Origin of the sequence: Mogibacterium diversum (genome assembly GCF_938028775.1) — a bacterium.
Classification (GTDB): Bacteria; Bacillota; Clostridia; order Peptostreptococcales; family Anaerovoracaceae; genus Mogibacterium; species Mogibacterium diversum_A.
This window is the reverse complement of the sequence record NZ_CALIZG010000023.1, coordinates 1-57671: the sequence shown is the minus strand read 5'-3', so window position 1 is coordinate 57671 and position 57671 is coordinate 1. Positions and strand designations below refer to the sequence as shown.

General features: G+C 43.0%; 55 protein-coding genes, 1 pseudogene and 1 other annotated feature (1 of these 57 running past the window's edge). Of the genes and pseudogenes, 48 read left to right on the top strand and 8 right to left on the bottom strand.

Annotated elements, in window-relative coordinates:
- From feoB to Q7O90_RS06245, 5 genes are all read left to right on the top strand, one after another.
- Positions 1 to 47: the final stretch of a ferrous iron transport protein B gene (gene feoB / locus Q7O90_RS06265; RefSeq protein WP_304128674.1), read on the top strand. Its footprint begins 2110 nt before the window's first position; 47 of the gene's 2157 nt are visible here — the last part of the coding sequence; its start codon lies beyond the left edge, outside the window; the stop codon is at positions 45 to 47.
- A 213-nt stretch (positions 48 to 260) separates the two neighbouring features.
- Positions 261 to 431: a FeoB-associated Cys-rich membrane protein gene (locus tag Q7O90_RS06260; RefSeq protein ID WP_273280025.1), complete on the top strand. Its 171-nt coding sequence runs from the start codon at positions 261 to 263 to the stop codon at positions 429 to 431.
- 51 nt (positions 432 to 482) lie between these two features.
- Positions 483 to 731, top strand: coding sequence for a heavy-metal-associated domain-containing protein (locus Q7O90_RS06255; protein ID WP_304128672.1), 249 nt, complete (start codon positions 483 to 485; stop codon positions 729 to 731).
- Positions 732 to 963: 232 nt separating this feature from the next.
- Positions 964 to 1956, top strand: coding sequence for an SPFH domain-containing protein (locus Q7O90_RS06250; protein ID WP_304128670.1), 993 nt, complete (start codon positions 964 to 966; stop codon positions 1954 to 1956).
- A 109-nt stretch (positions 1957 to 2065) separates the two neighbouring features.
- On the top strand, positions 2066 to 2263 hold the full coding sequence (locus tag Q7O90_RS06245) for a PTS ascorbate transporter subunit IIC (protein WP_106056032.1): 198 nt from the start codon (positions 2066 to 2068) through the stop codon (positions 2261 to 2263).
- Between the two features lie 103 nt (positions 2264 to 2366).
- Here the strand turns inward: Q7O90_RS06245 and Q7O90_RS06240 are convergent, their stop codons facing one another.
- Complete coding sequence (locus Q7O90_RS06240) at positions 2367 to 3194, bottom strand: hypothetical protein (RefSeq protein ID WP_304128668.1); 828 nt, start codon at positions 3192 to 3194, stop codon at positions 2367 to 2369.
- Between the two features lie 196 nt (positions 3195 to 3390).
- Here Q7O90_RS06240 and Q7O90_RS06235 point away from each other — a divergent pair, with 196 nt between their 5' ends.
- The 14 genes from Q7O90_RS06235 (at position 3391) to Q7O90_RS06170 (ending at position 18113) form a co-directional block, all read left to right on the top strand.
- Complete coding sequence (locus Q7O90_RS06235) at positions 3391 to 5061, top strand: [Fe-Fe] hydrogenase large subunit C-terminal domain-containing protein (protein ID WP_304128666.1); 1671 nt, start codon at positions 3391 to 3393, stop codon at positions 5059 to 5061.
- A gap of 1 nt (position 5062) precedes the next feature.
- Complete coding sequence (locus tag Q7O90_RS06230; protein ID WP_273280031.1) at positions 5063 to 6235, top strand: SpoIIE family protein phosphatase; 1173 nt, start codon at positions 5063 to 5065, stop codon at positions 6233 to 6235.
- A gap of 17 nt (positions 6236 to 6252) precedes the next feature.
- Complete coding sequence (locus Q7O90_RS06225) at positions 6253 to 7578, top strand: replication-associated recombination protein A (protein WP_304128663.1); 1326 nt, start codon at positions 6253 to 6255, stop codon at positions 7576 to 7578.
- Between the two features lie 245 nt (positions 7579 to 7823).
- The gene (locus tag Q7O90_RS06220) at positions 7824 to 8942 is read left to right on the top strand and encodes a GTP-binding protein (RefSeq protein WP_304128661.1); all 1119 of its coding nucleotides are present in this window, start codon (positions 7824 to 7826) and stop codon (positions 8940 to 8942) included.
- Entirely contained in the window at positions 8939 to 9877 is a 939-nt protein-coding gene (locus Q7O90_RS06215) for a TIGR03943 family putative permease subunit (protein ID WP_273138207.1), read from the top strand. Before Q7O90_RS06220 ends, Q7O90_RS06215 begins: the two co-directional genes overlap by 4 nt.
- A gap of 211 nt (positions 9878 to 10088) precedes the next feature.
- Positions 10089 to 10769, top strand: coding sequence for a response regulator transcription factor (locus Q7O90_RS06210; RefSeq protein WP_304128657.1), 681 nt, complete (start codon positions 10089 to 10091; stop codon positions 10767 to 10769).
- Positions 10753 to 12321, top strand: coding sequence for a sensor histidine kinase (locus Q7O90_RS06205; protein WP_304128655.1), 1569 nt, complete (start codon positions 10753 to 10755; stop codon positions 12319 to 12321). Before Q7O90_RS06210 ends, Q7O90_RS06205 begins: the two co-directional genes overlap by 17 nt.
- Complete coding sequence (locus Q7O90_RS06200; protein ID WP_304128653.1) at positions 12314 to 13162, top strand: ATP-binding cassette domain-containing protein; 849 nt, start codon at positions 12314 to 12316, stop codon at positions 13160 to 13162. Before Q7O90_RS06205 ends, Q7O90_RS06200 begins: the two co-directional genes overlap by 8 nt.
- Before the next feature lies 1 nt (position 13163).
- Positions 13164 to 13916, top strand: coding sequence for an ABC transporter permease (locus Q7O90_RS06195; protein ID WP_304128652.1), 753 nt, complete (start codon positions 13164 to 13166; stop codon positions 13914 to 13916).
- Positions 13917 to 14075: 159 nt separating this feature from the next.
- Positions 14076 to 14444, top strand: coding sequence for a GntR family transcriptional regulator (locus Q7O90_RS06190; protein ID WP_304128650.1), 369 nt, complete (start codon positions 14076 to 14078; stop codon positions 14442 to 14444).
- Positions 14444 to 15139, top strand: coding sequence for an ABC transporter ATP-binding protein (locus tag Q7O90_RS06185; RefSeq protein ID WP_298573063.1), 696 nt, complete (start codon positions 14444 to 14446; stop codon positions 15137 to 15139). The genes Q7O90_RS06190 and Q7O90_RS06185 overlap by 1 nt, the downstream gene beginning before the upstream one ends.
- Complete coding sequence (locus Q7O90_RS06180) at positions 15133 to 15918, top strand: hypothetical protein (RefSeq protein WP_304128648.1); 786 nt, start codon at positions 15133 to 15135, stop codon at positions 15916 to 15918. The genes Q7O90_RS06185 and Q7O90_RS06180 overlap by 7 nt, the downstream gene beginning before the upstream one ends.
- A gap of 266 nt (positions 15919 to 16184) precedes the next feature.
- Positions 16185 to 17519 carry an MATE family efflux transporter gene (locus Q7O90_RS06175; RefSeq protein ID WP_304128647.1) on the top strand — a complete coding sequence of 445 codons (1335 nt, stop codon included), beginning with the start codon at positions 16185 to 16187 and terminating at the stop codon, positions 17517 to 17519.
- 189 nt (positions 17520 to 17708) lie between these two features.
- Complete coding sequence (locus tag Q7O90_RS06170) at positions 17709 to 18113, top strand: RrF2 family transcriptional regulator (RefSeq protein ID WP_106056063.1); 405 nt, start codon at positions 17709 to 17711, stop codon at positions 18111 to 18113.
- 45 nt (positions 18114 to 18158) lie between these two features.
- Here the strand turns inward: Q7O90_RS06170 and Q7O90_RS06165 are convergent, their stop codons facing one another.
- Both Q7O90_RS06165 and pduL read right to left on the bottom strand, forming a co-directional pair.
- On the bottom strand, positions 18159 to 18818 hold the full coding sequence (locus Q7O90_RS06165; RefSeq protein ID WP_304128645.1) for a trimeric intracellular cation channel family protein: 660 nt from the start codon (positions 18816 to 18818) through the stop codon (positions 18159 to 18161).
- A 42-nt stretch (positions 18819 to 18860) separates the two neighbouring features.
- Positions 18861 to 19439, bottom strand: a complete 579-nt coding sequence (pduL, locus tag Q7O90_RS06160) for a phosphate propanoyltransferase (RefSeq protein ID WP_304128643.1) — start codon at positions 19437 to 19439, stop codon at positions 18861 to 18863.
- A gap of 198 nt (positions 19440 to 19637) precedes the next feature.
- On the opposite strand from pduL, the gene rarD reads away from it, so the two are divergent.
- Positions 19638 to 20555, top strand: a complete 918-nt coding sequence (gene rarD / locus Q7O90_RS06155; protein ID WP_304128641.1) for an EamA family transporter RarD — start codon at positions 19638 to 19640, stop codon at positions 20553 to 20555.
- Between the two features lie 129 nt (positions 20556 to 20684).
- Here the strand turns inward: rarD and Q7O90_RS06150 are convergent, their stop codons facing one another.
- From Q7O90_RS06150 to thrS, 3 genes are all read right to left on the bottom strand, one after another.
- Positions 20685 to 21773, bottom strand: coding sequence for a PTS transporter subunit IIC (locus tag Q7O90_RS06150; RefSeq protein ID WP_304128640.1), 1089 nt, complete (start codon positions 21771 to 21773; stop codon positions 20685 to 20687).
- Positions 21774 to 21918: 145 nt separating this feature from the next.
- Positions 21919 to 22428 (bottom strand): transcription repressor NadR, encoded by a 510-nt coding sequence (locus tag Q7O90_RS06145; RefSeq protein WP_304128639.1) that lies wholly within the window; start codon positions 22426 to 22428, stop codon positions 21919 to 21921.
- A 35-nt stretch (positions 22429 to 22463) separates the two neighbouring features.
- On the bottom strand, positions 22464 to 24515 hold the full coding sequence (gene thrS / locus Q7O90_RS06140; protein WP_304128638.1) for a threonine--tRNA ligase: 2052 nt from the start codon (positions 24513 to 24515) through the stop codon (positions 22464 to 22466).
- A 62-nt stretch (positions 24516 to 24577) separates the two neighbouring features.
- Positions 24578 to 24786 (bottom strand) — a binding site (T-box leader).
- A 133-nt stretch (positions 24787 to 24919) separates the two neighbouring features.
- Here thrS and Q7O90_RS06135 point away from each other — a divergent pair.
- From Q7O90_RS06135 to Q7O90_RS06075, 13 genes are all read left to right on the top strand, one after another.
- Positions 24920 to 25771: a CbrC family protein gene (locus Q7O90_RS06135; protein ID WP_304128637.1), complete on the top strand. Its 852-nt coding sequence runs from the start codon at positions 24920 to 24922 to the stop codon at positions 25769 to 25771.
- Between the two features lie 64 nt (positions 25772 to 25835).
- A complete protein-coding gene (locus Q7O90_RS06130; protein ID WP_304128636.1) occupies positions 25836 to 26258 on the top strand; it encodes a hypothetical protein in 423 nt (140 codons plus the stop codon).
- A 23-nt stretch (positions 26259 to 26281) separates the two neighbouring features.
- Positions 26282 to 26935: a hypothetical protein gene (locus Q7O90_RS06125; RefSeq protein ID WP_304128635.1), complete on the top strand. Its 654-nt coding sequence runs from the start codon at positions 26282 to 26284 to the stop codon at positions 26933 to 26935.
- A gap of 103 nt (positions 26936 to 27038) precedes the next feature.
- Positions 27039 to 27362 carry a hypothetical protein gene (locus Q7O90_RS06120; RefSeq protein ID WP_304128634.1) on the top strand — a complete coding sequence of 108 codons (324 nt, stop codon included), beginning with the start codon at positions 27039 to 27041 and terminating at the stop codon, positions 27360 to 27362.
- Between the two features lie 87 nt (positions 27363 to 27449).
- The gene (gene asnS, locus Q7O90_RS06115; RefSeq protein WP_304128633.1) at positions 27450 to 28844 is read left to right on the top strand and encodes an asparagine--tRNA ligase; all 1395 of its coding nucleotides are present in this window, start codon (positions 27450 to 27452) and stop codon (positions 28842 to 28844) included.
- Positions 28845 to 29043: 199 nt separating this feature from the next.
- On the top strand, positions 29044 to 30987 hold the full coding sequence (locus Q7O90_RS06110) for an elongation factor G (RefSeq protein WP_304128632.1): 1944 nt from the start codon (positions 29044 to 29046) through the stop codon (positions 30985 to 30987).
- 137 nt (positions 30988 to 31124) lie between these two features.
- A complete protein-coding gene (locus Q7O90_RS06105) occupies positions 31125 to 32357 on the top strand; it encodes an AI-2E family transporter (protein ID WP_304128631.1) in 1233 nt (410 codons plus the stop codon).
- Between the two features lie 23 nt (positions 32358 to 32380).
- Positions 32381 to 33445, top strand: coding sequence for a macro domain-containing protein (locus tag Q7O90_RS06100; RefSeq protein ID WP_304128630.1), 1065 nt, complete (start codon positions 32381 to 32383; stop codon positions 33443 to 33445).
- 78 nt (positions 33446 to 33523) lie between these two features.
- Positions 33524 to 34168 (top strand): vWA domain-containing protein, encoded by a 645-nt coding sequence (locus Q7O90_RS06095; RefSeq protein WP_304128629.1) that lies wholly within the window; start codon positions 33524 to 33526, stop codon positions 34166 to 34168.
- 95 nt (positions 34169 to 34263) lie between these two features.
- Entirely contained in the window at positions 34264 to 34710 is a 447-nt protein-coding gene (locus tag Q7O90_RS06090; RefSeq protein WP_304128628.1) for a hypothetical protein, read from the top strand.
- Between the two features lie 14 nt (positions 34711 to 34724).
- Entirely contained in the window at positions 34725 to 35174 is a 450-nt protein-coding gene (locus tag Q7O90_RS06085; protein WP_304128627.1) for a low molecular weight protein-tyrosine-phosphatase, read from the top strand.
- 208 nt (positions 35175 to 35382) lie between these two features.
- Positions 35383 to 36759, top strand: a complete 1377-nt coding sequence (gene radA, locus Q7O90_RS06080) for a DNA repair protein RadA (RefSeq protein ID WP_304128626.1) — start codon at positions 35383 to 35385, stop codon at positions 36757 to 36759.
- A gap of 293 nt (positions 36760 to 37052) precedes the next feature.
- A complete protein-coding gene (locus Q7O90_RS06075; RefSeq protein ID WP_304128625.1) occupies positions 37053 to 38483 on the top strand; it encodes a glutamate synthase-related protein in 1431 nt (476 codons plus the stop codon).
- Positions 38484 to 38661: 178 nt separating this feature from the next.
- Here the strand turns inward: Q7O90_RS06075 and Q7O90_RS06070 are convergent, their stop codons facing one another.
- The gene (locus Q7O90_RS06070; protein ID WP_106056095.1) at positions 38662 to 40089 is read right to left on the bottom strand and encodes a sensor histidine kinase; all 1428 of its coding nucleotides are present in this window, start codon (positions 40087 to 40089) and stop codon (positions 38662 to 38664) included.
- A complete protein-coding gene (locus tag Q7O90_RS06065) occupies positions 40070 to 40756 on the bottom strand; it encodes a response regulator transcription factor (RefSeq protein WP_106056097.1) in 687 nt (228 codons plus the stop codon). Before Q7O90_RS06065 ends, Q7O90_RS06070 begins: the two co-directional genes overlap by 20 nt.
- A 268-nt stretch (positions 40757 to 41024) precedes the next feature.
- Between Q7O90_RS06065 and Q7O90_RS06060 the strand changes: the two genes are divergently transcribed.
- From Q7O90_RS06060 to Q7O90_RS05995, 15 genes and pseudogenes are all read left to right on the top strand, one after another.
- Positions 41025 to 44522, top strand: coding sequence for a leucine-rich repeat domain-containing protein (locus tag Q7O90_RS06060; RefSeq protein WP_304128624.1), 3498 nt, complete (start codon positions 41025 to 41027; stop codon positions 44520 to 44522).
- Positions 44523 to 44745: 223 nt separating this feature from the next.
- The gene (locus tag Q7O90_RS06055; protein WP_304128623.1) at positions 44746 to 45219 is read left to right on the top strand and encodes a CarD family transcriptional regulator; all 474 of its coding nucleotides are present in this window, start codon (positions 44746 to 44748) and stop codon (positions 45217 to 45219) included.
- Between the two features lie 92 nt (positions 45220 to 45311).
- Positions 45312 to 46400 (top strand): PIN/TRAM domain-containing protein, encoded by a 1089-nt coding sequence (locus tag Q7O90_RS06050; RefSeq protein ID WP_304128622.1) that lies wholly within the window; start codon positions 45312 to 45314, stop codon positions 46398 to 46400.
- 74 nt (positions 46401 to 46474) lie between these two features.
- Positions 46475 to 47275 (top strand): annotated as a pseudogene (locus tag Q7O90_RS08200) (IspD/TarI family cytidylyltransferase); the annotation flags it as partial.
- A gap of 21 nt (positions 47276 to 47296) precedes the next feature.
- Positions 47297 to 47767 (top strand): 2-C-methyl-D-erythritol 2,4-cyclodiphosphate synthase, encoded by a 471-nt coding sequence (ispF, locus tag Q7O90_RS08195; protein WP_334304233.1) that lies wholly within the window; start codon positions 47297 to 47299, stop codon positions 47765 to 47767.
- A 2-nt stretch (positions 47768 to 47769) separates the two neighbouring features.
- Positions 47770 to 49506: a proline--tRNA ligase gene (locus tag Q7O90_RS06040; protein WP_304128619.1), complete on the top strand. Its 1737-nt coding sequence runs from the start codon at positions 47770 to 47772 to the stop codon at positions 49504 to 49506.
- Positions 49507 to 49565: 59 nt separating this feature from the next.
- Positions 49566 to 50228: a chromate transporter gene (locus tag Q7O90_RS06035; protein WP_304128617.1), complete on the top strand. Its 663-nt coding sequence runs from the start codon at positions 49566 to 49568 to the stop codon at positions 50226 to 50228.
- Positions 50228 to 50818, top strand: a complete 591-nt coding sequence (locus Q7O90_RS06030; protein ID WP_304128615.1) for a chromate transporter — start codon at positions 50228 to 50230, stop codon at positions 50816 to 50818. The genes Q7O90_RS06035 and Q7O90_RS06030 overlap by 1 nt, the downstream gene beginning before the upstream one ends.
- A 67-nt stretch (positions 50819 to 50885) precedes the next feature.
- Entirely contained in the window at positions 50886 to 52289 is a 1404-nt protein-coding gene (gene cysS / locus Q7O90_RS06025; protein WP_304128613.1) for a cysteine--tRNA ligase, read from the top strand.
- Positions 52282 to 52671: a Mini-ribonuclease 3 gene (locus tag Q7O90_RS06020; protein WP_304128612.1), complete on the top strand. Its 390-nt coding sequence runs from the start codon at positions 52282 to 52284 to the stop codon at positions 52669 to 52671. The genes cysS and Q7O90_RS06020 overlap by 8 nt, the downstream gene beginning before the upstream one ends.
- A 1-nt stretch (position 52672) precedes the next feature.
- Complete coding sequence (gene thyA / locus Q7O90_RS06015; RefSeq protein ID WP_304128611.1) at positions 52673 to 53503, top strand: thymidylate synthase; 831 nt, start codon at positions 52673 to 52675, stop codon at positions 53501 to 53503.
- A gap of 117 nt (positions 53504 to 53620) precedes the next feature.
- Positions 53621 to 54109, top strand: coding sequence for a dihydrofolate reductase (locus Q7O90_RS06010; protein ID WP_304128609.1), 489 nt, complete (start codon positions 53621 to 53623; stop codon positions 54107 to 54109).
- 70 nt (positions 54110 to 54179) lie between these two features.
- Complete coding sequence (locus tag Q7O90_RS06005) at positions 54180 to 54536, top strand: hypothetical protein (protein ID WP_304128607.1); 357 nt, start codon at positions 54180 to 54182, stop codon at positions 54534 to 54536.
- A gap of 1 nt (position 54537) precedes the next feature.
- A complete protein-coding gene (locus tag Q7O90_RS06000) occupies positions 54538 to 54855 on the top strand; it encodes a TIGR04197 family type VII secretion effector (RefSeq protein ID WP_304128605.1) in 318 nt (105 codons plus the stop codon).
- A 13-nt stretch (positions 54856 to 54868) separates the two neighbouring features.
- A partial coding sequence (locus tag Q7O90_RS05995) for a DUF6531 domain-containing protein (RefSeq protein ID WP_304128602.1) occupies positions 54869 to 57671 on the top strand: 2803 nt, incomplete at its 3' end.

The window sequence follows — 57671 nt, the reverse complement described above, 5'->3', positions numbered from 1 at the left end:
ATCCAAACAAGAAGAGAATGCTAGACGGTTCAGAAGGCGCAAAGTAACCGAATAAAACGAAAGTATAGCTTGAGCGAGTATTATTACTTGCTCAGGCTATGATTATAGGAAGGGTATGAGATGAATTTAGTAGATGTAATTGTACTCTCTCTGGTTGCAGTAATATTCATAGGGGCTGTGAAGGTGCTGATTAGCTTCTTCAAATAAACGTATAAACGTCACAGAGACGAGTTAGAATAAACTTACGGGGAGGTAGAGATATGAACGTAATTGATATAATTGTCGTTGCCGTTGTTGCTGTAATAGCTTTCTTTATCATCAGAGATGTTGTAAAGAAGCGCAAGGCTGGTATCACAAGCTGTGGCTGCGGAAGCGGTTGTAGCGGCTGTTCAGGCTGTAGTGCTCATCCTCATACTGAGGAAGACAAGTAGGGCGCTAGGAAATTTTACCAGCACTTAAGATTAGAATAGGGGGTGCGTGACATGATTAAGACTACCGTTAAGATTGATGGCATGCAGTGCAACATGTGCGAGACGCATGTAAAGGATTTGATTAGAAAAAAGTTTGATGTCAAGAAGATAAAAGCATCTCATGTAAATGGTGATTGTGTTATAGTATCACCTGACGAGATCCCTAGAGAAGAGCTTACTCATGAGCTTGGACAGATGGGATATAAGGTTACTGAAATGGAATCAGAGCCATATGTTAAGAAAGGGCTATTTGGATTTTAGTAGTCTTGGCGACTGGGCATTAGGTTCATGATACCTATGTTAACATTATTGATTATAATTTGTTCTAAAATAGTTGAGGGATGTGTAGGTGCCTATACATCTCTTTTTTTGAAAAACATTATTGACTTTAAATCTATTTAAATAACTAAATTGTCTTGACATGTGATATTAAAATGATATCATCAAATTATACCAGGCGATTAAAATATTTGAATAGAAGGGGGTCACTACAATGACAGAGAAACTCTTAACCAACAAAAAACATGGCATTCCTATGCTGCTTCTACTCGTCGCTCTATACGCATTTGCGGTATTCGGGATAATTAACAGTACGACTAGTGGCAATGTAACTCTTATCGGAATATGTGGTCTATACCTGGTTCTAGGATGGATTCCATTTGCCGGTCTTAAAACCTTGAAGCCTCAGGAGGCATTAGTACTCACGCTTTTCGGAAAGTACTACGGAACTCTAAAAGGTGAAGGGTTTTACTATGTAAATCCATTTTGCACAGCGGTTAACCCTGCGGCTAATACAAGACTTGGTCAGTCGGGTGATATTAAGGGGAAAGGAGCTGCTGTTTCAGGGAGTGTCGACAGTGAGTCGGTTTCAGGCAAGAGAATTTCCCTCAAAATCATGACGTTAAATAACTCGGTGCAGAAGATTAATGATGCAATCGGAAATCCTATCGAGATTGGAATCGCCGTTATGTGGAGAGTGACGGATACGACAAAGGCTGTTTTTAATGTAGATAACTACAAAGAATATCTCTCTCTACAGAGTGACTCAGCACTAAGAAATGTGGTAAGATTATACCCATATGATGTCGCACCTAATATCGATACCACTGGTGATGGTATGGCTGACGAAGGTTCGCTACGTGGTTCAAGTGATGTGGTTGCAGAACGTATCAAGGAGGACATCCAGAAGAGAGTTACTGATGCTGGCATCGAAGTAATCGAAGCTCGTATCACATACCTAGCATATGCTCCAGAAATTGCAGCTGTGATGCTGCAGAGGCAGCAGGCTAGCGCAGTAGTAGATGCGAGAGCGATGATAGTAGATGGAGCTGTGGGTATGGTGAAACTCGCTCTTGAGAAGCTAAGTGATGATGGAATCGTGGATCTCGACGAAGAGCGAAAGGCGGCAATGGTGTCTAACCTCATGGTTGTGCTTTGCGGAAGCCATGATGCTCAGCCAATTGTTAACTCCGGATCATTGTATTAATTAAGTACAGGGGTAAATTGTATTTAAATGCATAAATTGCAGAATATCATGCGGTAATGTATTAATATCATAGAAGGACTAGTAAGAAGAAAAGGCGTACTCAAAACTCATGGCAAATAAAAAACAAATTCCACTCAGAATATCTGACAAGCTATTTCAGGATATCCAGTCCTGGGCTGAAGATGATTTTCGCTCTGTAAACGGACAGATTGAATACCTGCTCTCAGAGTGTGTTCGCCAGAGGCGCAAGAATGGCAAGTATGTCGGTGAGGAGATAGATAAGCCTCTCGATATCGATATTGAGTAAATATAATGGGCGGATGGCTTGTTGCCACCCGCCCATTTACATGATATTAAGATTCTATAGAGTAACTTAAGTGGTTCTGCATATGTAAAATATGGCAAAACGATTAGTACTTCGTATATTCCCAGCCAGCAAACTGTCCCGTGCCTACAAGAGTATCTGCATCTTCATCATAGTTGAAAATCCAGTCGTATGGCTTGTAATTTTCATCAACCGTGTTCTTTTGTATATGAATGGTGACGGTGGTGTTATCTAGCTCCCACTTGCCGGTTAGGTATCCATGAGAACCATTCATGTCTATCGGCATGATGAAGTTACCGTCTGAGCCGAGCTTAAATGGGTATTCGTTTGATCCTGCAATAGTCCAGCGCGCAGCAATTTTAACCTTACGCGCTTCTTCCTCTTCATGCTGCTTTACAGTCTTGAACCTCAGGATCTGTTCTTCGATATCAAGGTATCTATCCTTGAGGGCCTCTTTGGAAGAATCCTCTTTTGCGCCAATCTTGAACTTGTGGATTAACTCTTTTGCAGATTCCTTATCCTCGTCGCTATAAATATCTTTTCTGTACTTCTCGAGTTTCTTGATTAGAGATTTTATCATCTCAGGCTTAGTCTTGACCTTTGAAACTGCCTTGTTAAACTTGCTTACAGTCTTGCTCAAATCCTGTTTCAGTATCTGCTGCTTTAGCTTATCTTTATACTCAGCTTTTATGTCGTTAACAGTGCTAATATCTTCCTTGAAGTATTCGGAAGTACTCATCTTGCTGATTGTATCAAGCGCCTTGGCACGCATCTTATCTACGGAAGGGGTGTAGTTCATCAATCCGAGCAATATCGCAACTGAGGCAAATGATATAATGATGTAATTGATTATGGATTTACGATTAAAAAGTCGTACGTATAATCGCTTCCATACCGAGCTTGTCGAACCCATTTGTAATCTCCCTGCAAGGTGAATTTGGATATTGTATATGCATATATCCAGATGAAATAATCTTATCTGAAATACTGCCTTTTGTAAACGAACAAATTGGGATATTATAAGCATAGGTATGATATAAACGATACGTATGATTAGTCGGAATTGTGACTAATGATAATAATGCTTTGGAGAAAAGAGAGGGAATGAAATGGCTCATCCTATTTATTTGAAGAAATCCGATTGCAAGAATTGCTATAAGTGTGTTCGCCACTGCCCGGTGCAGGCGATTAGATTTTCAGGAAATCTTGCACACGTAATCGCAGATGAATGCATGCTGTGCGGCCAGTGTTACGTTGTCTGTCCGCAAGATGCTCAGAAGATTCTTAGCGATGTCGAGAGAGTGGAGATGCTTCTAGATGGAGATGCGCCAGTATACTTAAGCGTGGATCCTTCATTCGTCGCTTACTATGTGGGAACTGGTATTGAGAAGTTTAATGAGGCAGCTAAAGCGCTCGGCTTCGTCACGGCTGAAGAGGCTGCTAAGTTTGGTGTGGTTGTAAAGCGTGAGTATGAGGCAGTAATAGAAAATGAACGTGAAAGCGTGGTAATTTCCTCGTGCTGTCCATCGGTAAATCTCATGATTCAGAAGCACTACCCAGACCTAATCAAACATCTATCCGATGCGATGTCATATGTGCAGATTCACAGTGCAGATATTAAGTCTCGTGATGAGGATGCTAAGGTGGTATTTGTCGGACCTTGCATCGCACGTAAGGATGAGGCCAACAGGCAGGGGTCGACATTTGATGCGGTGCTCACCTTCGAGGAGTTCGATGAGCTGCTAAGGGACAAGCAGGTTGAAATGAGCGAGGGTATGGACGAGTGCGCAGAGTCCAAAGAGAGGCTGTTTGCTGCGAGCGGTGGAATCTCCAAGTGCATGAACAGCGATGAGCACGGCTATGCATATCTATCGGTAGACGGGGCAAATAAATGCATAGACGTACTCGAAGACATCAAGAACGGTGAAGTTGAAAAATGTTTCATCGAGCTGTGGGCATGTGCCGGCGGCTGCGTTGGTGGTCCATCATTTGAGAAGTATCACAACACACCTGTTAGAAATTATAAAGCTGTCAGTGCTTATGCAGGCGATGAGCACTTTGATGTGGAGCAGCCTGAACTGACTGCGATAACAAGAAATTTCGAGATAATGCAAGGCATGAAGGTTATGCCTAATGAGCATAAGATTCGCGAAATCATGATGCAGATGGGTAAGAGTAAGCCAGGAGATGAGCTCAACTGTGGTATGTGCGGATATGAAACTTGCAGGGAGAAGGCAATTGCCGTGTACCAGAACAAAGCGGAGATTAAGGTGTGCCAGCCACTCCTGGCAAAGAAGTCAGAGAATTTCTCGGACATCATCTTCGACAACACACCTAATGGGCTGCTTGTGCTTAACGAGCGCCTGGAGATTCAGGAGATAAACCCTGCTGCTTGTAAGATTATGAATATCAGAAGAGCGCAGGATGTGCTTGGTGCACAGATTGTTACACTGCTCGAGCCAAAGCCATTTATGGATGTGCTCCAAAGTAAAAAGAGTTCGTTCCAATGCGCATATCTAGCCGAATATGACAGGTATGTGGAACAGAGCATTTTGTATGATAACAACTACCATATGCTGTTCTGCCTGATCGAAGATGTGACTGATGAAGCGAACGAAAGATCCAAGAAGGCTAAGATAAGACAGCAGACCACTGCAATCGCTGATCAGATGGTAGAGAAGCAGATGCGAATAGTTCAGGAAATCGCTTCACTGCTCGGTGAGACTACAGCCGAGACTAAGATTGCACTCACTAAGCTGAAGGATACGATGGAGGATTAGTATGAACGATCTCAGTATAGATATCGGTTACAAGAGTATTAATCACTTCGGCGAACCGCTATGCGGTGATACTGTTGCAGTTGCACAGCAGGCAAACGGCGACAAGATTGTAGTTCTCGCCGATGGTCTTCGAAGCGGAGTAAAGGCGAGTATCCTGTCGACGCTGACTTCAAAGATCATTTCCACGATGATGGCAGAAGGTATGCCGCTAGAGGAGTGTGTACACACCATAGCCGCTACACTTCCGATAAGTTCCGAGTATGACGTTGCTTATTCAACTTTTACGATTATGCATATCAAGGATAACGAAGAGCTTGAGCTTATTCAGTATGAGAATCCAAGGGTGATTCTCATCAGAGATTTTGCTGCGACTGATTACGAGATGGTCGAGCATGTAATCGATGGCAAGAAGATTTACCGCTCTGAGATAAAACTTCAAGAAGATGATATGTTCATCGCTATGAGCGATGGTTGTCCAGGTGCAAATTCAGAGCTTTCGTATAACAAGGAATGGACGGAGGCAGACATAGCTTCATTTATGGAAACCATTGCGCCTGTTGGATATCCGGCCAAGACGCTAGCGACTATCCTCGTCGAGGAGTGCAATAAGCTATATAAAGGAAAGCCGATTGACGATGCGACAGCTTGTATCCTAAGAGTTATAAAGCGTGTACAGGTGAACCTCTTGTTCGGACCTCCCGCAAACCGCGAAGACTGCGACCGCATGATGTCGCTTTTTTTCTCAAAGGCGGGAAAGCATATCATCTGCGGAGGTACGACAGCTTCAATCGCAGCTGACTACCTGGGTAAGCCAATCAAGACTAACAGGGTGAATCCAAACCTAGGTGGACCTCCGATGTCAGAAATCGAGGGAGTGGAGCTTGTAACTGAAGGAATCGTTACAATCGATCACGTAGTAAAGAATGCTCGCGATTACCTTGCAAATGACGAAGGCTTCGCAGAGTGGAGTGTCTCGCATGATGCGGCTTCCCTCGTTAGCCGTACACTGTTTGAAGAGGCAACAGACATCAATTTCTTTGTCGGAAGAGCTGTAAACCCTGCCCATCAGGAGGCGGATATGCCACTCAATTTTAGCGTTAAGATGAATATGATAGAGGAGCTTTCTGCTTCCCTAGAGAAGATGGGGAAGCGCGTAAAGGTGAGCTATTTCTAAAGTAGAAAAGGGATTAAATGGAACAGATATCGATATTTGAAAATGATAATAGCAAGGACGAACCTTTAGCTGCTCGCATGAGACCTAGAGATCTCAGCGAATTCGTAGGTCAGCAGCACCTAGTTGGCGAGGGTAAAATCCTCAGCAAGCTTATCGAGTCTGACAGGGTTCCGTCGATGATTTTCTGGGGACCTCCAGGAGTTGGAAAGACAACACTTGCACAGATTATCGCCAGCAAAACAAAGGCGAATTTTATAACTTTCTCTGCAGTAACTAGCGGCATTAAGGAAATACGCACAGTTATGCAGCAAGCTGATAGGTATACGAGATTCGGTGAGAAGACGATAGTATTTATCGACGAGATTCACAGGTTCAATAAGGCGCAGCAGGATGCGTTTCTGCCTTTTGTTGAGAAGGGTAGCATCACTTTGATTGGAGCAACCACTGAAAATCCATCATTTGAGGTAAATGGTGCGCTTTTATCTCGCTCTAAGGTTTTCGTGCTTAAGAATCTTGAGACTAGCGATATCGAGCAGCTTCTAAAGCGTGCGATAAGCGACCCTCGAGGCTTTGGCGACGAGAGAGTTAATATCACAGATGAAATGATTCACATGATTGCCGAATTTGCAAATGGTGATGCTAGAAGCTCTCTGACAACTCTAGAGATGGTAATCCTAAATGGTGATATCAAGGCTGATGGAACTATAGATATAACGATGGAATCGCTCGAGCAGTGTATCTCCAAGAAATCGCTACTCTACGATAAGAATGGCGAAGAGCATTACAACATCATATCTGCGCTTCATAAATCGATGAGAAATTCCGATGCCGATGCAGCCGTATACTGGCTAGCTAGGATGCTTGAGGCAGGGGAAGATCCGCTCTATGTGGCAAGGCGTGTTACTAGATTTGCTTCGGAGGACGTAGGACTAGCGGACCCTCGAGCAATGGAGATAGCGATAGCGGCTTATCAGGCGTGCCATTTTATAGGTATGCCTGAGTGCTCGGTTCATCTAACGGAAGCCGTGATTTACATGGCGCTTGCACCTAAGTCTAACGCGATGGAAGTAGCTTACTTTGCGGCAAGGGATGACGCACAGGAGCACATGGCAGAGCCAGTCCCGCTTAATATTAGAAATGCACCGACTTCGCTCATGAAAGACCTCGGGTACGGCAAGGGGTATAAGTACGCTCATGATTATGAAGATAAAATTACGTCCATGCAGTGTCTGCCCGATTCGTTAGTTGAGCGCGAATACTACAAGCCCACGGATCAGGGGGCTGAGGCAAGGTTTAAGGAGCGTCTTAATAGCATAAAGGAATGGAAGAAGTCACATAAATAAGAGTTCGATGTAGCTGCAGCTTTCACTAATGCAAAAGTGCAATAGCTAAAATGATATAGGCGAGCAAGAACCATGGGCATAGTCATTTTGGACTGTGCTCGTGGTATTTTTTATTTTCAAATATACACATGAGTTTCAAAAATAAACGGCTATGTATGATATAATTTCCAAGGATAGTTAGTTAACACATACTAGCAATTAAGTAAAATAATTAAATTATTTATATATAGAAAGGATTGAGACTAATGACTAAAGTTGATATTTTCTCAGGTTTCCTAGGTGCTGGCAAGACTACGCTTATTAGAAAGCTTATTGAGGAAGCATATGGTACGGATAAAATAGTTCTCATCGAGAACGAATTTGGAGAGATTGGAGTAGATAAGGGATTCCTGCAGAATACTGGAATTGAGATTAACCAGATGAATGCTGGCTGCATCTGCTGTACTCTCGTTGGTGATTTCGGAAAGGCTCTTAATGAAGTAATTGAGAAGTACAATCCAGAGAGGATTCTCATCGAACCGTCAGGCGTTGGCAAGCTTTCGGATGTAATTATTGCAGTACAGGATCTTAAGAACGATAAGATTGAGCTAAATGGATTTACTACTGTCGTAGACGCCAAGAAGGCTGAGATGTACATGAGTAACTTCGGGGAATTTTACGAAAATCAGGTGGAACACGCAAGCTCAATTATTCTAAGCCATACAGCTGGAATGTCTCAGGAGGACATCGACAAGTGCATCGCATTACTCCGTGAGCATAACAAAGAAGCATCTATAGTTACGACAGACTGGAAGGAAATTGACGGCTCTAAGATTCTAGAAATTATGGAGCAGAAGAAGACTCTGTCCGCTGAACTTGACCGCCTGAGAGAAGAGGCGTATAGAGAGCAGGCTGAACATGAGGCAGAGCATCATCATGACCATGAACACCATCACCACGATGACGAAGAGCATGAATGCTGCGGTCACGGACACCATCACGACCATGACCATGACCACGAACACCATCACCACGATGACGAGGAGCATGGGTGCTGCGGTCACGGACATCATCACCACCATCACCACGGACACGGCCACCACGCTGACGAAGTCTTCGATGAAATGGGCGTGGAGACCGCACATCGCTTCAGCCGCGGCCAGCTCGAGCGAGCTCTAGCAGGCCTCATGGATTCCGAGCAGTGCGGACAGGTGCTCAGAGCGAAGGGATTCGTAGCGGGTACAGAAGGCGAATGGTACGAATTCGACTACATACCAGGTGAGCCAGAGGTTAGAGCTGCTGGCGAAGCAGAGACAACCGGCGTTATCTGTGTAATCGGAGTAGATCTCAAGAAGGATAAGATTAAGGAGTTGTTCGGAATATGAGAGAGAAACCAGTCTATCTATTTACAGGATTTTTAGGCTCGGGTAAGTCGACTTTCATCCAGGATACACTCGAAACACCAGAGTTCGGAGAAGGTGCAAGCACACTCCTCTTGGTTTGTGAGTCAGGTGAAGTACATTATGATGAAAGTAAATTTACCGACAAAGTGTACATCGAGACAATCGAGAAGGAGACAGACCTTACAGAAGCAAGGCTTAACGGCATCGCATCGAAGTATGTATTTGACAGAGTTCTAGTCGAGTATAACGGTATGTGGATGACGCAGACTCTGTTTGAGAATATGCCTCGCAACTGGATAATCGCGCAAGAGATGACTTTCTTCGATGCGACTATGTTCGAACTGTACAATAAGAATATGAGACAGCTCTGCTTCAACAAGATGCAGAATGCAGAGCTTGTGGTATTCAATAGATTCCAGAAGGGTGCGGATAAGATGCCGTTCCACAAGGAAGTGCGTGTAGCTAACAGGCGCTCGCAGATTGTCTATGAGTTCGGGCCGCATGACATAGAAGTAGACGATATTGTGGATGAGCTGCCTTTCGATAAGAAGGCCAGCACCATTGAAATAGCCGACGATATGTACGCTGACTGGTATCGCGATATCAACGAAAATCAAGACGAGTATAACAACAAGACATTGATTCTAAAGGGCAGAGTCGTAAAGGGTGGCGATATGAAGCACGGTGAGTTCGGGCTTGGTAGGCACCTCATGACATGCTGTGTAGAGGATATGCAGTTCGCAGCGCTTATGGGCATATATGATAGAATTGATGACTTTAAGAATGGAGCCTGGGTTCAGGTTAAAGCCAAGGTTAGGGTCGAGTACGTTGATGCATACGGAGAGAAAGGCCCGGTCCTTTACTGTAAGTCGGTAGAAGCGTGCGAGCCGTGTAACCCTGAGGTTGCAACATTTTAAACCGCTATTAAATATAGAAATACATGATTATAAACCTCTTTTGTCAGGGATTCTGACAGAAGAGGTATTAATTTGTCTATATTTTGCTATAGGAATAATCTACAATGAATGATATAAAGATTTTATGTAAACGCTAATATGCAAAGCAAATTCATACCAGATTCACACCGTGATAGTAAGGTAGAGTCAGAAGATAGAAAGGGTGCATACGATGGCAACGATACTTTTCCTAGAAGATGAAAACATGATTCGCGAAGTTCTCTCTGAATACATGGTGGTCGCAGGTCACGAGGTTATTCCATGTGAGCGTGGCGACGAGGCGATAAAGCTGATTGAAGGGGGTGAGCATTTTGATCTTGCGGTGCTCGACATCAGAGTTCCTGGAGTGACTGGACTTGAGGTACTTCAGACCATAAAAAAGGAACGCGGTGAAGATATTGGCACGATTATGCTCACAGCTTACGACGATATCAATACGCAGCTCGAGGCTTTTAACTACCTTGCGGATGATTACATTACAAAGCCAGCTTCTCCGATAATTCTCATCAAGAGAATTGAAGCTGTTCTTAGAAGAACTGGCAAGAGAGCTACTGCTGAGATGGATAGTGGGTTCGTGGTCGATGAAGATGAGCTTCGGGCATACTATAACAGGAAGAACCTCAAACTGACCGTAAGCGAATTTGTACTCATGAAGACTCTGAGGGATAATCCGGGAAGGGTATTTAGCAGAAATCAACTTATCAACATGATATTCGATGAGGAGTATGTGGCGAATGATAGGATAATCGATGCACACATCAAGAATCTTAGGAAGAAACTACCTCATGACTATATCGAGACAGTCATAGGTGTTGGATACAGATGGAGAAAAGAAGATGAAATTAGGAAGTAAGACATTTTTATACAGCGTCATCATCTCGCTGATAGTAGGAATCGTGATCTTTTCATATATGGTATTCCTGATGCCTTCCATGTATATGGATTACAAAGGAAAACAGAATCTTGAAACTGCTAGGTCAGCGATGAAGTACTTCAAGAAGCACGAATCATTGAAAAACTTCAAGACTGGTGATGCCAATGCGATAGGTATCATCGTACCCGGAAATGGCTACACTATCAGGGTTACGGGATCCAGTTTCAATGGATCAATTGAGGCGGTTAGCCCTGCGTCTAAAGAGATTATAGACCAGTTCAGATCTCTTGATATGAGCAGTAAGGGTAGTAAAAAGGAGGCATTTAAGAATCTAAAGCCTGCACTTAAAGCCTTTGCAGAAGAGAATTCGGCTGAGATGAATAGCAGTTTTAAGATAAATCTTAAAGGAGACAGCAGCTTATCTCAGTTCAAGGTTAAGGATAAAAAATTTCACTACTATAGCGGCGGGGTGTTAATCAGTGAGTTTTCCGTCGAGAGTCGTTATTCGGGAACTAGCTACACCTATTTTGTCGGATTTGCAAAGCATGGAGATGACATGCTTATCCTGAGTAGCACCACGATGACACCTTCAGCAAGTGAAATTCTACCAGTTCTCTACGGGTCAGCTCCTATGCTCATATTGCTTATGATAATCTTGGCATTTGGAGTATCAGCAATATATTCGCGCAAGATAGTATCTCCAATTAAGAAGCTGTCTATGGATGCGGAGAGACGCATGAGTTCGTCATCAGTAAAGCTAGAGCCTCTTGAAGCTGTGGGAAATGATGAGATATCTGATTTGACTGCTGCACTAAACCTACTTTATGAAAAGCAAGCACAGGCAGTTCAAAATCTCGAAGAAGAAAATAAGCGTAAAGAGGTGTATATGCGTGCGACATCGCACCAGCTAAAAACTCCGATTGCAGCATCGATGCTCCTAGTGGACGGAATGATTGGTAAGGTCGGGAAGTTCGGAGATAGAGACCTGTATTTGCCAGAGGTAAAAGCACAGCTCCGTGAGATGATGAGCATAATTGATGAAACATCGAATCTTAACAATGCGGCAGATAGCTTCGAAGTTGAGAAGGTCGATATTGTGTCATTATGCCGGGAAACTTTAGAGAAGAACCGCATCGGAGCTGAATCTAAGGGCATAACTCTAAATGGTCCAGAGATTGAAACAGCCGTATATTGGTATAGCAATGCGATGATGCTCAAGAAGATTTTGGAGAATTTAATCGCAAATGGTATAGATCACACAGGTGAAAGTGGAAGTGTTACATTCGATGTTACGGAGTATAGAATTACGGTGTTCAGTCGTCCAGGACACATCGATGAGAAAATCCTTGATGATATATTTGAACCGTTTGTAACTGGAGCTCAGGGGGATGAAGCTGGACAGAAGAAAGGGCATGGATTAGGGCTCTATATAGCGAAATATTTTGCTGGGAAGCTAGGACTTGAACTACGTGGCGACAACATGCAGGACGGCGTTCAGTTTGTTCTAGAGAAAAGAGGTAGAGATGATTAGACTCGACAATGTAAAGGTGAGTTTTAAAGATAAAGTGGCTGTGGACCTCGGGCGAGTGATTGAAATTGCGGATGGCGAGAGAGTCGGAATCATAGGAAGCAACGGTGCTGGAAAGACTACGCTTCTAAAGAGTATTATCGGTCTGGTCCCTCATAAGGGAAACATAGCACTCGGAGTTCCGTCAAATGAGATCTCCGTTCACATGCAGTACAACTCTTATGTCGATACCGTTTCAATTAGGAACATCATCGAGATGGTGATGGGCTGCAGGATAACAAACAATCAAAAACTCCAAGAAATGATTGAATTCTTCGAGTTTGAAGGATGCCTAGATAAGAGGTGGAAACAGCTATCAGGCGGTCAGAAGCAGAGGCTCACTCTCATACTCGTGATGTGTAAGGAAAGCAAAATAGTGATGTTCGATGAAGTTACATCAGGACTTGACTTCGAGACGCGCCAGAGGCTCATGGACAAGCTCGTAACTTGGTACGAGGAAAAGCACACGACACTGCTTATAACATCACATTACTATACTGAGCTCGATAATCTGGCGACCAAGATACTGTATCTTAAGGACGGTAGGGCCGTGGACTACGGGTCAAAGGAAGAGCTTTTTAGAAAGTACTGCGGAAATGCCGTGGTGATCTTTGAGGACACGGAAAAAGGACGTGAAATAGCGAAGGCGCATAAACAGATAAAGGCCGCCGAAGGGTTTATTGCACTCTCATGTGACAATGATGATGAAGAGGTTGAAATCGCTGAAAAGCTTATCAGAAACCACATAAACTACAGGCGAAGTAATAACGATATCGAAATGATGACTATTAATGCGGAGAGGTAAAATGAATAGATATACGATAAGATACGAATTTCAGAATACACTTCACAATGTCTATGCGGTATTCTTTGGCTCAATTTTTCCAGTGCTTCTACTGCATATGATTGTCAGGGGAACACTTGGCGATATCCCTAAGAACATGAAGGATGAAGTGGTAACTACAATATTTATTGGCATGGCGATGCTTATTCCGCTGGCGAGCATATTTCTGAATCATGCAGCGATTTATTCAAATGAGCTTGATAAGAAAATCCCTGAACGTTTGCTCCTCTTCGGATTTTCGGAGAAGGACATATTGCTCAACAAAGTGGTAGCGAACTTGATTATATTGACGCTCTGCATATTTATTTACCTTGGTGGAACTGTCCCTTTCCTAAAAATACTTAAGCCGAGGTTTGCAGCTGCGGTGGTTTGGATTTTGGGAATATATCTTCTCGCTATAATCTTGATGGCGCTCGCTCATGGCATAGCGACACTGATAGGAAAGTTTGGTCCAACGTATGGCGTTGTGATGGCAATCTATTTCGCAATGATGATTTTGAGCGGATACATGGGAATTAGGATAACTGATCTTCCTAAATCAGTTAGATGGATATCTGAACTACTTCCAACTGCACAGCTTGGCAACGACTACATAGATTTCTGGTTAGGCAGGGAATATAACTTTGGACCGCTGATTCAGTCCATGATCTTCATGTCTGCTCTTAGTGCAGTGGTTGTGCTCATAGCGTTTAAGGTGAGAGGTAGAAAAAATTAAGTAGCACCTTAAGAAAATCTTCATAAAAAATACCTTGAATTTGATTTATGATGTGTTATTGTATTAGTAACTTAATACAATAACACATCGATTTATTTATCTATGGTTCGAAATAGGTATGAAACAAATCGCATTAATAGATTTAGAGAGGAGACTAGCATGGAATGGAAATTTGTCGATGGTATCCCGATATACTCGCAAATTGTAAATGAGTTAACCGTGAGAATTGCCAGACACGACTATTCACCGGGACAGAAATTACCGTCCGTAAGAGATATTGCTGCTGAAGCTTGTGTCAATCCGAACACGGTACAGAGAGCGCTTGCGGAGCTCGAGCGAAATGGGCTAGTGCGCACAGAGAGGACCAACGGAAGATTTGTGACGGAGGATGCGAGAGTGCTGAAGGAAATTTACAAGAGTTTATCTAGTGCATATGTTGACGAGCTAGTCGAGAAACTGCGTAATATTGGGATGAGTGACATGGAGATTATAGAAGCAGTTACGAGCTGCGTGGGAAAGGAGAAATAATGAGCATAATAGAGATAAAGGATTTGAGCAAAGCATACGGCTCAAAGCTAGCGCTATCTGGTGTTGACCTAGATATAGACAAGGGACAGATTGTTGGACTCATGGGACCAAATGGCTCAGGCAAGACAACGCTAATTAAGATAATCATGGGATTACTGAGACCCGATGCCGGTGAGGTCCTGATAGATGGAGACAGGCCTAGTGAAAAGACAAAGGCAAAGGTCGCTTACCTGCCTGATAAGATGACGTACCCTACGTATATGACTGCTGGCAGCCTCGTGCGCCTATATCAGGATTTCTTCGATGACTTCGATAAACTCAAAGCTCTATCGATGCTCAATGATCTCGGTATTGAGAAAGGGCTTAAGCTAAAAGCGATGTCCAAAGGGACCAAGGAAAAGGTGCAGCTCATCCTAACGATGGCACGTAATGCTGAAGTATATCTACTCGATGAACCTATCGCAGGCGTTGATCCAGCGACTAGAGACTATATTCTTAGAACGATTATTACCAATTACAATCCTGAGGCTGTAGTGATTATTTCCACTCACCTAATCGCCGATATCGAATCGGTGCTCGACGATGTAATCTTCATCAAAGACGGTGAAATCGTGGTTCACGAGACTGCTGAAAGCTTGCGTGAGAAGAAGGGGCAGAGCATTGATAAACTGTTCAGGGAGGTGTTCAAATGCTAGGTAAATTATTAAAATATGAGTTTAAATCGCTGATGAACAATCTCGGAGTTCTGTACTTGGTTTGGTTATCTCTCACTTTGATAACTGCTGTTTTACCAAAGGCATCGAAGTACACATCTGAGTTTGTAGAAAATCTTCTCTATGTAGTTTGGGCGATCTCGTTTATAGCTGCAATTATAATGACGTTAGTAGTGGTTATTGACCGCAGATTCTACAAGAATTTCTATGGGGCTGAAGGGTATTTTACGCTCGCGCTACCTGTAAAGATAAGTACACATATCTGGAGCAAGGTAATTGCCAGTACAGTTTGGATGGTAATAACGGCATTTGTTGGAATCTTCATCATGATGATAGTAAGCATTGCGACGAATGGACCAGATTCTTATCATCAGATAAAGATGTTTATGAACGAGAGGCCGGCAGAGGCAAGGGCAATAATAATATTTCTGTTTGAGGTGCTATTGCTAGGAGTTGTATACATCAGCCGATTCCTTCTTAAGACACTTGCATGCATTAACTTAAGCGTGCAGTTCAGCAGCTTCAAATCACTTTTGCAGGGAGTTTTCTTCGTAGTACTCACAATAGCAGAGGTGTATGCTGCGATTGTAGTAACTGGACATCTATCTGGCGACTTTGCATTAAACCTGGCTGTGAATAGCAATCAGATTAGAATCGCACAGTATGGAGTCGGAGGAATTATACTTTTGCAGGTTGTAGAGTGTGCAATATACTTCCTCGCATCTAACTATCTGATGAAGAACAGACTTAACCTGGAGTAGGCACATAATGTGCTGATAATTCATCAATTTTTATAAACAAATTATAATGTAAGAGCCGGATTCAAAATAATTTGATTCGGCTTTTATTTTGTACAGAAGTCTTTGAAATGAACGGATTGCAGTTACATAAAAATGCTAGTATACTAACTCTACACGTTGTAACGCACTTGGTTAAGAAGGGGTTTGTGCGATTAATCGTGACAATCTGACAACGCAGATCATGTGATAGTGAGAGAAGCTTCACAGCATTGGAAGGATGACGAGAATTGAATAGAAATGATTCGCTGATAAATAAATATTTGCGATACATTTTTCCCGCGATGGCTGGACAGCTCATATTCACGCTGTACACAATAGTTGATGGGATTTTCGTAGCTCGAGGTGTATCCGAGACGGCTCTAGCTGCCGTCTCAATTGCTACGCCGTTCGTCACCTTGCTGTTTGCAATTTCAATAACTTTCGCGGTGGGTACATCAACAATAGTTGCCCGTCTTCTCGGTCAAAACCGTACTGTTGAGGCGAGACGCGTATTCACAGAGAGCTTAGTTTCACTTGTTTTGTTGTCGATAGTAATCAGCGTGCTGGTATTTATTTTCCTAAATCCGCTGTGCAGGTTGCTTGGAGCGACGGAATCTACGCTTCCATATGTAAGGAGTTATCTTCTCACGATAGCACCGTTCATATTTTCGTTCGTGATTTCATATAATCTCGAACTGCTCCTTGCTACTGACGGATTTCCAGAACTCGCCACTATCTACGTGCTGCTCGGGGTGATTCTTAACATCTTACTCGATTGGTACACGATATTTAAGCTGAATTGGGGCATAGTTGGAGCTGGACTAGCAACCTCTTTTTCTCAGACGGTCGTAATTATCATCTACCTGATTCACTTTGCAGGGAGGAAAGCGACACTTCGTTTTACGAGATTTAAGTTCAGACGCGGACTTATGTTTCGTCAATTCATGAGCGGTATACCTTCAGGTATTACAGAGATGTCGCCGGGAATAGTGACATTTATCTTTAACAGGTTTATCGTTACTTTTATGCACGATAGAGAGCTGATTATCTATTCGATACTATCATATGTAATTCTGCTGGCGACGGTTCTTGCAAATGGGATTGCTCAAGGCGCACAGCCCCTCGTTAGTTACTATCACGGTAGACACGAGAGGGATACATTCCACACTATCTTTGGTTATGAGATTAGATCGGGGCTCATATTAGCCGTATTAGAGATAGCGGTTGTGCTGGTGTTTGGAAATTATATAGCGATGCTATTTGTTAATGATGGAGATGCACTTATCCTGGAAGTATCGTATGCGCTTAGACTGATAGCTTTGGCATTTCCAATGCTCAGTATGAATATCATCATCGCTGGATATCTAACTGCTCTCGAGAGGTCTAGGGTTGCAGCTTTCATATCGCTGATGAGATGTACACTGACGCTTCTGCTTTCGCTTGCGTTAATCGCAACTATGCTTGACGTATCTAATGTATGGCTCTCACTTGCCGTATCAGAGATGCTTTCTATGATAGCAGCAGTTCTTCTGTACAGGAAGACTCGTAGAGTCGCGATAGCTGAAACTTTTGACGACATGTAGATTGTGCATTGTATTAATTTAGTACAATATGTATATCTTTTGTATTATCGTTGCTAAACTCAGTGGAATTTTATTACAATACTCATACTTATCACTATTGCTGATTAAATATCCATGATGCATTGTTAGATTGAATATCGCTGTTTGTATGGACGTTGTGTTACTACAGAAATAGAAAAGTGAGGAGAAATGCTTTTTAATCGAGAGACAGACTATGCAGTAAGGGTCCTTAAGAATCTGTCGACAGATAGACCCACGAGCATAAGTTCATTCGTGGAAGGTGAATTCATATCAGAGGCAATCGCTTATAAGGTATCAAGGAAGCTCGATAAGGCTGGTATCATATACGGAGTAAGGGGGAGCAGTGGTGGCTATGTGCTGAGCAGACCGCTGACGGAGATTACCCTGTATGATGTGCACCAGGCTATAGAGCCACATTCACTTGTATGTGAGTGCCTAAAGCAAGATGTTTCGTGTCTTTTGAACACAGACCGAGACACATGTGCGCTTCGAAAGGAATTATTACGTATTCAAGAAAATATAAATACTGATTTGAAAAAACACTCTCTAGGTGAGCTTTTTGACGCAAAATAAAAAATAATCGCATCACGCGTTGATGCGATTTTTTTTATTTTATACCTAGTTATCTTGAGGCATTTTAGCCTTAGGTAAACTCCAGTGGTAATGAGCCGCAAGAAGTCTGAGTAAGACTATGAGTCCAGCCCCAGTTCCCATGGCAAGTACTGTGCCGACTCTATCCCATAGTGCTATACATGTGAGCGCTCCGATGAGAGAGGCGCTAGCATAAAAGTGCTTTACAAATATATATGGTCTATCGCCAGCCATTATATCTCTGAGAACTCCACCGCCAACTCCAGTGAGGACTCCAACAAAGGCAAATAGTATAACCCCATGAATAGAAGTTGCATTATACGCTGATTTGATACCAAGAACTGTAAACACTCCAAGCCCAACCGAATCCATGATGAGCATAAGCCAGTCGTATAGAGTGGAATCCGAGAAAATCCATCTTCTAACTGGCGGTGTAAATACGATTACTGAAACCACGACAGAAATAATTAAATAAGTCGGGTTTCTAAATGTGAGAGGGGGAGTTTGACCGACGATTAAATCTCTGATAATTCCTCCGCCAACACCAGTAGTAAGGCCAAGGATAGTGATTCCCATGAGATCCATGCCTTTTTCCAGTCCGAGAGTGGCTCCCGAGATGGCAAAGGCGATGGTGCCGATTATTTCAAGTGCGAAGACTATATTTTCAAGACTGTATAATGATGACAATTTCCTTCTCCTGCGTATCAATGATGTAAAAGCACCCCTTATTTATTTAGAAAAGCATATTCCTTTACATGATTTTCCCGTACATGCCGCATTTCCCTCGTCAGTATCTAAGTGAACAACGGTTCTGGTGTTGCCGACACGTACGACCACCTCTTCAAAGGTTAGTGCTCTGCCGCATCCTGTATCGATTTTTAGAGAGACTTCGTCTCCCGTGGTTACCTGCAAATGATCTGCATCTTCTTTAGATAGGTGAATATGCCTTTTTGCGACTATGCAGCCATGATCAATTTCAGTTGTGGCACCATTTTTAGCTGTGATTTTAATTCCTGGTGTATTCGCTAAATCACCGGAAAGTCTAAGAGGTGTTTCGATACCTAAATTTCTAGCATCAGTTGCTGCTAGCTCAACCTGCGTTTCTGGACGAGCAGGTCCGAGAATAGCGACATTTCGAAGAGTGCCTTTAGGTCCAACAAGTGCGAGCCTTTCTTCCGCAACATAGCCTACAATAATTTGCTTTTTTGGTGTAAGCTCATATCCAGTGCCAAAAAGTTTTTCTATATCACTTTGGCAGAGGTGAACATGTCTAGCACTAACTTCCACATCTACTTCAATCTTTTTCATATCAAATCTCCAATTAACTGTTTGAATTTGTATATATATAGTCATTTATGATGTATAAGGATAACATTTATTGTGACAATCTGCAAAGGATGATATAATGTTTGCTACATTTTTATTTGTAATTACAGAATTTATGCTTTTGGTGTACTGCTTTTTACTGCACACCTTATTGTGAATTTATCTGCAGGGGATTAATTTATGAAGAAAAATTATGAAAAGGGTTTCTTTGCTGCACTTGGTTGTGCTGGGCTGTGGGGTATTCTTCCAATTTACTGGAAATCGCTAATTCCAATACCGTCATCTACTATCATTATATATAGGATTCTGATGATTGCAGTAGTATGTATAATTGCTGCGCGTTTTAAGTACTCATGGAGCAGGATTTTTTCACCGCTAAAGGATTGGCGGACCTCACTCAAATTTTTCGTAGCAGGGCTTATCGTAACGAGCAACTGGAGCATTTATATCTGGGCGGTTAACTCTGGTCATATAATCCAGACGAGTATTGGATATTATATAGAACCACTCGTAGTATGTATATTTGGGGCTATCTTCTTTAAAGAGAAGCTTACAGTTTACAAATCTACTGCCGTAATACTTGCGGCTGCAAGTGTAATCGTAATCTTGGTTCACTTTGGACAGGTTCCAGGAATAGCACTCATACTAGCGACGACATTTGCAATCTATTCAGCGATAAAAAAGACTGTAGACCAGCCACCTGTTATATCGCTTCTATATGAAACTATTTTTATGGCTCCGATTATGTTATGCGTAATAGTATGGCTTGAACTGCATGGGGCAGGAGCGCTTGGAGTTGGAGAATCATATCAATACTTCCTGTTACTCCTATGTGGGCTTGCAACAGCCATACCTCTTGGGCTATTCGCTTATGCAGCTCAGAGAACATCTATGTTCGTGCTCGGTTTGACGGAATACCTCAGTCCTACATTGGCGCTTATGCTAGGGATTTTCTTGTATAAAGAACCCGTTGATAAAGTGCTGATTATGGCGTTTGGATTGATTTGGATAGGTCTTATATTCTTTTCATATGGTGAATTTAAAAGTGGTAAGGATAGTAAGAGTAGCGAGGATGTTCAGAGTATTAAGGTAAACTAGAATATAGTAAAATCTAATTAAAAAATGTGCCAAGCACTGTGTGAAATTAGGGGGATCACACTCTGTGCTAGGCACATTTTTATTGAGATTATTTAATTGGTTACAGATTTTTTGAAAATAATTATTAGCCTATAGCTTCTGATCTCCTGCTTTAACCCAGCCAGCTCTCTTGACAGCCTTGTGTAACAGTATGGTTAATATTGCTGGTAGAACTACAGATATTAGGATGAGACCGAGCCAATCCATTGAAGTAATCCCTGCTTTTGTTCCTTTTGCTATATCAGCAATCCAGCCTGAATACACACCTAGAGGTCCGACTAGACCACATGTTCCCATGCCACTTGCTATAGCCGGGCCGTTCATCTCGAGATGGAACACGCAGGTTGCAATAGGACCTGTGATAGCAGATGCAATAGTAGGGGCTATCCATATCCTTGGGTTTCTAACTATATTACCCATCTGAAGCATCGATGTTCCAACTCCCTGTGATACGAGGCCACCGACGCCATTATCTTCATATGAAGCAACTGCGAATCCAACCATCTGTGCACAACAGCCAGCAAGTGCTGCACCGCCGGCGAGTCCTGTCAGACCTAGGGCTGCGCAAATAGCCGCAGAAGATATTGGTAAAGTAAGTGCTATACCTACAACTACAGCGACAATAATTCCCATGAGTAGAGGCTGAAGTTCGGTAGCCCACATTATAATATCGCCCATCTTCATAGCTGCGTTTCCAAGCGTAGGTGCGATTAACCAAGACAAAGCGATTCCTATGCCGATAGTTACACTCGGTGTGACCAGGATATCTACTTTAGTTTCCTTGGACACAGCTTTTCCGCATTCAGCTGCTATTATCGCTACAAATAGTACTGCGAGTGGTCCTCCAGCTCCTCCAAGCGCATTTGAAGCGAAACCGACAGTGATGAGGGAGAATAGAACTAACGGTGGAGCAGCAAGAGCATATCCGATTGCACATGCCATTGCAGGTCCTCCCATAGCCATCGCAAGACCACCTACAGTGTATTTAATACCACCTATAGTAGCGACAGTCTGCGATAGGGCAGAGATGTGAAGCTGTACTCCGATAGTATTGATGATTGTTCCTATAAGTAGCGAACAAAATAGTCCCTGAGCCATAGCACCAAGTGCATCAATTCCATATCTCTTTCCAGAGATGATTATATCCTTGCGTTTTAGAAATGAAGTAAAACTAGCCATTAAAAAAGCCTCCTAACTATATACAGGTGTCATGACACCTGTATATACATTAAAAGAGGCTCTGTGAAAAGTCAATATGAAAATAAAGAAAACATCAAATGCTACTTAAAAATAAACTGTTAACCCGTTAAAAAATTTTTATCATTTACTCGAAGAGTATCCCTATTGAACGAAGTTTATCCTTTATTCGCTCAAGTGCATCTTCATCCCTACACGTGATAGCATGCAAGTGAATCCCGTCTGTGAGAAGTGATAGTGGAGGGGCATTGCTCTCAATAATCTTATCTGCGAACTCCTTTGCATCAAGTCTGTTTGTTATATGTAGGTTGCCAACCAGCTCACCGTATATTGGATGTTCAACACTTACATCGAGTAATATGCCACCACAGTCAACAATCGCATTAAGTTCTTCTAGAATTTTAGATGAATCGTGTTTACAAGCGATTCTATAGACTGGGGTAGTCCCAATTTGAGGGAGCACGTATCCACGAGGGGTCGAACTAATATCATGACCTTCAGCCCTGAGAATAGCGATGTCTCCAACGATAATTTGTCTGCTTACTCCGAACTCTTTTGCAAGAGAGGAAGCGCTTACAGGTTCGCCTGAAGACTGTAATCTCCGTATTATGTTGTCTTTGCGCTTCTCTCTCTGCATGATAAATCCTCCGTTACATTTTCTTACAAATCTGACTATTTATCTTTCTTTTCTTCTTCGCTGACTTTCTTTTCTCTAATCGCTTTTGTGCGTATCTCCTCGCAGATTGCGTTCACAAATTCGCTCAGTGGCTTGCTACCTTCATCTCCTTCGAATCTCGAACGAACCGAAACAGTTTTATTCTCAGCTTCCTGCTGTCCAACGACTAGCATGTAAGGTAGCTTCTCCATCTGAGCTTTTCTAATCTTGTAGCCGATTCTCTCGGAGCTGCTGTCAATTGTAACATCAACGCCATTTCTTCTTAGCTCAGCGAAGATTTCCTCTGCATAATCCTGGTACTTATCAGAGATAGGTAGGATTCTAACCTGCTCTGCGCACAGCCAAGTAGGGAAGTTCCCTGAATACTTTTCAATCAGCCAAGCGAGAGTTCTCTCGTAGCAGCCGAGCGATGTACGGTGGATGATATATGGACGCTTCTTCTCGCCATTTTTATCTATATAGTACATGTCGTATCTCTCCGCTAGGAACATGTCAAGCTGTATAGTGATCATAGTATCTTCTTTGCCATATACATTTTTTGCCTGAATGTCTAGCTTAGGTCCGTAGAATGCCGCCTCGCCAGAAGCCTCTGTGTAGTCTAGCCCAATCTCATCGAGAATCTCACGCATTGCCGATTCAACCTTATCCCATTCTTCAGCAGTTCCGAGGTATTTACCTGGATTTTCTGGATCCCACTTTGACATTCTGTATGTAACATCTCCGTCTAGACCTAGAGTTGTGAGACAGTACTTAGCGAGTTTTACGCAGTTTTTGAACTCTTCATCAATCTGCTCAGGTGTGCACACGAGGTGGCCCTCTGAAATCGTGAACTGACGAACTCTAGTGAGTCCGTGCATTTCCCCGGAATCTTCGTTGCGGAATAGAGTGGAGGTCTCTCCCATTCTGTAAGGTAGATCTCTATAGCTGTGCTGCTTAGCCTTGTATACATAGTACTGGAATGGGCATGTCATAGGGCGGAGTGCAAATGCATTTGCATCAGCATCGTTCTCGATGAGACTTAGATCCTCAAGTCCTCTGATCTCGCGAGTAGCATCCTCTGCATTGTTCAGCTCATCGATGCTATCATATCCGAATACGAACATTCCATCCTTGTAGTGGTACCAGTGGTCTGAAATCTTGTAAAGAGTTGATTTCGCCATCAGCGGTGTTCTCGTTCTCACGTAACCCCATTCGTAATCCTCGAGGTCTTCAATCCAGCGCTGTAGCTTCTGAATCATCTTAGTACCCTTAGGCATAAATAGAGGAAGACCCTGACCGATGATATCTACTGTTGTAAATAGCTCCATCTCACGACCGAGCCTGTTGTGGTCTCTGTTCTTGATGTCAGCTAGGTACTCAAGATACTCTTCTAGATCGGCCTTCTTGTTGAATGCAGTACCGTAGATTCTAGTGAGCATCTTGTTGTGCTCGTCACCTCTCCAGTAAGCGCCAGAACTAGAAGTTAGCTTGAATGCCTTAATCTGCTTGGTGCTCATCAGATGTGGCCCTGCGCAGAGCTCGATAAAATCTCCCTGCTGATAGAAGGAAATGATTTCGTCCTCTGGTAGGTCCTCGATGAGCTCGACCTTGTATGGCTCATTTCTCTCCTGAAATAGCTTAATGGCTTCATCTCTAGGTAGTGTGAAGCGAGTGATCTCGTCACCCTTCTTGATGATTTTTTTCATCTCAGCTTCTATCTTATCTAAATCCTCTCTAGTTAGCGCTGGCATGTCGAAGTCATAGTAAAAACCATTATCGATAGAAGGTCCGATTGTCATCTTGGCATCTGGGTATAGATTCTTGACAGCCTCTGCGAGCACGTGGGAACATGTGTGTCTGTACGCATGCTTTCCTGCGTCAGAATCAAAAGTTAGAATGTTAACCTCAGCATCCTTATCCACAACAGTTCTGAGATCACAGACCTCTCCATCTACTTCACCAACGCAAGCTGCTCTTGCGAGACCCTCGCTTATGTCCTTAGCGATGTCGATAATGGACATCGGTGAAGCGTATTCTTTTTTGCTACCGTCTTTTAGTGTAATAATCATTTTAAGAACTCCTTTCATTAGCGGAAGGAAATTAAAAAGTCCCTTCCGACATTCAAATTGTCAGAAGGGACGCATACATTCGTATTCGTGGTTCCACCCATCTTCCGGAGCTTCTGCTCCAGCACTCTTTGAAGCTTTTAACGCGGCTAGGCGGGCAGGATTAGTGCCACTCGGAGGTGGTGTTCAGAACGCTCCGTGCTGGAATGATCTCACCATCCATCCCTCTCTCAAAGCCTTAAAGCGAACCTACTGTCCTCGTCATCGTTTTAATAATGAAACATGTTACCACCGCGGGCTATAATTGTCAATGATTTTACCGCCTCAATTTGTTATAATTTATAGGAAAGAATTGATATACTTTGTGGACAAAAACGAGAAGTTTTGCTGAAATGGTAGGAGAAATAATGAATCCATACATAAAAGAATATGCTGAACTAGTAAAGGATTACGAAGCGAAGAAGGGTAAGCGAGAGACTGTTCTTGCGTTATACGAGTTTTCGGATAGGCTAAAAGAGGCTGGGGATAAGGATGCTAAGACAGTTCTTGTTGATGTATACAAAATCCTTTCGCTCATGCAGAGTGCGTATGACTTGATGTCAGAGATTGCAGATAGGAACGATAGGAAGCAGATAAAGAAGCTTGCTTATCTCAAATCGATAGCAGAAGATGATGGAGATAGGTGGGCAGTGAAAAGGCCAAAGACAGCTGCTGAGGAGTCTCTGCAGAGAGAAAAAGCTAAGAAGCTTCCAAAATTCCGTTACCATCCAGATCCACTGGCTACTGAAAGCTTTGAAGAAGGTCCGCCAGAGGTATGCCCGTGCTGCGGCAAGGAAAGTACTATCTACTATAGTTCGTTCCCTTACAGCGTTGAAGACGTCGAGCATTTGTGCCCAGAGTGTATAGCTAGTGGAGAGGCTGCAAAGAAATTCGACGCTGAGTTCGTGCAAGATGCCGAATGGGAAGGCGAAGTGGATGAAGCGAAGTCAAAGGAACTATTTGAAAGAACGCCTGGCTACCTGAGCTGGCAAGGCGAGCACTGGCTATCTTGCTGTAATGACTACTGCGCATATCTAGGGACAGTCGGCACGGAGGAGCTAGAGGAGATGGGCATCGCAGACGAGGTTATAGAAGAGTACGAGATGAGGTCAGAATATACCGATATCAGGGATTATCTGCGCAAAGATGGCGACCTATGCGGATATTTGTTTCGCTGCCTTCACTGCGGAAAATACCACATCTACGTCGATGCGAGCTAATTTGCAAAGGTGAAATAAAAATACCTTCTCATGAGATCGAAAGGTGATTTGGAGGGAGTAATTAATGAAGATATATCAATATTTCTTGATTGGACTAAAGTCGACGTGGAATTACAATCTCTTTAAGACGGTGGCTTTTATCGTTGGGACTATCGTTCTTGTCACGATGGTGCGAAAGCTGATGATTGTCAGCAGGAGTGGCGGAAAGTTTTCAGAACCTATGCATATCTCAAATGGAAATTTATATATTCACAGCGGATTTGTTCCGGGTAGCCGTGAGATTCCCTTGAAAGATCTCACTGAGGTTGAGATATATTTTGTGCGTGGAAGGCATCTGAATGGTGACAGGTACTTTATTCAACTCGTAAGGAAAAAAGGCAGAAACAAGTCAATCTTCGTCGGAAAAAGCAAGGGTAATGACGAGAGGCTTGCTCAGCTTAAGAAACAGCTGAAGAAGCATAAGGTTAAGGTTCGCGAAATAAAATAAGTGAAGGGAAAGAGGTGGCTATATTGGAAACTAAGAAGAAGTCTGTTCCATGGAAAGAAGGGAAAGTCATATCGGTGTGCCTTCGAGATGGGAGATACATCTTGGCGCAGATGGTAAAATCGCCATACATGGTTTTCTTTAACCTCTTTAGCGAGGATAACTCGTGGGAAGGTGTGACTTTGTCAACTGATAAGGTGCTGTTCTGTCATGCGGTTACGCGCCAGTGGAAAGCGCACAGTCCCATCGAGCGCATTAAAGGTGTAGAGCCGCTTTCTGACTACAAGCTTCCAACCAGATGGATTCATACAGAAGGGCTTGGTCACAGAACTCGAGAAATTGTCGTCGATGGAGTAAAGCGAAGTGTAGTGATTCTCGGTACACGTCTTGCGTTAGTTGAAAGAGATATGGTGGATAATAGTAAGAACAATGCGCCGTGCGGACTCTATCATACGGTGATTAAGCCTGATTTAAAGGAAATTGATTGGTCTAGGGTGAAAGATATAGAAACCATGTCAGTAGAGATGTATCCGAGCTTAAATGAGCGGTTATACTTATGTAATGTCATGGGAAGAAATGTGAATCCAGAGCTCGAAATATACCTCGGTAGACAGATTCCAGAAGCCTACGGAACATACGTAAAGATACTTTGTGGAGATAAAATACCTGATTACTGTTAATATAAGGGATTAAAATCAATACCTAGCTATATCTCTTGAATCAGTGAGATGAAGAGGGGTATTATACAGAAGATAGATTTTTTGAATGAAAAGGGTGGATATAATGGGAAATAGAGAAATGAAAGTTAAAGTTAAGATGCCAGTACTCCCCGAGAGATTCGGTGGATACACAGTTACAGCAAATAGATTTGACGACATGTTTTTAAAGCTATTCGACAAAGAGCCTTACGGAATCAACTCTGAGATAAATCTCGTCACAGAAGATGCGAGAACTAGTGTCGAGATAGTAAGCGTAGATAGAGGAGAACGCTCGATGAGCGTAAGCCTTAAGGTGGGGTATCCAGAGGAATTCGGCCAGGGAGAAGTTCTGACGAGACTTGCTGATGCAGTTGCTCCATATAAGTGTGGAATCGAGAAAATGGCATAGACACTCGATAAACCACATGTAAACGTGATATAATTGATGTGCTCGTGCATTTACGAGAGAAAAATGGAAATTAGGAAGGATATACTAATGAAAGATATTGAGATCAGAGAACTCTTCCGAAACAGAGAAGAGTATGCAGGTAAAGAGATTGTTGTCAGAGGCTGGGTGAGAGGTAATCGTGCATCCAATCAGTTTGGTTTCATCTCACTCAATGATGGTACCTTCTTCACTCCGCTTCAGGTTGTGTACGAGGCTTCGAAGATTGATAACTACGAAGAGATTTCAAAGGTGCACCTCGCAGCAGGTGTAATGGTTAAGGGTGTACTTGAGCTTACACCTGGCGCACAGCAGCCATTTGAACTGAAGGCGACAGAGATTACTGTTGAGGCTGATTCGCTATCGGATTATCCGCTGCAGAAGAAGCGTCACACCATGGAGTACCTTAGAGAAATCGCACATCTTCGTCCTAGAAGCAACACTTTCTCTGCGGTATTTAGAGTGCGCAGCATCGTTGCTTATGCGATTCATAAGTTCTTCCAAGAACGTGATTACGTATATGTACATGCTCCAATCATCACAGGAAGTGACGCTGAGGGTGCTGGCGAGATGTTCAGAGTTACGACACTGGACCTAAGTAATCCGCCTACTAACGAAGATGGCTCTATCGACTACTCGCAGGATTTCTTCGGCAAAGAGACAAACCTAACCGTTTCGGGACAGCTCGAGGGTGAGGCGATGGCGCTTGCGTTTAGAAACATCTATACATTTGGACCTACGTTCCGTGCTGAGAACTCCAACACAGCTAGACACGCATCTGAGTTCTGGATGATCGAGCCAGAGATCGCATTTGCAGACCTAGCTGATGACATGGATGTTGCAGAGGATATGGTCAAATACATCATCAGCTACACACTTGAACACGCGCCTGAGGAGATGGAATTCTTCAATAAGTTCGTGGACAAGGGATTACTCGATAGACTTCACCACATCGTTAACTCAGATTTCGAGAGAGTTACATATACAGAAGCTGTTGAGATTCTTAAGAAAGCTGATAAGGACTTCCAGTTCCCGGTTGAATGGGGAATTGACTTACAGACTGAGCATGAGAGATATCTCACAGAAGAAGTGTTTAAGAAGCCTATCTTCGTAATCGATTATCCGAAGGAAATCAAGGCATTCTATATGAGACTCAACGACGACGGCAAGACCGTTGCGGCTTGCGACCTTCTCGTGCCGGGAGTTGGTGAAATCATCGGCGGAAGTCAGAGAGAAGAGAGGCTCGACATCCTCGAAGCTAGAATGGATGAAATCGGCATGAATAGAGAGCTCTACGATTGGTACGTTGATCTTCGCAGATACGGCGGCGTAAAGCATGCTGGTTACGGACTAGGTTTCGAGAGGATGATTATGTACCTAACAGGAATGAGTAACATCCGTGACGTTGTTCCATTCCCAAGAACACCTAAGAACGCTGAATTCTAAAGCGGATTTGTGAAAAATTAGAAAATAATGATTAGCGGTGATTATCAAGCCATTCGTGAGAGGTCGTGATAGCACCGCTTTTTATTGTCAATTTAAATATTGTATTGAACAAGATACAAGCTATGTTATACTTGTGACAAGAGCTTAAATAATTTTATCGGCTCAACAAAAATAATAAAATCAATGGGAGGATCTAAGGATGAAAGGTTATTCTACAGATAAGATTAGAAACGTCATACTTTTAGGACATGGCGGCTGCGGTAAAACGACTTTTCTTGAAGCAGCTCTACTTGCCACTGGCGCAATCACCAGAATGGGCAAAGTAGAGGATGGCAACACCACATCGGATTACGACAAGATGGAAATTGAGAAGAAGCATTCTATCAATACCACTCTAGTTCCGGTAGAGTACCAGGGATATAAATATAATTTCCTTGATACCCCAGGATTATTCGACTTCAAGGGAGAGATTCGTTCAGCGCTCAGCACAGCTGCATCATCGATTATCATGGTGGATGCATCTGCAGGAGTGCAGGTAGGAACTGAGAAGGCGTGGGAGGAATGCAGTAAGCATAAGAATCCAAAATTTATAGTCCTCACCAAGATAGATAAAGAAAATGTAGATGTAGATAAGGTTGTAGCGCAGCTTCGCGAGAAATTCGGAAACTCCGTAGTTACTGACGATGACAAGGATGCTCTGAACGAGGCAGTTGCTGGTACAGATGAGGCTCTAATGGAGAAGTTCTTCAACGAAGAGCCATTTACAGAGGAAGAGTTCTATAATGGACTTATGACGGGAATCGCAACAGGTGACGTAGTACCTATCATCAAGATGTCCTCGAAGACAGGTGAGGGAGTAGACGAAGTGTTGCGCTCTATCAGCAAGTATGTTCCAACACCTAATATGCACCCTGCATATCCAGCAAAGAACATCAAAGGTGAGGATGTTGAGATTACAACAGATCCTTCAGAGAAACCAGTTCTCTGGGTATTCAAGACAATAGCTGACCCATTCCTAGGCAGAATTTCCTACGCAAAGGTTATTACAGGAACTGTCAAGGTAGGTCAGGAACTATATAACTCGCGCACACAGAAGATGGAGAAGCTCGGTTCTATGTTCTTCGTAAGAGGTAAGCAGCAAGTTCCAGCAACTGAGGTTGTGGCTGGAGATATCTTTGCACTTGCCAAGCTAGCAGGAACAAAGACTGGAGATACACTATCTCTCAAGAGCGAAGGAATCAAGTTCGAGCCAATCGACTTCCCTAAGCCTAACTACTTCATTGCAGTTCAGGCTAAGGACAAGAACGATGAAGAGAAGATGGCACAGGCTCTATTCAAGTTGATGGAAGAAGATCCTTCGTTTGCATTAGTTCGAAATGTTGAGACACATCAGTCACTTCTCGGTGGACAGGGAGACCTACAGATAGGAATAATTAAGGAGAAACTCAAGAAGAACTACGGAATCGACGTAGTGACTGTTCCTCAGAAGATTGCTTACAGAGAGACAATCAAGGGTACTTCAGACGTTCAGGGCAAGCACAAGAAGCAGTCTGGTGGTGCTGGACAATACGGAGACGTGCACATTAGATTCTCTCCAGCTAAGGAAAACTTCGAGTTCTCCGAAGAACTATTTGGTGGTGCAATCCCTAAGAGCTACGTACCTGCAGTTGAGAAGGGCCTCCTCGAGTCGATGGAAAAAGGGCCTCTTGCTGGTTGCAAGGTAGTTAACATCAAGGCGGTTCTATATGATGGTTCATATCACGATGTAGACTCTAACGAGATGGCATTCAAGATTGCTGCATCACTAGCTTTCAAGAAGGGCATCGTTGAGGCTAAGCCGTGCCTGCTAGAGCCAATCATGAAGCTCGATATCGTAGTTCCTGAAAAGTACACAGGCGACGTAATGGGCGATATGAACAAGAGAAGGGGACGTATCCTCGGTATGGACCCAGCGGATGATGGCACGACTTGCCTGCATGCTGAAGCGCCAGAGGCTGAGCTCTTCGATTATGCAATCGTGCTAAGAGCTATGACTCAGGCTAGAGGCAGCTTTGAGATGGAGTTCTCAAAGTACGAAGAAGTGCCTGCTAACCTAGCGCAGAAGATCGTTGAGGCGCACAAGCAGGAGACAGAAGGCAAATAACGCTTATAGCGATATACGTATAAAGACCAGCCGGAGGGCTGGTCTTTGTCTTTTTCAGAATAGTATTACATTAACTTTTACTGCAAGATAGCAATTTTTCTGATAATATAAGCGTATTGAATTAGAGAGGGGAACTCATGAAATTTAGAGACAAATTAGACAGGAAATACCTCAAGATTGTGGCATATGTGGTTCTTGCAGTAGGAATATCATACGCTTTAATTTTGTTGATGGGACAGTATCAGAGCATCGGTAAGAGCCTGATGGGCGGGATAAACTGGGTTGCAGCGATTCTTAAGCCGGCGGTAATCGGTGCGATTTTGGCGTATATCTTAAATCCACTAGTTGGACTAACTGAGAGGATGATAACTCGCAATGCAAAAGCGCTAAGTCAAAACCCTGTTCAGAAGAGGCGTAGACACACATTGGCAGTTTTGATAACCCTGCTATTTATAGTGGCGATTTTGCTGGCTTCTCTCACGGCGATTATATATGCAGTAACGAAGCAGGTGCAGACTATAAATGCTGACAGCATCAATGCACTGGTCAACAGTATAGTGGATCAGGCGAAATCATTTGAACGCAGCTTTAAAGAGTGGCTTTCAAAGTACAACTTCAGCAAGAACTATGATCTTAACTTTGAAAAGAACCTAATTAACTGGATTTCGCATAAGCTAAATAGCGCAAGCGGTCTACCGACGCTACTTTCGAATATAACAGCAGGTGTGAGCACACTGCTGTTCTCGGTTATGTTCGCGGTATACTTCTTATTTGACGCAGAGAACCTAAGAAAGTACTGGGGCAGAATGCTCAGGACGGTATGGTCGCAGCGTGCAAATGACAAGCTTACATATGTATATGGCGATGTTAACAAGGTGTTCAGTGGATACTTCCGCGGTGCAGCGATGGATGGATTTACAGTGGCACTTCTAATCAGCATTGGCCTGACTGTAGTTGGCATGCCTTACGGCGTGATGATTGGTGTAATGGCTGGTATTGCTAATCTGATTCCTTACATGGGACCGATAGTAGGATACGGACTTACCATCGTGTCGGGCGTGATTTCTGGCGAGATTAAGACGATGATTATATCTATCGTGATCATCTCGGTGGTACAGGTTCTGGACGGTGCGGTTATCAATCCAAAGCTATTATCGCATAGCATTGAAATACACCCGCTGCTAGTTTTGGTGGCTATCATCGCAGGAGAGAAGGTAGGCGGGTTTGCAGGTATGATTGTTGCCGTGCCGTTTGCTGCTCTGCTCAAGATATGGTTTGAACGCCTCGTTGAGAGAAGGGCGAAGTCTAGAGCGTGGGAAGATACTATCGCTGCAGCTAAGAGCGTGGATGGAGAAGGCTTGGAAGAGTAACGTGGTTTAATAGGAAGTCAATTATGCCTTTTGAAATAGTAAGAAATAATCTTGTAAATATGGAAGTGGATGCGCTGGTAAATACTGCAAATCCTAATCCTATGATTGGTTCTGGTGTAGATAGTGAGGTCCATGCGAAAGCTGGTGCTGAGCTACTTGCTGCGAGGGAAAAAATTGGACACATTGATGTTGGAGCTGCAGCCATAACATCAGGATATGAGCTAGCTGCAAAGTATGTTATCCATACGGTAGGACCAATTTGGAGTGGTGGCAGCTATGATGAGGAGCAAATTCTGGCATCGTGTTACAGGAGTTCGCTAGCTCTAGCCAAAAATCACCAGTGCGAATCCGTCGCATTTCCTTTGATTGCCACTGGTAACTACAAGTTCCCGAAATCACTCGCTCTACAAATAGCCGTTCGAGAAATCAGTAGCTTTCTCATAGAAAACGAAATGCAGATTTATCTAGTCGTGTTTGACAAAGATGCTTTCGAGCTTTCTGAGAAGCTTTTCAAATCCGTAAGCAGCTACATAGATGAAAACTATATTCGAAGTACGGTGCTAAAAGAATATAGCAATGATAGCTTGCATGATTCAAGTCTTAAAACTAGATGGGATAGCGATAGGACCATAAGTGGTGCGCAAAATGAAGAAGACCACAAACTTCTGATAGAAGAGTGCATTGAGTTTAGCATCTGTGCTGCGCCTACGGTTGAAGCTGAAGAACTGAGTGAGATGCTAGAGAACCTCGATGCGGGGTTTTCCGAAACTCTTCTTAAGCTCATTGACCGCACTGGGAGGAAAGACTCTGAGATATACAAGAAAGCAAATATCGACAGAAAGCTGTTCTCGAAAATAAGGAATAACCTGGATTATAAGCCATCCAAATCTACTGCGCTGGCATTTGCATTTGCTCTTGAGCTCGATATAGAAGAGACACAGGACTTTATCGGAAGGGCGGGATTTGCACTCTCGCCTAGTAGCAAGTTTGATGTTATTGTGGAATTCTTTCTTATAAATGGAAACTACAATATCTACGAACTTAACGAGGTGCTGTTTGCGTTTGACCAACCGTTAATCGGTGCATAAATGTCGCATGTGATGCGACCATTTCTACTCCTGTTTAGCCAATAATAGGGACATAACAACAAACAGGAGGATTTAAAAATGACTGAAATAGTATTTATTTTAGACCGCAGTGGCTCTATGTCTGGACTTGAGAAGGACACTATCGGAGGCTTTAACTCTATGCTCGAGAAACAGTGCAAAGAGCCGGGAGAAGCGGTGGTCTCCACAGTTCTCTTTGACAATGAAATCGAGGTTGTCCATGATCGCATAGGGATTAAAGAGGTACCAAAGCTAACAGAAGAAGATTATTTTGTCCGTGGATGCACAGCGCTTCTAGATGCTGTTGGTGGAGCGATTCATCACATTGGCAATGTTCACAAGTATGCTCGCAGTGAGGATGTACCAGAGAAGACCCTATTTATCATCACTACTGATGGACTTGAGAATGCCAGCCGCTATTACACTTATGATAAAGTTAGAAGCATGATAGAGCGTCAGAAAGCCCGTTATGGATGGGAATTTATATTCCTTGGTGCTAATATCGACGCAGCAGAAGAAGCGAGAAGGTTTGGGATAGATGAATCCATGGCTGCTAACTATCGATGTGATGAAGTTGGAACTGCTTTAAACTATGAGGTCATCAGCGATGTAGTGACAAGTGTGAGGATGTGTGAAGAACCTCTGTCTGCAAGTTGGAAGATGAGAATAGATGAGGATTATGAGAGCAGGGATGCGAAGAAATAGCTGAATCTATTAATAACTGCGATGCTGCGTTATGGAGAAATAAAACAGCAAAACAATGTTAAATATATGTGGTGATATATTAGATGGTGGATGAAATGCAGAAACAAAATGATTTTGAAACAGCATGCAAGAATCTGACTGAAGAAATTGGTATTTTCAAAGAGAAAATAGTATCAAAATGCGCAGAACTTCAAGATGCTGAATGGTCATCTGATAAAGGTACAACGAAAGTTTGCAAGGCTGATGAAAACGGCAAGAAGAAGCGCTGTAAGGTCGGAATAGGTTATATATCAAAGATTGCGCTGACAAATGATGCTGCAATAGAGATATGGCGAATGTTTAAGAAACATTTTAACGATAGTAACTTAACTAACGTAGAAAGACTCGCAGAGAATGAAGAAATGGGTAGATACGTGTTTTCTGCGAAGAATGAATTAGATCAAGTTGAATGTACAATTAACACACCAGGGGAATGGAATATTCCGTTAATTAAAATCACAGGATACGTTGGTTCAAGGTATAGAATTTCGGATATTGACTAAAAATTGGGGGATCTATGATAAAAATTCTATTCATATGCCACGGCAACATCTGCCGCTCAACTATGGCAGAATCGGTAATGACGCACCTCGTGAATGAAGCGGGGCTAAGCGATGAATTTGAAATAGACTCTGCTGCGACTAGCAGGGAGGAAATCGGGAATCCGCCGCACTACGGAACGGTGAAGAAACTAGGAGAAGTGGGTATACCCGTTGTACCGCACAGGTCAAGGCAGATGACAGAGGCTGACTATGATAAGTTTGACTATTTGATAGCCATGGATGAAAACAATCTGCGCAACATGAAAAGGTTTGTCGGTAGCGATGAAGAGGGCAAGGTCTCGCTTTTGCTCGAACATGCTGGCAGAAGTGGTGATATTGCAGATCCTTGGTACACAGGGAATTTTGATGTGACGTATAATGATGTCATGGATGGATGCAAGGGCTTACTCAGGGAACTTAGATAAGATTACATAAGATAGGAAGAAGGGTGTAGCAACGACGGTCCAAGCTTAAGATGAAACAGCGACTCGCTGAGGAAGCGCATGAGCGAGGCAAAGCAGAGATTTGAACTCAAGTGGACAGGTGTAGTAGTGCAGATGAAATGTCTCATTAGAAATAACGGCACTATTACGATCTCATGACAATCCAATTTTAAAGGAGTATTTGAATTAGATGGCAAAGAAAGCAAAATCAGTATATATGTGTGCGGAGTGTGGTAACGAGTTTCCGAGCTGGCAAGGGCAGTGTTCTTACTGCGGTGCGTGGAATTCGATTGTCGAGCAGAAGGTTAAACCGGAGGCTGATAGCGACGCACGCAGGAGGACGACCAGTAAGGCTACTCCGTCAAAACTAAAGAGTGTGGGGACTGGAAATTACACGAGGATTACATCTGGTATTAGTGAGCTCGATAGGGTTCTCGGCGGAGGGATCGTGCTCGGCTCGATGATTCTGATATCTGGCGAACCGGGGATTGGAAAGTCTACGCTAATAATTCAGTCTGCTAATTCGATTGCGCTTAATAATGGAACGGTTCTCTATGTTAGCGGTGAGGAGTCAGAGGAACAGGTGAAGCTAAGGGCTGACCGCGTGTGCGAAAATCTGTCTGATAATCTACTCATTTTTCCAGAGACCAATATAGAGAGTGTGCTTGCGGCCTGTGAACAGACGAAACCGAAATTCCTTGTGATAGACTCGATTCAGACGATGTATTCGGAGGAACTGGACAACACTGCTGGCAGCATCACGCAGATTCGTGCCTGCTCGAATCTGCTCATGAAGTATGCTAAGACAAATAATGTGCCGATTTTTATAGTTGCGCATGTCAATAAGTCAGGTGACCTCGCTGGACCAAAGACTATAGAGCACATGGTAGACTGTGTGCTGAACTTCGTGGGTGAGCGAGATAGGGACCTCAGGATTCTTCGTTCTGTAAAAAACAGATTTGGAACCACCGAGGAAATCGGAGCGTTCAGCATGGGTCAAAGAGGCATGGACGAGGTGAGAGACCTGTCGGGAACTCTGCTCGAGAGCTCGGATATCAGGGAAGAGGGCTCGGTCGCTTCGGCACTCTACGAGGGCAGTCGTCCTGTGTTCTTTGAAATTCAGGCGCTAGTGACGCCTGCCAATGTCGGTTTCGCACGCCGAAGCGCAATCGGTATAGATAATAATAGACTCAATATGATTCTGGCTGTGCTGGAGAAGAAAGTCGGAATCTCGCTGCTGAATCATGACGTCTATGTCAATGTGGTCGGCGGATTGAAGCCCGACGGGCCAGGTGCAGACCTGGCCGTCGCGCTCGCGATCTACAGCTCGTTCCGCGAGCGCACCTCGCCTCGCCGCGTGGTGGCGCTCGGCGAGGTCGGGCTTACCGGCAATCTGCGAGCAGTGCGGAATGCTGATCGTATAGTTAGCGAAGCAGCCAGACTCGGATATGGGACAATAATAATCCCGAAGGGTAACATCAAGATTGAAAACCGCAGTACGGATATTCAAGTTGTAGGAGCAGGTAGTCTGGACGATGCCATTAAGGCATATATAGATAAGAAATAAAGCTGCTACTTTAAGGCATGCGAAATTATGATAATTCTCACAGTAGAACATAGATTTTATCACCGTTATTACAGATAATATCTTATAAAATAAGAAAGTGCACCGCATAGAGCGGTGCACTTTCTTTCTATGAATCTAATGTATCGTAAATTAAGTCAGTAGCAAGATCATATCCGATTGCAAACGCAAAAATACAAAGCCGTACATGTGGAAAAGTCATACATCGTTCACAGCTGTATGCAATTAAATGATACAATGGACAAAATGACTTAAATTAATGTGGAGGTGAAACTATGGCTAAATATAAATGTAAGATATGCGGATACGTGTTTGATGAAGAGAAAGAAGGCAAATCATTTGATGAACTCGATGTCTGTCCGATTTGCAAACAGCCCAAAGATGTGATGTTTCTTCAAGAAGATGGTAAAAGCAATTCGGAAAATGTGACAGGAACAGCAGCACCAAACTACGAGATTTCTTCACGTGGAGGAGCGGCTTCCGATTTAGAATACGATAAATCGACTGCGCGTAGTGACGAGAACTGCAGATATATGGACGAGATTCACCAGATGGCGGTTTCTGGCAAATCAATCAGTGCAGCCATGGGCACACAGATGAGTATGCCAGGATTTGACGACATCTTGCTACTTGGAGCCCAGCTTGATCCGATGCCGTTAAATGACGAAGACGAGGTTGACACAAAAGTTATAATAGGCAAAAACGCGCGCAAACCGTTAATACTCGAGAATCCCGTATACATATCACACATGTCATTTGGAGCTCTTTCCAAGGAGTCAAAGGTTGCTCTAGCTAAGGGCAGTGCACTTGCCCATTCTGCTATGTGTAGCGGTGAGGGCGGTATGCTGCCAGAGGAGTATGAAGCTGCTGAAAAATACATATTTGAGTATATTCCTAACCTCTACAGTGTTACGGACGAAAATCTAAAGAAAGTTGATGCTATCGAGATCAAGATAGGTCAGGGAACTAAACCGGGTATGGGAGGCCATTTGCCAGGTGATAAAGTAACTCCGGAAATTGCTGCAATGCGTGGAAAACCAGAAGGTCAAGATATTAAAAGTCCTTCAAAATTCCCTAACATACACAGCAAGGATGACCTTAAGTCATTAGTTTCCGAACTAAGGGAACGTTCAGAGGGTAGACCAATCGGTATCAAGCTCGCTGCAGGCAGGATTGAGAACGATATGGTGTTTGCAGTATATGCTAAGCCAGATTTTATCACCATAGATGGAAGAGGCGGGGCAACAGGTTCAAGTCCTTTTTTCCTTAGAGAATCGACGAGTGTTCCTACGGTATTCGCGCTTTATAGAGCTCGCAAATACCTTGATAGTATCAACTCAGATATCTCACTGATTATAACTGGTGGACTTAGAGTTTCATCTGATTTCGCTAAAGCGATAGCTATCGGAGCTGATGCAGTAGCAGTTGCAACGGCGCCTCTAATCGCAGCAGCTTGTCAGCAATACAGAATCTGTGGTACAGGGCTTTGCCCAGTAGGAATTGCAACGCAGGACCCTCAACTACGTGCTAGACTCAAGGAAGAGGCGGCTGCAAAACGTGTCGGAAACTTCCTAAATGTATCTCTTGAGGAGCTAAAAACCTTTGCGAGAGTTACAGGTCATAGCAGACTTCACGACTTAAACGTTGAAGACCTAGTTACTACGAGTAGAGAAATATCTGAGCACACTAACATCGCTCACGTATAGTATAGGAATACGTTATTAAAAACGTGTTACAGGACAAAAACCAAAACAGGAAAGTGACTGCGAAGCTGCTCACCTTCCTGTTTCCTTATCATTGTTAAATTATTAAATTATTAAAATTTATTCCGCCTAAAAACTCCTCTACCAAGAAGCATAGCAAGCTTATCGAGCAACTCACAATCTACTTCTTAACGGTCGCCAGCTCAAACCAGAAATCGCTTCCTTTGCCCTCTTCGCTCTCAACCCCGTAATTGGCGTTATGGAGGCTTAAGATTCCTTTTACGATGGATAGGCCAAGGCCAGTTCCTTCTATGTTGCGATTTCGGTTAGCGCTAGTTCTGTAATAGCGTTCCCATACGTGGGATATCTCTTCAGCGGCTATTCCATCGCCGTGGTCAATTACATCGAATCTAACATTGCGACCGACTTTCTTGAGCTCGATTCGCACGTACTTATCCTTGCCACAATACTTAATAGCATTGGATATGAGATTTGCCATAACTTGTTTAAGCTTATCGTAATCGCCATATACATACGCAGTCTTACATTTGTTGAATGATATATTGTAGCCCTCTTGCTGATTAAGCACCTCGAATGTCTCTTCTACCTCAGTAGCGGCCTTTACGATATCGAATTTAGTCATATTTAGCTCAGCTGAGTTAGACTGAAGCCTCGAAGCGGAGAGCATATCAGATACAAGCTTGTTGAGCCTATCTGCCTCTGCGATAATAACTGCGAGATGTTCAGCGCGCTTCTCTGGATTATCTCCCGAGATATCGTTAATCATCTCAGCATATGATTTTATCATCGTTAGCGGAGTCTTGAGATCGTGTGACACATTGGCGATTAGGTCTCGCTGATATGAATCTGTCTTCTGCATCTCATAGGAAGCTTTATTGAGCGTCCTAGCTAACTCATTAGTCTCGGTAAATATTCCTCCGTTAAAATTCACGTTATAATTGCCATTGCTCAGCTGGACTGCTGACTTTGTGATGCTCGCAATAGGTAGCGATAACCAGGTCGACATGATGATTGCGAGCATGCTGGCAATCATCAGTGTTATAAACGTGATGTACAGTAGCTGTGAACGCAAAATCGATATGGTAGACTCCACTGGGTAGAGAGGAGCAATCATGTATAGGATATTTCCGTCATCACGATTCCCAAGGTACGTAGCATACACTAAGCGTGATGCCTTATTTCCCTTTTCGGTGACAGTGAGAGAAATTTTACCTAGAGAACTCTTCGCTAGCTTGTCCTTTGCATCTGAAATCTCGAACTGATAATGAGGGATATCGCCCTGTGACAGACCGCTGTTTCCATATTCTGAAGTCGAATCGGCTGTTTCTAGCCTTATATATAGACCATTTCGGTCAGCGGCTTTTCGTGCATACGCATCGAAATTATCCTTGTTAGTGGAATAGTAGTTGCCCAGCTTGTTTGCTGTAGTCTGCGCCTCCTGTGCCATCATTCGTTCATAGTAGGTGTTCATGAAAAAACTCTGCATGAACCATACCATGAGTAGGATCACAGCGGCAAATACCATAAAGTACATAAGCGAGACAGCACGTATGCTGTTCGGATCCCACTTACTTCTCTTTGTCTTCATATTCAAACTTGTAACCCACTCCTCTTAGTGTAACGATAAAATCACGGTATGGACCGAGGTTGTTTCTCAGATTCTTGATGTGAGTATCAATGGTTCTATCGTCACCGAAGAAATCATATCCCCAGATATCCGAGAGAAGCTTATCTCTAGATAGAGCGATATTTCTATTCTGAATCAGATAGAAGAGAAGATCGTACTCCTTAGGTGTTAGGTTTACTCGCTTTCCATCTATATAAATCGTGCGAGCTGCAAAGTTAACCTCAAGCCCATCGAACTTCATGACGTTGCTAGTTCCGTGGTCAGCACCTTCGTGTCTAGTAATAACGGCGTTTACACGAGCCATGAGCTCTTTAGGGCTAAATGGCTTTACAACATAGTCATCAACCCCTAGCTCGAAACCAAATAGCTTATCGTATTCTTCGCCTCTTGCCGAAAGCATGATTACAGGTATATCTTTGAATTTCTTGATTTCCTTAACCGAGCTAAAACCGTCCAGCTTAGGCATCATCACATCCATGATAATCAGGTCGTAATCGTTAAGCTTACATAGCCCAATTGCGCTCATTCCGTCTGCTGCCTCTGTAACTTCATAGCCGCTAAATTCTGAATACTCTTTGATGACCTCTCTGATTTTAGCTTCGTCATCTACTACAAGTAGCTTTTTCATATCTCGTTCCTTTCATATCATGTGAATAATACAAAACACTAATTCGAACCTTTAGTTCTTAAATTTTGTACATTATATCATAACCCATCTTCACATTGTGGAAATCCATTGAAGAATACAAGACAGTGAAGTGTTAATATGTGTTAAATCAATAGATAGCGTGCGTAAACCACGTTGACAGTAGTTTACCAAAGCTTTATTCTAGATATTGTCCATATCATACAAGACGATATGGAATACTATGAAATATATTTTAAGGAGAACGTTGATGAAGAGGAAACTTACGGCGCTAATTACTTGCTTGATGATTTTTGTTTCTCAAGTTATGACAACGAGTTATGCAGGTGTGTATGACGGTTATGTTAGGGATAGAGCAAGTTTAAATGCGGATAATGTTTCGGAAAAGAATTACAAGATATTCAGCCCTGATTTGTCCGAAGACACCGAGTTAATCGAGACTAAAAAGGACCTTGCAGATGAAGCAGCCAAGACATACGAAAGTGTGGCTATTGATGAAGCTCATTTTCCGAGCGAGGGCTTTAGGAATCTGGTAAGTGAGAACTTCGATACTGACGGTAACGGAACCCTAAGTAGTGATGAAATTCGAGGAGCTAAGATTGTAAACAGCGAAGGCGACTACGAGATATATTCTCTTAAAGGCATCGAGTACCTTGCCAATCTCAAGAAGCTCAATGTTTATTCTGATACTCTGTCAGAAGTGAATATTACCAAGAACCCTGAGCTACAGATACTGTCGCTATCAGGAGACGGTGCGATTGCCTCAATTGATACAAGTAGGAATGCTAAGCTGCGCGTATTTAACGTGACCAATTCATCGCTAGAGAGTGTTGATCTCACTAAGAATCCAGAGCTCAGAATTTTTACCGTTCCGCTTACTTCTCTACGTAGCGTTGATTTAAGAAATAATCCTTACCTAAAGAGATGTGAGGTGCCTGGGACTCAGGTAAAAGAGCTAGACGTAACGCATAATAAGAGGCTTCAGGCGCTCAATGTGGAAAACACCTCGGTGAGCAAGGTCGATACATCTAACAACAGAGATTTATATGAGTTCTATTTCAACAACACGCCGATATCTAGTGTGGATTTCTCAAAGAACTGGAACTTAACGCAGGTACAGGCTAATGATACGAAGCTCAAATCAATCGACTTCTCCCATTGCAAAGCGCTGACACTGTTTTGGATGCGTAATACAGAAATTGACACTTTAGATCTATCAAACAACAAGTATTTTAGTGAATTAGCTGCCGGCAACTCTAAGCTTAAGGCTCTGGATGTTGCAGATAAGACTTTTTTAAAGACTATCGAGATTGAGAATACACCTGTTAAGCACTTAGACGTAAGCAGTGCTCGCAACCTCGTAGGACTTAATGTATCGGGTACTCAGATTAAAAAGCTAGATGTGAGTAAGAATACTAATCTAAACGTTCTTAATGTTAGCGGCACTAAGATAAAGAGTCTCAATATTAATAACAACAAGAGTCTTAGAAGACTGAACTTTGATAACACATCAATCAAGGGAATGGAGAGGGTGGATGCAGCGAAGCTTGCTGCCCTTGAGGAGTTATCTTGTAAAAATGCGGGAGTAGAAGAGATTACAAAGCCTGCGTCCAATGATATAAGCCTATGGAACGTCAATGGCAACAAGCTAAAACAGCTCGATTTAAACCAATTTAGTGCATATCAAGGAATTGCAGTATCTCCGCAGAATATAACAGTTAGAGGTAAGGAGAAGAATGGTGCTCTCCAGGTTGACATGCATGATTTGGTTGAAGATGTGTCTAAGGTGAGCGGAGTTACAGGTGCTAACGCAACTTACAATGCAGGAACCGGAGTCGTGACATTTGGAACATCTGGGGACCGCACATTTACATATGATTATGAAACTGGAAATACCGGAGCACCTAAGATGAAGGTGAACGTAAAGGTGCTCAGCGACCTAGACCCAGATGAGTTTGCTGCGCAGATTAATAGAGCTAGGTTTATTGATAATGGCAAGACTCTTGAGGTTGCTCTAGACAAGAATGTTCATGTAACAGATAACGGTAAGTCAAAGATAGAAATCTATGATGGGAATCCTGATGATGGTGGAACCTTAGTTCATGCTCTTGGAAGTGGGGATAAAGTGAATGCCCAGTTTGAAACTATTAATATTTCACTTAAGGATGCTTTAGACATTAAGAAAACGCTATATGTAAAGATAAATAAAGGTGCAATCAAAGACAGCAAGAACAAGGTTCTGGGAGAGAATATCTCAGAGCCAATCGTACGCGATGTTACCGTAGACAGCGTTGTGTTCTCTAAAACTAAGTTCGATAGTGATGGTGGTGCGCTTACAGTAAACCTAGCTGGTAGTAGATTTGAAGCTACACCTAATCTAAAACTGTCGCTAGTAGATGAGGCTGGAAATGTTATAAATGGGGAGACGTCTTTCGTTTCTGCAAAGAGCGCTGAGTTTAAATTCAAGCTCCCTGAGAACGGCAGTGAAGATAACGTAAAGTACAAGGCGGTACTAACGGCAGACGGCAAGGAAATTGATACTGCAGGTGCATTTAATGGAACCAAGAAGGTTACTGTTCTAACTGCAAAGGATGACGAGGTAATACCAGGTGCAGTTACATCATATTCTCTGACAGGCGCTAATGATCAGAATCCATCAGATGATACATTTGAAGGTACAGTCGAAGAGTACGTAACACCGGCTGCAACTCTCGAGCTAAATGGAAGCAACCTTAGTACAGACAATGTGAAGATTAGGGCTGTTGATGAGAATGGTGTGGAGTGGCCTACAACGCCAGTTCCGCTCTGCAACTCTATGTATAGATTCCAGGCTGTTCCTAATTATGTGGATCCAGCTGGCACTAAGATGAAATTTGACCTCATGGCCCCAACTAATATCGGGGCTGATAAGACGTACACGGTAACGGTGTCCCTTGATGGCGGAAAGACATATCTATCTCAGCCAAAGTATAAGATGATTATCCACAACAATGGATATATGGGAGATAAACTATTCACTCCTGCACAGATGCAAAACCTCATAAATATCGAGGTCAACTACGTGGACGAGAGTGGAAATAAGCTGGCTACTTCAGACAATTATAAAGCTTACGGAGTGTCTGAGATTTACTCTTTAGGAATCAAGGCTAAGAAAATCAAAGGCTATGCAGTTCAGTCTAGTGACGTTGATCAAGAACTCCTAGATAATGGATTCGTTGCATCGCTTCCAAGTAACAAGATTACGTTTACATATGGTAAGGCTGAACCTAACAAGATGATTGAAGGAAATGGTAGCAGCTATGACCTTGCGCTTGGCACAGACTTAAACTTTAGAGCATCAGCTCCAGTTTCGGAGTTTGAATCTGCTGTTGTTACAGGTACGAATTACAGGAAAGTTCTAACGGAAGGAACTGACTTCGAGAAGAGCTCCGGAAGCACTAGGGTCAAGCTAAAGGCTGCATACCTTAAAACTCTAAAGCCGGGCAGATACAGGCTAGAGGTTAATGAAGCTTCTGGAACTGCTACTGCTGAGTTTACTGTCTATGATTCGAGAAATGCTTCTTCTGGAAGTAAAATCAGTGTTACTAAGCACGGATCAGGAAGGTATGCTATAAAGTCTAGTAGAATCTACAGGCGAGGTGTAGTTCAGACGGGAGATAATTTACCGTTCATGCCGTTTGCAATCTTTGGAGCGTCTATTTCTGCACTGGCGATAGTGATAGTTAATCGTAGAAAACGCTATAGATAAATACGGCGAGGGAAAATGCATAACGTGATGTCAAAGCAGAAAGGCGACCCGCCTTTCTGCTTTTTTGTAGAGGTAATTAAAATAAAAGATTTGACAATAATTGCCAAATAATTATTGACAATGCTAGTATCTTGTGCTAATTTATAAAGTTTCGATTGTTGCTTTTTAAATACAATTATAATATAATTTTATTAAGTACAAGATGTAGAGAGAGGAGGCTGCTTTGTTCAATATCGGAGATAGTATTGCGTATCCAATGCACGGGGCGGGAGTTGTTACTGAAATCGAAGAAAAAGAAGTTCTCGGTGAGATTTGCCGCTATTATCATGTAAGCCTCCCGTACAGCAAGATGCATGTGATGGTTCCTGTCGATAATTCGGACAAGGTGGGGGTTAGAGCCATCATTTGTAAGGAAGATATCCAAGGAGTGCTTGAAGTCCTTGGTGATGAGTCCGATAAGATGTCTAATAACTGGAATAGAAGGTATAGAGAGAATACAGAGAAGCTTCGTACTGGAGATATTTATGAAGTCGCCGGTGTGGTAAGAAACCTCGTTCGTAGCGATAGAGTCAAGAAGCTTTCGACTGGGGAGAAGAAACTCCTCGGCAATGCTAAGCAAATCCTCGAGAGTGAATTAGTACTTGCAGGAGGGCTTTCTCTTGACGAGGCTGATAGCCTAGTAGAATCAAATATTTAGCCATATGGGTGCTTGTTGCGTCAAGCCTTGACCGCAAGTGCCCATTATTATAAAAGCGATTGTTTAATTTTTGGCAGAAAGGAGGGGCTAGAGTGATTAAGAAACTATATGCTGTGCTGCTGTTTATTATCGGCGGCATAATTGGAAGCCTTTTGTTTTGCGCTCTGCAAATGAAGCTCAAAGATATAAGTTTCAACGAAGTAGTTGTCACGAGTGTCGCTGATTTTAGCATTTTGGTGCTTTTCGTAATTATTTTCGGACTTATTTTTAGAATTTTTGCACCGGCACTCATTAATAAACAGAAAAAAGCGGCGTCTTATATTGAGCATGATCTTAAGGATGTGTCTATAGATGCAATTCTCATAGATGCAATTGGAGTTGTTATAGGACTAGTTGTTGCATTAATAATTTCCATGAGCTATAGATCACTTCTACCACCACTTTGGTATTCAGTGATTACTATTACGCTATACTTTGTGTTTGGCTTCTTTGGTTTCGTTGTTGCATCAGCTAAAGTCAAGGGGCATCGAAAAATTCTTGACAGCCGTGCACTTCGGAGCCATGAAAAAATCAATTCAGGTACACCTAAAGTTATTGATACGAGCGTAATAATCGACGGAAGAATACTTGATATCATGAGAGCAGGGTTCATCGATGGTAAAATTATCATTCCGACGTTTGTGCTTGATGAACTCCGCCATATTGCAGATTCTAGCGATAATATCAAGCGCGTCCGCGGAAGACGAGGGCTAGACATCCTAAATCAGATCAGAAGTGAGTTTAACGTAGAAGTTTATAACAATACCGCAAAGCTCAGACATCTCGATGATGTTCCCGAGGTAGATGTAAAACTGATTAAGCTGGCACGTGAACTCAACGCGAATCTGATCACTACAGATTTCAACCTCAACAAAGTAGCGACTATTAATGATATCAAGGTACTTAATATTAATGAGCTGGCAAATGCGATTAAACCTGTAGTTATTCCCGGTGAGAAGCTACTCGTTGACATTGTTAAGCATGGTAAAGACCGAGAGCAGGGCATTGGATATCTGGATGACGGCACGATGATTGTAGTTGAGGATGGAGCTGGTAATATATCTGAAAGTGCAGTCGTGACAGTAACGAGTGTGATACAGACATCTGCAGGCAAAATGATATTTGCACGCATCAATCCATAATGCAATAATAGAATTGACTCGTCTAAAAGAGTCATAGGCGCAAAGGAGCAAATCCTTTGTAGACTAGATAAAGGATGGATATAACGATTAAAATAAATAACTGTAAGAGTGCTACGGATAGCAAGGCTAGAAGCCCTCACATTGCACTTATCGCCGCAGCAGGTAAGGGTACACGTATGAGAACTGAGGTACCTAAGCAGCTCCTATGCTATAAAGGCAAGGCAGTGGTCGAGCGAACGGCATCCGTCTTTGCGGCACACGAGGAGATAGATGCGGTATTTCTCCTCATACCACAAGATAAGGAATACGATGAGACATTCTTTCAAATAGCGGATAGGCTAGAATGCTTGTACGGCAAGCCTATCCGCTGTTCGTATGGCGGAAGTTCCCGAGGAGAGTCAGTTTTCCGTGGACTTGAAGCTATTTCGGATTACTTATCTAAGAACTGGGAAATTGATAATAGCGACACCCTAGAAGCCTGCGAAGCGGTGATATTGATTCATGATGCAGCTAGGGCAGAGATAACTGAAGAGATTATCGATAGAAATATCGCAGCTATGAGTGATAATGAGGCTGTATGTACTGTGGTTCCGATGATTGATTCGCTCAGGATGACAGAAAAATCAGTAAGTGAATTTTTTAACGACTTGTCATCACATAATGATTATCTTATAATTAATAGTAAATCTATTGATAGAGATAGAGTAGTCTCTGTGCAGACTCCGCAGTGCTTTAAATTAGACAGTTTGATGGCTGCTTACGAGAAGGCGAGAAATGATGGATTTGTCGGTACGGATGATGCCTCTATTGCGGAATATTTTGGGATAGACATAGCTCTAGTTGAAGGAGATTATGCCAATACCAAGATAACTACCGGAAAGGACATCCCTATGGGAATACGAGTAGGTACAGGATATGATGTTCATAGACTCGCCGAAGGGCACAGACTTATACTGTGCGGGGTCCCACTCCCGAGTGACAGAGGGCTGGTCGGACATTCGGACGCTGATGTGGCAACACATGCGCTGATGGACGCGCTGCTTGGAGCAGCATGTTTAGGCGATATAGGAAAGCATTTTCCTGATACAGATGAGAGATATAAGGGGGCGGATAGCATCGCGCTTCTCCGCGAAGTGAAGGAGAAAATCGGCGACGTAAGTATCGGCAATGTCGACATCACGATAATAGCTGAGAGACCTAAACTGGCACCCTATATAGATAAGATGAGAGAGAACATAGCCGTGGCACTTGAGATGCCAATTGGCGCGGTAAACGTGAAAGCGACGACGACAGAGAAGCTTGGATTTACCGGAAGAGAAGAAGGCATTGCAGCGCAAGCTGTTTGCACAATAGAAGGGAGATTTTAACTATGAAATTATCGAGGCTCCATCTCAAGACGTTGAGAGAAGCACCAAACGAAGCAGAACTAGTCAGCCACAAGCTGATGATTAGAGCTAACCTGATTAAGAAGGAAGCTGCTGGTATATATACATTCATGCCATTTGGCTGGAGAACAATCAGAAAGATAGAGGAGATAGTAAGACAGGAGCAGGATAGAATCGGCTGCCAGGAGCTTCACATGCCTCACGTAAATCCATCCGAGCTCTGGAAGGAGTCTGGCAGATGGTACGCTTACGGACCAGAGCTGTGGAGAATCAAGGATAGAAATGGTAGAGATTTCTGCCTCGTTCCTACATGTGAGGAACTATGTACGAACATTGTAAAGCAGGAGGTTTCTTCATACAGAGAGCTTCCTCTTCAGCTATACCACATCCAGTTCAAGTATCGTGACGAAGCTCGTCCAAGATATGGACTTATGAGATCGCGTGAGTTCATAATGAAGGACGCGTATTCATTTGACAGAACTCCTGAAGACCTAGAAGATGCTTATAGACTTCAGTACGAGGCATACGTAAGAACATTTACAAGATGCGGCCTAGACTTCAGAATCGTAGAAGCTGACAACGGCCCAATCGGTGGAAGCAACTCGCACGAATTCTCTGCTCTTTCTAACGTTGGTGAGAGCGAAATCGCATACTGCGAGAAGTGCGACATGGCAGCTACTATCGAGAGAGCTGAGTGCATCGATGATAAGCCAGTAGATGAGCCAGAGCAAGAACTAGAGGCGGTTTATACACCAGGCACTAAGACTATCAAGGATGTATGTGACTATCTAGGGGTGGATGAAAAGAAAACTATCAAGGCTCTCATGTTTACTACCTTTGATCAGGATTTAAATCCAGCTGACTACGTTTGCGTGTTTATCAGAGGAGATAGAGACGTTAATATGATTAAGCTTGTAAATGCTCTTGGAATCCCTGAACACTACATCGAGTTTGCGGATGAGGATGAGATGGGACCTGTTACAGGCATCGTTGGTGGCTTTACTGGACCAGTTGGAATTCACAACTGCAAGATTGTAGTTGATAGCGAGCTAGTTGGAACCAAGAACATGGTTGCTGGAGCTAATAAGGAAGATCACCATATGAAGGGCGTTTGCTATGGCAGAGACTACGTTGGAGATATCGTAACGGATATCAAGACGCTCAAGGAAGGTGATCCATGCCCACACTGTGGAGCTCCAATCAAGCACACAAGAGGTATCGAGGTTGGTCAGATCTTCAAGCTAGGAACTAAGTACTCAGAGTCGATGAATGCAACATATAAGGATGAGAATGGTGATGACCAGATCTACTGGATGGGTTGCTACGGAGTCGGCGTTACAAGAACTATGCAGGCTGTCGTTGAGCAGAGTCATGATGATAAGGGTATCATCTGGCCAATGTCAGTCGCTCCTTACCACGTAATCGTAACTGTTATCAACCCTAAGGATGAGGTTCAGATGGATCTTGCTAATAAGATTGAGTCTGAACTTGAAGCTAAGCGCGTTGAAGTTATAGTAGATGACAGGGATGAGAGAGCTGGAGTTAAGTTCAACGATGCGGACCTAATCGGTATTCCTATTAGAATTACAGTTGGTAAGCTTGCTAAGGACGGCAACGTTGAGTACAAGCTAAGACGCGAAGAGAGTAACGAGGTTCTTTCTGCAGAGGATGCAATCAAGGCAGCGGCAGAACTCGTTGACAAGGAAATCTTTGGACTATAATCTCAAAGATGCAATATTAATTACAAGGTGATTTAAGGTCCTGGGAATTAGGAGGAAAAATGCTGGAACTATTCGTCACATTTTTCAAATTGGGCTTATTCACAATAGGGGGTGGGGTCGCTATGATTCCCATCCTCTCTAATATTATGGTCAAAGACAAGAAGTGGTTCTCTGAAGATGAGATGATAGATATCATCGCTATCTGTCAGGGGTTACCAGGTGTTATCGCCATCAATATGGCAACTTACGTAGGATTCAAGAAGCGAGGGCTGATTGGATCCTTTGTTGCAACATTCGGTGTGATAATTCCCTCGTTTGTGATAATCGTTATTATAGCAAAAGGTATGAATTTTATAGACGGCAATCCATACGTCCAAGGGGCGCTCGGAGGCCTTAGGGCTGCGGCGCTTGGTCTTATTATTATTGCTGTATATCAGGTTGCCAAGGGCGTTATCAAGGATGCTTTCAGTGCTATCGGTGCTGCATTGAGTTTTATACTTATTGCAGTTCTCAAGATAAATGTGGTGTATATCATCGTGCTATTCCTGGCTCTCGGCATCGGACGTGCTTTACTAACGAAGTCATCGATAGGCACTAGAGATTGCGGAAAATCTGTATCAGATGCAGACGAAAGAGACTATCAATCATCTCTAAATCAGAGGGATGAACAATCATATACAATTGGAGAAGATGAAAAAAACAAAGAAGGGAGCGATGAGTGATGCTACTAGCGAAGTTATTTCTTGCCTTCTTTAAGATAGGTCTATTTGGATTTGGCGGCGGACTTGCGATTATCCAGCTCATCTACGACAGCATCAAAGAGTTTGCGAATATATCTCCTGAGCAGTTTGCAAATATCGTTGCGATTGCCCAAGTTACTCCAGGACCGGTGGCGGTAAATTCAGCTACGTATGTTGGATACGAAGTCGGAGGATATCTCGGTTCAGCGCTAGCGACGTTAGGGGTTGCAACTCCTGCGTTTATAATTATAGCTATGGTTGCAAATGCAGTGGAACGCTACAAGGAGAGCACTGCTGTCAAAGGTGCCCTTGAAGGCATTAGACCAGCAACTGTAGGACTTATAGCAGCAGCGGTAATCACTATCGGTGAGGCGGCTGTAATGCCAGAACACTCTCTTGGAGGCAACTTCTCGGTTCTTCGAGATATGACGATTTCCGCAGGGGGCATGCACATAGATACGATATCGATAGTTTTTTGTGGACTGACTATACTGCTAATTCAAAAATTTAAGATAAATCCGATGCTCGTACTTGTCATTATTGCGTGCGTAGGCGCTGTCGTTGGTGTATAATCTAAACAACTATACCCAAATGGGAAATGACGAAATAAGTCGAGACATGATTTAGTGGAGGAAAGAAATGAAGATTTACAACTCTATGACTAGACGCAAGGAAGAGTTTGTGCCTATCCATGAAGGAAAAGTCAATATCTACGTTTGTGGTCCTACGGTTTACAACTATTTTCATATAGGTAATGCCAGACCATTCGTAGTATTCGACACTCTGCGTAGGTTTTTTAAATATATCGGATATGACGTTAAGTTCGTGCAGAACTTTACAGACGTTGATGACAAAATTATCAACAAGGCAAAGGAAGAGCATTTACCGGCACTTGAGGTATCGGAGAAGTACATCAAAGAGTATTTCAAAGATGCGGAAGCTCTCAACGTAATAAAGGCTGACGTGCACCCTAAGGTTTCCGAGCATATCGAGGATATCATCGAGTTCATCAGCACGCTAATTGAGAAAGGTTATGCGTATGAGGCTGATGGCGACGTTTATTACATCACGCGCAAGTTCCCAGAGTACGGGAAGCTATCAGGACAGAATATTGACGACCTAGAGTCGGGTGCTAGAATTGCTATCGGGGAGGTTAAGAAGGATCCGCTCGACTTCGCACTATGGAAAGCGCAGAAGACAGATGATGAGATCGCATGGGATTCGCCTTGGGGCAAGGGTAGACCAGGCTGGCACATCGAGTGTTCTACTATGTCCAAGAAACATCTCGGCACAACCATAGATATTCACGGAGGCGGACAGGATCTCAAGTTCCCTCATCATGAAAATGAAATCGCTCAGTCCGAAGCGTGCAACTGCGCACCTTTTGCGAACTACTGGATGCACAACGGATACATCATGGTTGATGGCGAGAAGATGTCGAAGTCGCTAAATAACTTCTTTACAGTTAGAGATATTCGTAAGGAGTACGACGGTGACTTTATCAGGTTCTTCCTACTGAGCGTTCAGTACAGAGGACCTATCAACTTTAGCGATGAAGGTATGAAACAGGTTAAGCAGGGATATGATAGGCTTATAAACGCTACCGAGACTTTGGAGTTCCTCGTTCAGAATGGTTCTGATATGATAACAGAGAAGGAAGAGGAGACGGTTAAGTCGTTTAGAGACTATAAGGAAAAATTTATAGAGTGCATGAGTGATGACCTCAACACTGCAGGTGCTATAGGTGCCCTCTTCGAGCTAGTTTCGGCTATTAACGTGGAGATTGAAGGTGGAGCATCAAAGGAATTTGCGGGAAAGGCGCTTGAGATTATCCATGAACTCGCTGATGTTCTTGGTGTGCTTCAGAGAAGTAGTGAAAACGCAATCGGCGAGGATATCCAGGCTCTCGTAGACGAGAGACAGCAGGCTCGTAAGGAGAAGAACTGGGCTAGAGCTGACGAAATCAGAGATCAGCTTGCCACTATGGGGTATACTCTCAAAGATACTCCGCAGGGGGTTCAGATAATTAAAGCAGATGCATAACGATATCAAGAGCATGAATACGACGGCACTCGCCTATATAGGTGATGCCGTCTACGAACTACATATAAGGGAGCTTCTGATTGGGCGAAGCAAAGGCGATGTCGGCAAGGTGCATAAGAGAGCGGTATCATACGTGTCTTCTGATGGGCAGTCCAAGGCGATAAAGTCCATGATGAATGATTTTCTAACGGAAGAGGAGCAGAAGCTCGTTAAGCGCGCAAGGAATAAGCGTGCGACATCGAGACCTAAGAATGCCAATCCGCGCAAGTACAAGCTTGCTACGGGGTTTGAGGCACTGATAGGGGCACTTTATATGGATGAGGATGAGGCCAGACTTGAGGAAGTTTTGGCGGAGGCTGTCCGAATTATTGAGGAGGATTAGAGTGAGCAAGGCGGATAAACTGTTTGTGAGCATGTGCGAAGACATAATTGCTAATGGATTCAGCACTGAAGGGCAGAAGGTAAGACCTCACTGGCCAGACGGAACACCTGCGCATACGATTAAGAATTTTGGCGTGGTAAATAGATATGATTTACAAGAGGAGTTTCCTGCTCTTACCGTAAGACCTACGGCTATCAAGCTCGCGTTTGATGAGCTGCTGTGGATTTGGCAGAAGAAGTCTAACAGAGTGTCTGACCTAGGAAGCCACATCTGGGATGAGTGGGCTGGGGAGGATGGAACCATCGGTAAGGCATACGGATACCAGCTCGGAGTTAAGTATAAGTTCAAGCAGGGTGAGATGGATCAGGTTGACAACATCCTGTGGCTGCTTGAGCATGACAAATACTCCAGAAGAATCATGGCCAACATGTATAACTTTGCTGATCTTAGCGAGATGAATCTTGAGCCGTGCGCATATAGCATGACTTTCAATGTAAAGGGCGATACGCTCAACGCGATTCTAAATCAGCGTTCGCAGGATATCTTGACTGCAAATAATTGGAATGTAGTACAGTACTCGCTACTTCTAATGATGTTCGCACAAGTTAGTGGACTCAAGGCGGGAGAGCTGGTTCACGTGATTTCAGATGCTCACATCTATGATAGGCATGTGGATATAGTTAAGGAGCTCATCGAGCGTCCACAGTATCCCGCGCCTAAGGTGACGCTAAATCCTGAGGTAAAGAATTTCTACGACTTCACAGTTGATGATCTAATCGTCGAGGACTACCAGAAGAACCCGCAGGTGAAAAACATTCCAGTAGCGATTTAATTCGAGATTATATAGACGGTGCCTTTAGTTTACTGAGGTGCCGTCTTAAATATTATTAAAATGATAATGTCAGCATGTGAGTGCATAATGCACGAATATAACAAACTGAGGTGAATTATGAATCTAATAGTAGCTGTTGATGAGAAATGGGGCATCGGGTGCGACAATGATTTGCTCGCTTCGATTCCTGGAGACATGCAGTATTTCAAGGAAAAGACGACTGACGGAGTTGTAGTGATGGGGCGCAGAACTCTCGAGAGCCTGCCTAAACAGAGGGGGCTTCCAAAGCGCGTAAACTATGTGTTAACTTCAAACGAAGACTTCGAGGCTGAAAGATGCATAGCCGTGCATAGCGAGGAAGAACTGTTCAAGGAGCTCGAGCAGTATGATCCAGAGCATGTATTTATCATCGGCGGAGAGAGCATATATAAGAAGTTTTACAAATACTGTGACAAGTGCTTCGTAACTAAGATGCACGCGGATTTACATGCTGACAAATTCATGGTTAACCTTGATGAGGATGACGATTTTAAAGAGATGTGGAAGAGTGAGATGCATAGTGAGAATGGTATAGACTATGAGTTCACTTTGTATGAGCGAGTTTAAGGCTGGAGTTTTATAATCCAGCTATTTTTAGTGTAAATTGAACGGTTATTAATGTGGTAAAGGTAGAAGAATGGAAGATAGAAGGATAGGGGACAAAAGGATAGAAATCAATAGGCGCCTTCGTGAAATACAGGATGAAGTTGCTCTAAATAAGAAGGAGCAAGCCTGTATAAATGAGATTATTGATGATGTAATAGCTCTAAGACAAAGGAGCAGTAATACTCAAGAAGAGATGCTTGAGTATTGGGCGGGAACTGAATTCGGTAGAGTGGTGGCAGAGTTAAATTCTCAAGAGGATGCACTTTATAATAGTTTAATAAGGGACGCTGAAGAAGGAATTGAGGAGAGAAGACAAGCAATCCAGAGGCTCCTTAAAGAGGAGCGCGAGTGTGAAGATGAGCTTATGAATATGAGGAGAGACTATTGATATGAGCAAAAATATAGCTGTAAATAATTCGCTTGCCAAAGATCATGCGGAGAGAATACGCAGGTCTGTAACAAAATTAGGAGATGCTTCATTAGGTAGAGCACAGCATGTACATAGTGAAGGGTATACTGCAATTAAAGATGCAGAAATATGTTATAAAACTCTCAGTAATATTGTTCCTCATCTACAGCAAAAGCTGGAACAGGACTGTGCCAATATAGCTAGAGTAGCAGATGTATGGAAGAAAGAAGACAAGGAAATAGCAATCCAATTTACATTATCGTATGAAAATATGCGTGATCGTGAAGGTATAATATAAAAGGTGTGTAGATATGTCGAGAGGAATGAATAAGGTTATTAACAAGAGAGATACTATATATATGCTGCATGAGATGAATCAGCAGATAAATAAGCTTATGATAAGCTCTACCTCTATTCAGCGTGCGATAGATAATTTTCTTGAAGATTGTGGCAAAGGGAAAACACTACAAGGAAAGGGATTCGAAGCAGTCGAGGATTATTTCACAAAGACTTACAAAGAGTTGTTACATGATTTAAATAGTGTTTGTGCGCTAATGGGAGCAAAGAATACTGAGCTTGATGTTGCAATAGAAAATTATATAACCTTGGCAAACCACAACGAGTTGAATAAGCATAAGTTAATTGATGAGATGATGCAGCTTGAAAAACAGCTACAATCTTTGGAAAACACTCTGGCAAAAGGCGATAATTTATATGGTGGATCCATCTGGGGTAACTCAGCTTCGAAATGCTCCTTTTATATTTCAAGAAAAGAAAATCAGATTCAGGAGATTGAGAAGCAAATAAACGATATGGATAATCTTGCTACTCAAACTGAGGATTTATTTTTCGAAATAAAAGAGCTAATCAAGTCCATAAAAAACGGAGTTGATCAAATCTACTCAGACAAACATTTTGATAGCAAAACAGGAATGTTTAAACCATCCAATGTTAGTCTTGCTGGAACGAGGAAAAAGCTAGATACGATGGTTAAGGATGAAAGGCTTACCATTGAAGCCCTCGATCCAGTAAATATGGCTACTGGAAACTACATGTACCGAAAGAACTTTCTTGAGACACCTGGTGTGGTTCCTCTCGTTTTGGAGGTCACATATAACAGTGTGGATAATTTTAGAAGGAGATTCGCCTCTGCTGGATGGACTCACAACTATAGAAATGAACTCACGATTTACGAGTCTAAGATTGTGGTCAATATAGACAGCGGCAGGCAGGAGACTTACATACTAAAAGGAGACGTATATGTAAGTGATGACGGCTTTACTTCAAGAAAAATCGAGCGTCTAGAAGGTGAAGAATACAGATATAAGTATACTAACGAAAGGCAAGAGCAATTCTTCTTTGATGATATAGGTAGATGCATCAAGAAGCTCACAGGTGAAGGTAGAGCTATACAATTCGAGTACGACGAATTGAAACTTAAAAAGCTCAGCACCGAATTTGATACAGGATATGTATTTGACTACGAGGAATCTGATGACGGCAATTCTTATGTTACCAAGGTAGCTGACTTGTCAGGCCGCAGTATTGAACTCAAGTACGAAGATATAGATGATAAGTTCAGTAGGACTGGCAAGATGCATGTTCTCACTGAAATTCACGATGAAATGGGCAGTGTGTACTCGTTCAAGTATAACGATTTGTGCAAGATGTACACTGTCATCAACGCGAGAAATACCGTAAATCTTATCAATGAATACGATGGCAGTGGAAGGGTTACTAGGCAGATATTCCCGGATGGCGGCGAGATAACGGTTCAGTACTATGACATAGGTAGAAAGGCTATAGCTACTCATCAGAATGGCAGCCAAACTGTCTATGAGCATGATGAGAAATTCCGAAGCACCGTATCCAGATATACAAGTGGGTATGAAGAGTTTACATACAATGATACCAATGATCGAACCTCGCACCGCGATAAGAACGGCAACATTACATCGTATGAATACGATGACAAAGGTAACGTGATCGTGGAGAAGACCCCTGTGGGAGATGTTATTAAGACTGTTTATTCCAAGTCGGGCAGGCTTGTTTCGGTTGAAGTAAATGGCGTAGTCGTGGCGCAGAATGAGTACGATGACGATGAAAACCTAGTATCCTCAAGCGATGCGCTGGGTAGAGCTATCGGATACGAGTATAACGAGTATAAGCTTCCAGTGAAAATCATAAACCCAGACGGCACCAGCCTTTCTCTAAGTTATGATGACAGAGGAAACATTGACGAAATCATAGATGAGCTCGGTAATATCAATAAATACAGCTACGATGACCTAAATAGAGTTACTTCTACAGTTGACGCTAACGGCAACCTGGAGAAGTTCGCTTATAATGCAAGAAATGAACTGACCGAGAGTATAAATCCGCTCGGGGACACAAGGACGTTTGAGTATAACGAAAGCGGAAAACTCACGCACGTTGTTGACTACGACGGAAATGAAGAATTTACCGAATACAACGAGCTGAACAAGGTATCTGCATATGTTGATAAAGATGGTAGCAGAACAGAATACTACTACAACGAGATGTGGCAGATTGACCAGATTAAAGACCCTACAGGCGCAAATATCCTATGTTTATATGATTCCGAGGGAAACCTAACAAATATCACAGATGCATCATATTCAACAATCAGGTACTCTTACGATTCCTGTGGCAACATAACAAAGGTTAGGGATCAAGAAGGATACGTCACCAAGTATACGTATGACAAGATGAACCGCATGATCTCAGCAGTAATGGCGGATGGAAGTACAGAATACTATGAGTACGATGCTTTCGGAAACGAAACCAAATTCACAGACGCCCTTGGCGGTGAATGGATAAATGAATACGATGCAGCAGGTCAGAAGATAAAGTCGATAAACCCAATGGGTGTAGATACAGTGTATACATACGATATGCGTGGAAATCTTATCGAAGAACGAAGCGTAGGGAAAAGCATTAGGTATAGTTACGATGCAGCCGGTAGATTAACAGAGATAATCGATGCGGCAGGGGTGGTAACAAGCTTTTCATATGACAACAATGGTAATCTCTTATCCAGGAAGGTAGGAGATGTAGAGAAGTCATTTGAATACGATTCCATGAATAGAGTTA

Coding starts and splice junctions, on each gene's coding strand:
- Q7O90_RS06260 (WP_273280025.1), top strand. CDS start 261: ATGAACGTAATTGATATAATTGTCGTTGCCGTTGTTGCTGTAATAGCT.
- Q7O90_RS06255 (WP_304128672.1), top strand. CDS start 483: ATGATTAAGACTACCGTTAAGATTGATGGCATGCAGTGCAACATGTGC.
- Q7O90_RS06250 (WP_304128670.1), top strand. CDS start 964: ATGACAGAGAAACTCTTAACCAACAAAAAACATGGCATTCCTATGCTG.
- Q7O90_RS06245 (WP_106056032.1), top strand. CDS start 2,066: ATGGCAAATAAAAAACAAATTCCACTCAGAATATCTGACAAGCTATTT.
- Q7O90_RS06240 (WP_304128668.1), bottom strand. CDS start 3,194: ATGGGTTCGACAAGCTCGGTATGGAAGCGATTATACGTACGACTTTTT.
- Q7O90_RS06235 (WP_304128666.1), top strand. CDS start 3,391: ATGGCTCATCCTATTTATTTGAAGAAATCCGATTGCAAGAATTGCTAT.
- Q7O90_RS06230 (WP_273280031.1), top strand. CDS start 5,063: ATGAACGATCTCAGTATAGATATCGGTTACAAGAGTATTAATCACTTC.
- Q7O90_RS06225 (WP_304128663.1), top strand. CDS start 6,253: ATGGAACAGATATCGATATTTGAAAATGATAATAGCAAGGACGAACCT.
- Q7O90_RS06220 (WP_304128661.1), top strand. CDS start 7,824: ATGACTAAAGTTGATATTTTCTCAGGTTTCCTAGGTGCTGGCAAGACT.
- Q7O90_RS06215 (WP_273138207.1), top strand. CDS start 8,939: ATGAGAGAGAAACCAGTCTATCTATTTACAGGATTTTTAGGCTCGGGT.
- Q7O90_RS06210 (WP_304128657.1), top strand. CDS start 10,089: ATGGCAACGATACTTTTCCTAGAAGATGAAAACATGATTCGCGAAGTT.
- Q7O90_RS06205 (WP_304128655.1), top strand. CDS start 10,753: ATGAAATTAGGAAGTAAGACATTTTTATACAGCGTCATCATCTCGCTG.
- Q7O90_RS06200 (WP_304128653.1), top strand. CDS start 12,314: ATGATTAGACTCGACAATGTAAAGGTGAGTTTTAAAGATAAAGTGGCT.
- Q7O90_RS06195 (WP_304128652.1), top strand. CDS start 13,164: ATGAATAGATATACGATAAGATACGAATTTCAGAATACACTTCACAAT.
- Q7O90_RS06190 (WP_304128650.1), top strand. CDS start 14,076: ATGGAATGGAAATTTGTCGATGGTATCCCGATATACTCGCAAATTGTA.
- Q7O90_RS06185 (WP_298573063.1), top strand. CDS start 14,444: ATGAGCATAATAGAGATAAAGGATTTGAGCAAAGCATACGGCTCAAAG.
- Q7O90_RS06180 (WP_304128648.1), top strand. CDS start 15,133: ATGCTAGGTAAATTATTAAAATATGAGTTTAAATCGCTGATGAACAAT.
- Q7O90_RS06170 (WP_106056063.1), top strand. CDS start 17,709: ATGCTTTTTAATCGAGAGACAGACTATGCAGTAAGGGTCCTTAAGAAT.
- pduL (WP_304128643.1), bottom strand. CDS start 19,439: ATGAAAAAGATTGAAGTAGATGTGGAAGTTAGTGCTAGACATGTTCAC.
- rarD (WP_304128641.1), top strand. CDS start 19,638: ATGAAGAAAAATTATGAAAAGGGTTTCTTTGCTGCACTTGGTTGTGCT.
- Q7O90_RS06150 (WP_304128640.1), bottom strand. CDS start 21,773: ATGGCTAGTTTTACTTCATTTCTAAAACGCAAGGATATAATCATCTCT.
- Q7O90_RS06145 (WP_304128639.1), bottom strand. CDS start 22,428: ATGCAGAGAGAGAAGCGCAAAGACAACATAATACGGAGATTACAGTCT.
- thrS (WP_304128638.1), bottom strand. CDS start 24,515: ATGATTATTACACTAAAAGACGGTAGCAAAAAAGAATACGCTTCACCG.
- Q7O90_RS06135 (WP_304128637.1), top strand. CDS start 24,920: ATGAATCCATACATAAAAGAATATGCTGAACTAGTAAAGGATTACGAA.
- Q7O90_RS06130 (WP_304128636.1), top strand. CDS start 25,836: ATGAAGATATATCAATATTTCTTGATTGGACTAAAGTCGACGTGGAAT.
- Q7O90_RS06120 (WP_304128634.1), top strand. CDS start 27,039: ATGGGAAATAGAGAAATGAAAGTTAAAGTTAAGATGCCAGTACTCCCC.
- asnS (WP_304128633.1), top strand. CDS start 27,450: ATGAAAGATATTGAGATCAGAGAACTCTTCCGAAACAGAGAAGAGTAT.
- Q7O90_RS06110 (WP_304128632.1), top strand. CDS start 29,044: ATGAAAGGTTATTCTACAGATAAGATTAGAAACGTCATACTTTTAGGA.
- Q7O90_RS06105 (WP_304128631.1), top strand. CDS start 31,125: ATGAAATTTAGAGACAAATTAGACAGGAAATACCTCAAGATTGTGGCA.
- Q7O90_RS06100 (WP_304128630.1), top strand. CDS start 32,381: ATGCCTTTTGAAATAGTAAGAAATAATCTTGTAAATATGGAAGTGGAT.
- Q7O90_RS06095 (WP_304128629.1), top strand. CDS start 33,524: ATGACTGAAATAGTATTTATTTTAGACCGCAGTGGCTCTATGTCTGGA.
- Q7O90_RS06090 (WP_304128628.1), top strand. CDS start 34,264: ATGCAGAAACAAAATGATTTTGAAACAGCATGCAAGAATCTGACTGAA.
- Q7O90_RS06085 (WP_304128627.1), top strand. CDS start 34,725: ATGATAAAAATTCTATTCATATGCCACGGCAACATCTGCCGCTCAACT.
- radA (WP_304128626.1), top strand. CDS start 35,383: ATGGCAAAGAAAGCAAAATCAGTATATATGTGTGCGGAGTGTGGTAAC.
- Q7O90_RS06075 (WP_304128625.1), top strand. CDS start 37,053: ATGGCTAAATATAAATGTAAGATATGCGGATACGTGTTTGATGAAGAG.
- Q7O90_RS06070 (WP_106056095.1), bottom strand. CDS start 40,089: ATGAAGACAAAGAGAAGTAAGTGGGATCCGAACAGCATACGTGCTGTC.
- Q7O90_RS06065 (WP_106056097.1), bottom strand. CDS start 40,756: ATGAAAAAGCTACTTGTAGTAGATGACGAAGCTAAAATCAGAGAGGTC.
- Q7O90_RS06060 (WP_304128624.1), top strand. CDS start 41,025: ATGAAGAGGAAACTTACGGCGCTAATTACTTGCTTGATGATTTTTGTT.
- Q7O90_RS06040 (WP_304128619.1), top strand. CDS start 47,770: ATGAAATTATCGAGGCTCCATCTCAAGACGTTGAGAGAAGCACCAAAC.
- Q7O90_RS06035 (WP_304128617.1), top strand. CDS start 49,566: ATGCTGGAACTATTCGTCACATTTTTCAAATTGGGCTTATTCACAATA.
- Q7O90_RS06030 (WP_304128615.1), top strand. CDS start 50,228: ATGCTACTAGCGAAGTTATTTCTTGCCTTCTTTAAGATAGGTCTATTT.
- cysS (WP_304128613.1), top strand. CDS start 50,886: ATGAAGATTTACAACTCTATGACTAGACGCAAGGAAGAGTTTGTGCCT.
- Q7O90_RS06020 (WP_304128612.1), top strand. CDS start 52,282: ATGCATAACGATATCAAGAGCATGAATACGACGGCACTCGCCTATATA.
- Q7O90_RS06010 (WP_304128609.1), top strand. CDS start 53,621: ATGAATCTAATAGTAGCTGTTGATGAGAAATGGGGCATCGGGTGCGAC.
- Q7O90_RS06005 (WP_304128607.1), top strand. CDS start 54,180: ATGGAAGATAGAAGGATAGGGGACAAAAGGATAGAAATCAATAGGCGC.
- Q7O90_RS06000 (WP_304128605.1), top strand. CDS start 54,538: ATGAGCAAAAATATAGCTGTAAATAATTCGCTTGCCAAAGATCATGCG.